58 protein-coding genes (1 of these 58 running past the window's edge) are annotated in these 54,946 nt (G+C 67.3%); 25 read left to right on the forward strand and 33 right to left on the reverse strand.

The window, feature by feature from the left end; all coding sequences use genetic code 11:
• From ACFVJ3_RS09755 to ACFVJ3_RS09795, 9 genes are all read right to left on the reverse strand, one after another.
• A protein-coding gene (locus ACFVJ3_RS09755; RefSeq protein ID WP_378451870.1) for a GntR family transcriptional regulator crosses the window boundary here: on the reverse strand, positions 1 to 540 show its 5' portion. 159 nt of this gene lie to the left of the window's left edge; the window shows 540 of its 699 coding nt (coding positions 1–540); the start codon lies at positions 538 to 540; the stop codon falls past the left edge of the window.
• A complete protein-coding gene (gene urtE, locus ACFVJ3_RS09760) occupies positions 540 to 1,253 on the reverse strand; it encodes an urea ABC transporter ATP-binding subunit UrtE (protein WP_378451871.1) in 714 nt (237 codons plus the stop codon). The genes ACFVJ3_RS09755 and urtE overlap by 1 nt, the downstream gene beginning before the upstream one ends.
• Positions 1,240 to 2,085, reverse strand: coding sequence for an urea ABC transporter ATP-binding protein UrtD (gene urtD / locus ACFVJ3_RS09765; protein ID WP_378451872.1), 846 nt, complete (start codon positions 2,083 to 2,085; stop codon positions 1,240 to 1,242). The genes urtE and urtD overlap by 14 nt, the downstream gene beginning before the upstream one ends.
• The gene (gene urtC / locus ACFVJ3_RS09770; protein ID WP_378451873.1) at positions 2,082 to 3,200 is read right to left on the reverse strand and encodes an urea ABC transporter permease subunit UrtC; all 1,119 of its coding nucleotides are present in this window, start codon (positions 3,198 to 3,200) and stop codon (positions 2,082 to 2,084) included. Before urtC ends, urtD begins: the two co-directional genes overlap by 4 nt.
• Positions 3,197 to 4,081 (reverse strand): urea ABC transporter permease subunit UrtB, encoded by an 885-nt coding sequence (gene urtB / locus ACFVJ3_RS09775; protein ID WP_005251836.1) that lies wholly within the window; start codon positions 4,079 to 4,081, stop codon positions 3,197 to 3,199. The genes urtC and urtB overlap by 4 nt, the downstream gene beginning before the upstream one ends.
• 44 nt (positions 4,082 to 4,125) lie before the next feature.
• The gene (urtA, locus tag ACFVJ3_RS09780) at positions 4,126 to 5,379 is read right to left on the reverse strand and encodes an urea ABC transporter substrate-binding protein (RefSeq protein ID WP_378451874.1); all 1,254 of its coding nucleotides are present in this window, start codon (positions 5,377 to 5,379) and stop codon (positions 4,126 to 4,128) included.
• 262 nt (positions 5,380 to 5,641) lie between these two features.
• A complete protein-coding gene (gene ramB, locus ACFVJ3_RS09785) occupies positions 5,642 to 7,054 on the reverse strand; it encodes an acetate metabolism transcriptional regulator RamB (protein ID WP_378451875.1) in 1,413 nt (470 codons plus the stop codon).
• Between the two features lie 138 nt (positions 7,055 to 7,192).
• A complete protein-coding gene (fmdA, locus tag ACFVJ3_RS09790; RefSeq protein WP_378451876.1) occupies positions 7,193 to 8,452 on the reverse strand; it encodes a formamidase in 1,260 nt (419 codons plus the stop codon).
• 21 nt (positions 8,453 to 8,473) lie between these two features.
• A complete protein-coding gene (locus ACFVJ3_RS09795) occupies positions 8,474 to 8,833 on the reverse strand; it encodes an FmdB family zinc ribbon protein (RefSeq protein ID WP_378451877.1) in 360 nt (119 codons plus the stop codon).
• 331 nt (positions 8,834 to 9,164) lie between these two features.
• Between ACFVJ3_RS09795 and aceA the strand changes: the two genes are divergently transcribed.
• From aceA to ACFVJ3_RS09815, 4 genes are all read left to right on the forward strand, one after another.
• Positions 9,165 to 10,454, forward strand: coding sequence for an isocitrate lyase (aceA, locus tag ACFVJ3_RS09800; protein WP_378451878.1), 1,290 nt, complete (start codon positions 9,165 to 9,167; stop codon positions 10,452 to 10,454).
• Between the two features lie 119 nt (positions 10,455 to 10,573).
• Positions 10,574 to 11,470, forward strand: coding sequence for a 3-hydroxybutyryl-CoA dehydrogenase (locus tag ACFVJ3_RS09805; RefSeq protein ID WP_378451879.1), 897 nt, complete (start codon positions 10,574 to 10,576; stop codon positions 11,468 to 11,470).
• A 123-nt stretch (positions 11,471 to 11,593) separates the two neighbouring features.
• On the forward strand, positions 11,594 to 13,888 hold the full coding sequence (gene metE, locus ACFVJ3_RS09810; RefSeq protein WP_378451880.1) for a 5-methyltetrahydropteroyltriglutamate--homocysteine S-methyltransferase: 2,295 nt from the start codon (positions 11,594 to 11,596) through the stop codon (positions 13,886 to 13,888).
• An 82-nt stretch (positions 13,889 to 13,970) separates the two neighbouring features.
• On the forward strand, positions 13,971 to 15,011 hold the full coding sequence (locus ACFVJ3_RS09815; protein WP_378451881.1) for an NAD(P)-dependent alcohol dehydrogenase: 1,041 nt from the start codon (positions 13,971 to 13,973) through the stop codon (positions 15,009 to 15,011).
• Between the two features lie 3 nt (positions 15,012 to 15,014).
• Here ACFVJ3_RS09815 and ACFVJ3_RS09820 read toward each other — a convergent pair whose 3' ends face one another.
• On the reverse strand, positions 15,015 to 15,812 hold the full coding sequence (locus ACFVJ3_RS09820; RefSeq protein ID WP_378451882.1) for an RNA polymerase sigma factor SigF: 798 nt from the start codon (positions 15,810 to 15,812) through the stop codon (positions 15,015 to 15,017).
• Positions 15,809 to 16,243, reverse strand: coding sequence for an ATP-binding protein (locus ACFVJ3_RS09825; RefSeq protein ID WP_378451883.1), 435 nt, complete (start codon positions 16,241 to 16,243; stop codon positions 15,809 to 15,811). The genes ACFVJ3_RS09820 and ACFVJ3_RS09825 overlap by 4 nt, the downstream gene beginning before the upstream one ends.
• Positions 16,244 to 16,464: 221 nt before the next feature.
• Between ACFVJ3_RS09825 and ACFVJ3_RS09830 the strand changes: the two genes are divergently transcribed.
• Positions 16,465 to 17,229 (forward strand): GAF and ANTAR domain-containing protein, encoded by a 765-nt coding sequence (locus ACFVJ3_RS09830; RefSeq protein ID WP_378451884.1) that lies wholly within the window; start codon positions 16,465 to 16,467, stop codon positions 17,227 to 17,229.
• A 358-nt stretch (positions 17,230 to 17,587) separates the two neighbouring features.
• A complete protein-coding gene (locus ACFVJ3_RS09835) occupies positions 17,588 to 17,896 on the forward strand; it encodes an STAS domain-containing protein (protein ID WP_005251861.1) in 309 nt (102 codons plus the stop codon).
• A gap of 22 nt (positions 17,897 to 17,918) precedes the next feature.
• Here ACFVJ3_RS09835 and ACFVJ3_RS09840 read toward each other — a convergent pair whose 3' ends face one another.
• The 3 genes from ACFVJ3_RS09840 to ACFVJ3_RS09850 form a co-directional block, all read right to left on the reverse strand.
• Positions 17,919 to 19,121, reverse strand: a complete 1,203-nt coding sequence (locus ACFVJ3_RS09840) for a glycosyltransferase (protein WP_378451885.1) — start codon at positions 19,119 to 19,121, stop codon at positions 17,919 to 17,921.
• Between the two features lie 186 nt (positions 19,122 to 19,307).
• Positions 19,308 to 19,463, reverse strand: a complete 156-nt coding sequence (locus ACFVJ3_RS09845; protein ID WP_005251863.1) for a DUF6131 family protein — start codon at positions 19,461 to 19,463, stop codon at positions 19,308 to 19,310.
• Positions 19,464 to 19,479: 16 nt separating this feature from the next.
• Positions 19,480 to 20,037, reverse strand: coding sequence for a DUF2231 domain-containing protein (locus ACFVJ3_RS09850; protein ID WP_378451886.1), 558 nt, complete (start codon positions 20,035 to 20,037; stop codon positions 19,480 to 19,482).
• A 96-nt stretch (positions 20,038 to 20,133) separates the two neighbouring features.
• On the opposite strand from ACFVJ3_RS09850, the gene ACFVJ3_RS09855 reads away from it, so the two are divergent.
• Positions 20,134 to 20,364 carry a hypothetical protein gene (locus tag ACFVJ3_RS09855; protein ID WP_378451887.1) on the forward strand — a complete coding sequence of 77 codons (231 nt, stop codon included), beginning with the start codon at positions 20,134 to 20,136 and terminating at the stop codon, positions 20,362 to 20,364.
• Positions 20,365 to 20,385: 21 nt separating this feature from the next.
• On the opposite strand, the gene ACFVJ3_RS09860 is transcribed toward ACFVJ3_RS09855, so the two are convergent.
• Complete coding sequence (locus ACFVJ3_RS09860; RefSeq protein WP_378451888.1) at positions 20,386 to 21,246, reverse strand: polyphosphate kinase 2 family protein; 861 nt, start codon at positions 21,244 to 21,246, stop codon at positions 20,386 to 20,388.
• A 35-nt stretch (positions 21,247 to 21,281) separates the two neighbouring features.
• On the opposite strand from ACFVJ3_RS09860, the gene ACFVJ3_RS09865 reads away from it, so the two are divergent.
• Complete coding sequence (locus tag ACFVJ3_RS09865; RefSeq protein WP_378451889.1) at positions 21,282 to 22,757, forward strand: flavin-containing monooxygenase; 1,476 nt, start codon at positions 21,282 to 21,284, stop codon at positions 22,755 to 22,757.
• Here the strand turns inward: ACFVJ3_RS09865 and ACFVJ3_RS09870 are convergent.
• Complete coding sequence (locus ACFVJ3_RS09870) at positions 22,744 to 23,049, reverse strand: DUF4873 domain-containing protein (RefSeq protein ID WP_378451890.1); 306 nt, start codon at positions 23,047 to 23,049, stop codon at positions 22,744 to 22,746. The two genes, ACFVJ3_RS09865 and ACFVJ3_RS09870, sit on opposite strands and share 14 nt — an antisense overlap.
• 48 nt (positions 23,050 to 23,097) lie before the next feature.
• The gene (locus ACFVJ3_RS09875; RefSeq protein WP_210752718.1) at positions 23,098 to 23,793 is read right to left on the reverse strand and encodes a TetR/AcrR family transcriptional regulator; all 696 of its coding nucleotides are present in this window, start codon (positions 23,791 to 23,793) and stop codon (positions 23,098 to 23,100) included.
• A gap of 190 nt (positions 23,794 to 23,983) precedes the next feature.
• Here ACFVJ3_RS09875 and ACFVJ3_RS09880 point away from each other — a divergent pair, with 190 nt between their 5' ends.
• The 7 genes from ACFVJ3_RS09880 to ACFVJ3_RS09910 all read left to right on the forward strand — a co-directional run bounded on the left by ACFVJ3_RS09880 (position 23,984) and on the right by ACFVJ3_RS09910 (position 29,926).
• Positions 23,984 to 25,255, forward strand: a complete 1,272-nt coding sequence (locus ACFVJ3_RS09880) for a DUF445 domain-containing protein (protein ID WP_378451929.1) — start codon at positions 23,984 to 23,986, stop codon at positions 25,253 to 25,255.
• A gap of 103 nt (positions 25,256 to 25,358) precedes the next feature.
• Positions 25,359 to 25,865, forward strand: coding sequence for a helix-turn-helix domain-containing protein (locus ACFVJ3_RS09885; RefSeq protein ID WP_005261063.1), 507 nt, complete (start codon positions 25,359 to 25,361; stop codon positions 25,863 to 25,865).
• A complete protein-coding gene (tadA, locus tag ACFVJ3_RS09890; RefSeq protein ID WP_378451891.1) occupies positions 25,858 to 26,691 on the forward strand; it encodes a major lipid droplet protein TadA in 834 nt (277 codons plus the stop codon). The genes ACFVJ3_RS09885 and tadA overlap by 8 nt, the downstream gene beginning before the upstream one ends.
• A gap of 72 nt (positions 26,692 to 26,763) precedes the next feature.
• On the forward strand, positions 26,764 to 27,057 hold the full coding sequence (locus ACFVJ3_RS09895) for a DUF2516 family protein (RefSeq protein ID WP_005251878.1): 294 nt from the start codon (positions 26,764 to 26,766) through the stop codon (positions 27,055 to 27,057).
• Between the two features lie 108 nt (positions 27,058 to 27,165).
• Positions 27,166 to 28,107, forward strand: a complete 942-nt coding sequence (locus tag ACFVJ3_RS09900; protein WP_378451892.1) for a diiron oxygenase — start codon at positions 27,166 to 27,168, stop codon at positions 28,105 to 28,107.
• Complete coding sequence (locus tag ACFVJ3_RS09905; RefSeq protein ID WP_378451893.1) at positions 28,107 to 28,877, forward strand: MerR family transcriptional regulator; 771 nt, start codon at positions 28,107 to 28,109, stop codon at positions 28,875 to 28,877. Before ACFVJ3_RS09900 ends, ACFVJ3_RS09905 begins: the two co-directional genes overlap by 1 nt.
• A 17-nt stretch (positions 28,878 to 28,894) precedes the next feature.
• Positions 28,895 to 29,926 (forward strand): alpha/beta fold hydrolase, encoded by a 1,032-nt coding sequence (locus ACFVJ3_RS09910; RefSeq protein WP_378451894.1) that lies wholly within the window; start codon positions 28,895 to 28,897, stop codon positions 29,924 to 29,926.
• A 70-nt stretch (positions 29,927 to 29,996) separates the two neighbouring features.
• On the opposite strand, the gene ACFVJ3_RS09915 is transcribed toward ACFVJ3_RS09910, so the two are convergent.
• Genes ACFVJ3_RS09915 through ACFVJ3_RS09925 form a run of 3 tightly spaced genes read right to left on the reverse strand, consistent with a single transcriptional unit; the run spans position 29,997 to position 32,900 of the window.
• Positions 29,997 to 30,797, reverse strand: a complete 801-nt coding sequence (locus tag ACFVJ3_RS09915; RefSeq protein WP_378451895.1) for a carbon-nitrogen hydrolase family protein — start codon at positions 30,795 to 30,797, stop codon at positions 29,997 to 29,999.
• Between the two features lies 1 nt (position 30,798).
• On the reverse strand, positions 30,799 to 32,151 hold the full coding sequence (locus ACFVJ3_RS09920; protein ID WP_378451896.1) for an MFS transporter: 1,353 nt from the start codon (positions 32,149 to 32,151) through the stop codon (positions 30,799 to 30,801).
• Positions 32,148 to 32,900: an HpcH/HpaI aldolase/citrate lyase family protein gene (locus ACFVJ3_RS09925; RefSeq protein ID WP_378451897.1), complete on the reverse strand. Its 753-nt coding sequence runs from the start codon at positions 32,898 to 32,900 to the stop codon at positions 32,148 to 32,150. Before ACFVJ3_RS09925 ends, ACFVJ3_RS09920 begins: the two co-directional genes overlap by 4 nt.
• A 194-nt stretch (positions 32,901 to 33,094) precedes the next feature.
• Between ACFVJ3_RS09925 and ACFVJ3_RS09930 the strand changes: the two genes are divergently transcribed.
• Positions 33,095 to 33,766 (forward strand): GntR family transcriptional regulator, encoded by a 672-nt coding sequence (locus ACFVJ3_RS09930; protein WP_378451898.1) that lies wholly within the window; start codon positions 33,095 to 33,097, stop codon positions 33,764 to 33,766.
• Positions 33,767 to 33,779: 13 nt separating this feature from the next.
• Here ACFVJ3_RS09930 and purU read toward each other — a convergent pair whose 3' ends face one another.
• Entirely contained in the window at positions 33,780 to 34,664 is an 885-nt protein-coding gene (gene purU, locus ACFVJ3_RS09935) for a formyltetrahydrofolate deformylase (RefSeq protein WP_378451899.1), read from the reverse strand.
• A 13-nt stretch (positions 34,665 to 34,677) separates the two neighbouring features.
• Entirely contained in the window at positions 34,678 to 35,511 is an 834-nt protein-coding gene (locus ACFVJ3_RS09940; protein ID WP_378451900.1) for a class I SAM-dependent methyltransferase, read from the reverse strand.
• A 57-nt stretch (positions 35,512 to 35,568) separates the two neighbouring features.
• Between ACFVJ3_RS09940 and deoC the strand changes: the two genes are divergently transcribed.
• Positions 35,569 to 36,234: a deoxyribose-phosphate aldolase gene (deoC, locus tag ACFVJ3_RS09945; protein ID WP_378451901.1), complete on the forward strand. Its 666-nt coding sequence runs from the start codon at positions 35,569 to 35,571 to the stop codon at positions 36,232 to 36,234.
• A gap of 12 nt (positions 36,235 to 36,246) precedes the next feature.
• Here deoC and ACFVJ3_RS09950 read toward each other — a convergent pair whose 3' ends face one another.
• Positions 36,247 to 37,014, reverse strand: a complete 768-nt coding sequence (locus tag ACFVJ3_RS09950) for a DUF2993 domain-containing protein (RefSeq protein WP_164060717.1) — start codon at positions 37,012 to 37,014, stop codon at positions 36,247 to 36,249.
• A 113-nt stretch (positions 37,015 to 37,127) separates the two neighbouring features.
• On the opposite strand from ACFVJ3_RS09950, the gene ACFVJ3_RS09955 reads away from it, so the two are divergent.
• The gene (locus ACFVJ3_RS09955) at positions 37,128 to 37,745 is read left to right on the forward strand and encodes a hypothetical protein (RefSeq protein ID WP_378451902.1); all 618 of its coding nucleotides are present in this window, start codon (positions 37,128 to 37,130) and stop codon (positions 37,743 to 37,745) included.
• Positions 37,746 to 37,775: 30 nt separating this feature from the next.
• On the opposite strand, the gene ACFVJ3_RS09960 is transcribed toward ACFVJ3_RS09955, so the two are convergent.
• The 4 genes from ACFVJ3_RS09960 to ACFVJ3_RS09975 form a co-directional block, all read right to left on the reverse strand.
• A complete protein-coding gene (locus ACFVJ3_RS09960; protein ID WP_378451903.1) occupies positions 37,776 to 39,308 on the reverse strand; it encodes a TROVE domain-containing protein in 1,533 nt (510 codons plus the stop codon).
• A 336-nt stretch (positions 39,309 to 39,644) separates the two neighbouring features.
• Positions 39,645 to 40,442: a class I SAM-dependent methyltransferase gene (locus tag ACFVJ3_RS09965; RefSeq protein WP_378451904.1), complete on the reverse strand. Its 798-nt coding sequence runs from the start codon at positions 40,440 to 40,442 to the stop codon at positions 39,645 to 39,647.
• Between the two features lie 21 nt (positions 40,443 to 40,463).
• Positions 40,464 to 40,964 carry a DUF2505 domain-containing protein gene (locus tag ACFVJ3_RS09970; protein ID WP_378451905.1) on the reverse strand — a complete coding sequence of 167 codons (501 nt, stop codon included), beginning with the start codon at positions 40,962 to 40,964 and terminating at the stop codon, positions 40,464 to 40,466.
• Positions 40,965 to 41,015: 51 nt separating this feature from the next.
• Positions 41,016 to 41,513 (reverse strand): DUF2505 domain-containing protein, encoded by a 498-nt coding sequence (locus tag ACFVJ3_RS09975; RefSeq protein WP_378451906.1) that lies wholly within the window; start codon positions 41,511 to 41,513, stop codon positions 41,016 to 41,018.
• 25 nt (positions 41,514 to 41,538) lie between these two features.
• Here ACFVJ3_RS09975 and ACFVJ3_RS09980 point away from each other — a divergent pair, with 25 nt between their 5' ends.
• The gene (locus tag ACFVJ3_RS09980; protein ID WP_378451907.1) at positions 41,539 to 42,630 is read left to right on the forward strand and encodes a UDP-N-acetylmuramate dehydrogenase; all 1,092 of its coding nucleotides are present in this window, start codon (positions 41,539 to 41,541) and stop codon (positions 42,628 to 42,630) included.
• A gap of 32 nt (positions 42,631 to 42,662) precedes the next feature.
• Positions 42,663 to 43,847 carry an Ig-like domain-containing protein gene (locus ACFVJ3_RS09985; protein ID WP_378451908.1) on the forward strand — a complete coding sequence of 395 codons (1,185 nt, stop codon included), beginning with the start codon at positions 42,663 to 42,665 and terminating at the stop codon, positions 43,845 to 43,847.
• Between the two features lie 290 nt (positions 43,848 to 44,137).
• Here the strand turns inward: ACFVJ3_RS09985 and ACFVJ3_RS09990 are convergent, their stop codons facing one another.
• The gene (locus tag ACFVJ3_RS09990) at positions 44,138 to 44,884 is read right to left on the reverse strand and encodes an SDR family NAD(P)-dependent oxidoreductase (RefSeq protein WP_378451909.1); all 747 of its coding nucleotides are present in this window, start codon (positions 44,882 to 44,884) and stop codon (positions 44,138 to 44,140) included.
• 9 nt (positions 44,885 to 44,893) lie between these two features.
• Positions 44,894 to 45,841, reverse strand: coding sequence for a TauD/TfdA dioxygenase family protein (locus ACFVJ3_RS09995; RefSeq protein ID WP_378451910.1), 948 nt, complete (start codon positions 45,839 to 45,841; stop codon positions 44,894 to 44,896).
• A gap of 581 nt (positions 45,842 to 46,422) precedes the next feature.
• Here ACFVJ3_RS09995 and ACFVJ3_RS10000 point away from each other — a divergent pair.
• Positions 46,423 to 47,697 carry an ROK family protein gene (locus ACFVJ3_RS10000; RefSeq protein ID WP_378451911.1) on the forward strand — a complete coding sequence of 425 codons (1,275 nt, stop codon included), beginning with the start codon at positions 46,423 to 46,425 and terminating at the stop codon, positions 47,695 to 47,697.
• A gap of 91 nt (positions 47,698 to 47,788) precedes the next feature.
• Here the strand turns inward: ACFVJ3_RS10000 and ACFVJ3_RS10005 are convergent, their stop codons facing one another.
• A complete protein-coding gene (locus ACFVJ3_RS10005) occupies positions 47,789 to 48,376 on the reverse strand; it encodes a DUF742 domain-containing protein (protein ID WP_378451912.1) in 588 nt (195 codons plus the stop codon).
• A 120-nt stretch (positions 48,377 to 48,496) separates the two neighbouring features.
• On the opposite strand from ACFVJ3_RS10005, the gene ACFVJ3_RS10010 reads away from it, so the two are divergent.
• Positions 48,497 to 49,162, forward strand: coding sequence for a cysteine hydrolase family protein (locus tag ACFVJ3_RS10010; protein ID WP_378451913.1), 666 nt, complete (start codon positions 48,497 to 48,499; stop codon positions 49,160 to 49,162).
• Here ACFVJ3_RS10010 and ACFVJ3_RS10015 read toward each other — a convergent pair.
• The 3 genes from ACFVJ3_RS10015 to ACFVJ3_RS10025 all read right to left on the reverse strand — a co-directional run bounded on the left by ACFVJ3_RS10015 (position 49,155) and on the right by ACFVJ3_RS10025 (position 51,454).
• Entirely contained in the window at positions 49,155 to 50,186 is a 1,032-nt protein-coding gene (locus ACFVJ3_RS10015) for a tocopherol cyclase family protein (protein ID WP_378451914.1), read from the reverse strand. The two genes, ACFVJ3_RS10010 and ACFVJ3_RS10015, sit on opposite strands and share 8 nt — an antisense overlap.
• Positions 50,187 to 50,189: 3 nt before the next feature.
• Entirely contained in the window at positions 50,190 to 50,594 is a 405-nt protein-coding gene (locus ACFVJ3_RS10020) for a PaaI family thioesterase (RefSeq protein WP_378451915.1), read from the reverse strand.
• Between the two features lie 86 nt (positions 50,595 to 50,680).
• Positions 50,681 to 51,454 (reverse strand): PIG-L family deacetylase, encoded by a 774-nt coding sequence (locus ACFVJ3_RS10025; RefSeq protein WP_378451916.1) that lies wholly within the window; start codon positions 51,452 to 51,454, stop codon positions 50,681 to 50,683.
• A gap of 56 nt (positions 51,455 to 51,510) precedes the next feature.
• Between ACFVJ3_RS10025 and ACFVJ3_RS10030 the strand changes: the two genes are divergently transcribed.
• The 3 genes from ACFVJ3_RS10030 to mshA are packed head-to-tail and all read left to right on the forward strand — an operon-like array spanning position 51,511 to position 54,857.
• Positions 51,511 to 52,713, forward strand: coding sequence for an MFS transporter (locus ACFVJ3_RS10030; protein WP_378451917.1), 1,203 nt, complete (start codon positions 51,511 to 51,513; stop codon positions 52,711 to 52,713).
• Positions 52,659 to 53,486, forward strand: coding sequence for an alpha/beta fold hydrolase (locus tag ACFVJ3_RS10035; RefSeq protein WP_378451918.1), 828 nt, complete (start codon positions 52,659 to 52,661; stop codon positions 53,484 to 53,486). The genes ACFVJ3_RS10030 and ACFVJ3_RS10035 overlap by 55 nt, the downstream gene beginning before the upstream one ends.
• A 12-nt stretch (positions 53,487 to 53,498) precedes the next feature.
• The gene (gene mshA, locus ACFVJ3_RS10040) at positions 53,499 to 54,857 is read left to right on the forward strand and encodes a D-inositol-3-phosphate glycosyltransferase (protein ID WP_378451919.1); all 1,359 of its coding nucleotides are present in this window, start codon (positions 53,499 to 53,501) and stop codon (positions 54,855 to 54,857) included.
• The last annotated feature ends 89 nt before the right edge of the window (positions 54,858 to 54,946 follow it).

Raw genomic sequence — 54,946 nt, forward strand, 5'->3', positions numbered from 1 at the left:
GATGGTCGCGCTCATGCGGTCGGGGGTGAGGTAGTCGAACATCCGGACCGGCCGCACCTTCGCGTTCACGCTGACGAGCGCATCGGACAGCGCCCGATTGCCGGCCGACCGAAGCAGGACGGTGTGGAACTGCTCGTCGAGCGCCACGAACCCGGCGTCCGGCTCGGGGTTCTCTTTCCGCAACGCGTACCACCGGTCGAGCTCGGGCCCCAGGACGTCCGGGTCGTGTGACAGCGACTCGTCGGCGCGGACCCGGGCGATTCCCTGGAGCTCGAGCGTGATGCGCAGTTCGTACAGTCCGGCCAGCTCGTCGATGCGGGGGCGGTACGGAAACAACCCGCCCACGTCGCGCTGGACGAGTCCGTCGGCGAGGAGCCGGGCCAAGGCCTCGCGCACCGGCGTCCGCGACACCCCGTAGGTGTCGGCGAGACGCTCCTCACCGAGACGCTGTCCCGGTGGGATCCGGCCGCTCATCAGGTCGGTGCGCAGCGACAGATACACGTGATCGCTGAGGGAGCCGGCCGGTTCTCGGCGTGCCATCAGATGGCCATCGCCGCGCGGACGTCGGAGACCGCGGTACGGACGTCGGAATCGGGTGCGGCGCCACCGGCGCCGGAGGACGTGACCCGCCCCGACTCGAGGACGTAATAGCTCTCGGCGGATTCGAGTGCGAACCCGATGTGCTGTTCCACCAACAGGACTCCGAGACCGCCGCGGCGGGTGAGATCCACGATGGTGCGCTCGATCTCCGCGACGACGGACGGCTGAATGCCCTCCGTCGGTTCGTCGAGGATCAGCATCTTCGGTTCCGTGATCAGGGCCCGCGCGATGGCGAGTTGCTGACGCTGCCCGCCGGAGAGGAGACCGGCACGCCGGTCGAGCAGGTCGCGCAGCGCCGGAAACAGATCCAGCACCTCGCCGACGAGTTCCTTTCCGCGCTTGCGGCCGTCGGCCACCACCTGAAGATTCTCCGCGGTGGTCAACTGACCGAACGACTGCTGGCCCTGCGGCACGTAGGCGAGGCCGCGCGCCACCCGGGCGCTGGGCCGCAGCGCCGTGACGTCCTCGCCGTCGAACAGCACCCGGCCCGAGCCGGCCTTGATCAGTCCGACCGCGGCCCGGAGAAGTGTGGTCTTGCCCGCGCCGTTGTGTCCCATCACCGCGGCCACACCGTCCGACGGGACCGTCAGCGAGACTCCGTGGATCACTTCGGTTCGGCCGTATCCGGCCCGGATGTCGTCAAGCTCGAGCATCGCTGTCCTCCTTCGAAACCTCGGGCTGCAACTCGGGGGCGGCACCGGCCGCTGCGGTCCCGAGGTACACCTCCTGCACACGTGGATCGGCCTGCACCTGCTCCACGGTTCCCTCGCTCAGCACCTTCCCCGCGTGCAGCACGGTCACCGACGTCGCGAACGCGCGCATGAAATCCATGTCGTGCTCGACCACCACGACGGTCCGCTCACCGCCGATGCGGCGCAACAGGTTTCCCGTCTCGTCGCGTTCCTCGTGGCTCATGCCGGCCACCGGTTCGTCGAGCAGCAGGACGGAGCAGTTCTGCACCAGCAGCATCCCGATCTCCAGCCACTGCTTCTGCCCGTGCGCGAGGATTCCCGCGGGGGTGTCGCGGAGCTTGCCGAGACCGGTGACGTCGAGTGCCTCCTCGATGGCCGGGAGCACCGTCTTGCGTCGGCGCAGCAGGGTGACTGCAGAGCGGCCCGCGCCCGCCGCGATGTCGAGGTTCTGGAGCACCGTCAACTCCTCGAACACGCTCGCGGTCTGGAACGTGCGGCCCACGCCGAGCCGGGCGATGCGGTGCACCTTCTTGCCGATCAACTCGACACCGGATTTCGTGACCGATCCCGTCGCGGGGACGAGCCCGGTGATGGCATCGACGAGTGTGGTCTTGCCGGCGCCGTTGGGGCCGATGAGGAACCGCAGGTCGCCCTGCATCAGGGTGAGGTCGACGCCGTCGACCGCCTTGAAGCCGTCGAAGCTGACCCGAAGGTCCCGGACCTCGAGGTACTCGCTGGACATGCCGGCGTTGCCGCCGAGCACGGGTTCCTTGGCCGTGGCGGGAATCGTCATCGGGCCATCTCCATTCGTTCCGTCGGCTCGGTTTCGTCTTCCGGTCCCGGCGGGGCAGGTTCGTCGGAGGAGGCCTTCTTCTTCCGCTTCAGCAGCGCGAACAGCCCCGCGACACCGGCCGGGAAGAAGCCGACGACCACGATGAACAACAGGCCCTGCGCGTACGTCCAGCCGGACGGAAACGACTCCGAGAACGCGCTCTGCGCCCACGCCACCCCGATCGCGCCGAGGACGGGACCGAGGAGTGTGGAGCGTCCGCCGATGGCCACCCCGATCAGGAACGCGATCGACGGGACGATCCCGACGTCGGCGGGGGAGATGATGCCGACGATCGGCACGAACAGGGCGCCCGCGAGGCCCGCGAAGAACGCGGCCGTCACGTAGGCGACGAGTTTGATGTTCGCCGGGTCGTACCCGAGGAAGCGCACGCGCTCCTCCTGGTCCCGGACGGCGACGAGCAGTTCGCCGTACCGGCTGTTCCTCAGCTGCCGGGTGATGGCGACGACGGCCAGCAGCACACCCGCGGCGATGAAGAACACCATCTGCTTGTTGGCCGGATCGTTCAGGTTGAACCCGAAGAACGTGCGGAACCGGTTGAGGCCGTTGCTTCCTCCGGTGCTCTGCTGACCCACCAGCAGGATGGCGAACGCGGCGGCGAGCGCCTGGCTGAGGATCGCGAAGTAGGCGCCCTTGACGCGGCGCTTGAACACGCCGAGCCCGAGGACGAACGCCACCAGCGCCGGGATCAGCAGGATTCCCAGGATCGTCACGATCGGCGAGGTGAACGGCACCCAGTAGCCCGGCAGTTCGCGGATGCCCGCGATCTGCATGAAGTCGGGCACGGTGTCGCCGCGGAGTTCGGCGTCGGCGATCTTCAGGTGCATCGCCATCATGTAGGCGCCCAGCCCGAAGAAGACACCCTGGCCGAGAGTGAGCATGCCGCCGCGGCCCCAAGCCAGGCCGATACCGACCGCGACGATCGCGAAGCACAGGAACTTGCCGAGCAGACTCAGCCGGAAATCGCTGAGAACCGCGGGGGCAGCGACGAACAGAAGCAGTGCGGCCAGTGCGAATCCCGCCCACGCGCGGTAGCGGCCACTCGTCAGGATGCTCATACGAGACTCCTCGTCTTGACGGCGAACAGGCCCTGCGGCCGAACCTGGAGGAACACCACGATGACCACGAAAACGATGACCTTGGCGATCGACGCCGTGGTCGAGTACTCCACGAACGAATTGAGGATGCCGAGCGCGAACGCGGCGATCACCGCGCCCTTCATCTGACCCAGGCCGCCGACCACGACCACCAGGAACGCGTCGATGAGGTAGCTCTGCCCGATGGTCGGGCTCGTCGACCCGATCAGGGTGAGCGCCACACCCGCGACACCCGCCAGACCGGAACCGATGAAGAACGTCGTCACATCGGTTCGGCGACTGGAGATCCCGCTCGTCTCCGCGAGGTCGCGGTTCTGCACGACGGCGCGGATGCGGCGTCCCATCGGGGACTTCTGCATCGCCAGCGACAGCGCGACGACGGCCACGACGGCCAGCACCAGGATGAACAGGCGCGTCTTCGGCACCACCGCGCCCAGAATCTCCACACCACCGGAGAGCCACTCCGGTGCGGCGACGTTGACGGCGGGCGCACCGAAGACGTCCCGCGCCAGCTGCTGCAGGATCAGTCCCACCCCGAACGTCACCAGCAGCGTGTCCAGCGGCCGGTGATACATCCGCTTCACGAGGGTGACCTCGAGGAGGACGCCCATCGCGCCACCGACCACGAAGCCGACGAGCAGAGAGATGAACAGAGAACCGGTGGCGCTCGACACCACCTGCTGCACCACATATGCCGTGTACGAGCCGGCCATGATGAACTCGCCGTGGGCCATGTTGATGACGCCCATCTGGCCGAACGTCAACGACAGCCCCAGCGCCGCGAGCAACAGGATCGATCCGATACTCAACCCGGTGAACAGCTGTCCGATCACTACATCCATCGATGTATGTCCTCTCTCTTCCCTCGTGCTCGTCGGACCGTGCTCTAGCTACCCAGCGACTCGGCCCACGGGTAGGACTTCAGGTACGGGTCCGGCTGAATCGGGGTGCCCGAATCCCAGACCGTGTAGATCAGACCGTCGTTCCGGATCTCACCGATGCGCGCGGTCTTGGTGATGTGGTGGTTGGACCCGTCGATGGTGACCAGTCCTTCCGGCGCGGCGAACGTGACACCGTCCGCGTTGTCCTGGATGTCTTTGGTGGCGAAGGAGTCAGCCTTCTCGACGGTGTTCTTCCACAGGTACACGGACGTGTAGGCGGCCTCCATCGGGTCGGACGTCGGCTTGTTCGCGCCGTACCGGGCCTTGTACGCGTCGACGAACGTCTTGTTCTCCGGCGTGTCGATGGTCTGGTAGTAGTTCCAGGCGGTGAGCTGGCCCTCGATGTTCTGGACGCCGATACCGCCGACCTCCTCCTCGGCGATCGACACCGACACGACGGGCATGTCGGCGGGCTTCAGCCCGACGTTCGCGTACTCGCGGAAGAACGCGACGTTGGAGTCGCCGTTGAGCGTGTTGAAGACGGCGTCCGCGTCGGCGGAGCGGACCTTGTTGACGATGGTCGAGAAGTCGGTGGAACCGAGCGGGGTGTAGTCCTCACCCTTGATCTCGATGCCGTTGGCCTCCGCGTACGCCTTGATGATGCGGTTGGCGGTCTGCGGGAACACGTAGTCGCTGCCCACCAGGTACAGCGACTTGACGCCCTTTTCCTTCAGGTAGTCGAGGGCGGGCACGATCTGCTGGTTGGTGGTAGCGCCGGTGTAGAAGATGTTCTTCGAATCCTCGAGCCCCTCGTACTGCACGGGGTAGTAGAGCAGCGAGTTGTTGTCCTCGAACACCGGCAGCATCGCCTTGCGGCTCGACGACGTCCATCCGCCGAACACCGCTGCGACGCAGTCACTGCTGATCAGCTTCTCCGCCTTCTCGGCGAACACGGTGGGCTCCGAGGCGCCGTCCTCCGCGACGATCTGGATCTTCTTGCCGAGCACGCCGCCCGAGTTGTTGATCTCGTCGACCGCGAGTGCGATCGAATCCCGGACGGTCACCTCGCTGATGGCCATCGTGCCGGACAGCGAGTTCAGCGACCCGACCTTGATCGTGTCCCCGGAGGTGTCCACACAGGACGCCGCGGTGGACTCGCCGGCAGTGTCGGACGCCTTGCTGCCACAACCGGTCAGCACGAGCCCGATGGCGGCGAGCGCGGTCGGTGCAGCGAGGGCGCGCTTGGAGAAGGTGCGCATGTACGGGCCTTTCCGTCGGAGGACTTGGGGACCTCCGCAACCCGGGACATGTATCCGCCCCACGTATACAGAGGTGTATTCGTGGGGCGAACATTAAGTGGCGGTTGTTGCGTCTGAATGTCTGTCGGTGACGTGTTCGTGACGCGAATTACGGTTGCGTGAACAAGCGCTCACAGTGCTGACGGGCTGGCGGGATGCCGGTGCCTTTGCGGCCAATGTCACACCGGTTCAGTCGGATTGAACCGATGCGGCATCGGGCGCGTCAGCGGATCAGGTACGGGGAGACCGAACTCTGGTGCTCGCTGATGTCGAGTTGCTTGCCGAGCGGCGGGAAGGCGCGCTGAGGGCAGTTGACGCGCTCGCACACCCGGCAACCGGCGCCGATGGGGGTGCCCGGGTTGGAATCGTCGAGGTCGAGACCGTCGCCGTAGACGAGGCGGTGGGCGTGCCGGATCTCGCAGCCGAGCCCGATCGCGAAGATCTTGGCCGGCTGACCGTAGCGCTGGGCGCGACGTTCGACGGTCCGGGCGATCCACAGGTACCGGCGGCCGTCCGGCATCTGCGCGATCTGGTTCATGATCTTGCCGGGGTACGCGAACGTCTCGTACACGTTCCACAGCGGGCACGTGCCGCCGCTGGTGGAGAAGTGGAACCCGGTCGCGGACTGCCGCTTCGACATGTTCCCGGCCCGATCGACGCGGACGAACATGAACGGGACACCGCGCAGCTTCGGACGCTGCAGCGTCGAGAGGCGGTGGCAGATCGTCTCGTAGCTCACCGAGTAGAACGCGGACAGCCGCTCGATGTCGTATCGGAAGTCCTCGGCCACGTCGTGGAACTGGCCGTAGGGGAGGACCGTGGCCGCGGCGAAGTAGTTGGCCAGCCCGAGCCGGGCGAGCGCAACGGACTCGTCGCTGGTGAAGCCGCCCTCCGCCACCAGCTTGTCGAGCAGGTCGCCGTATTCGAGGTACGCCAGTTCGGTCGCGAACTTGAACACCTGCTGGCCGCCCGACAGGTGCGGCGAGATCTCCAGCAGCCGGGACTCGGGGTCGTACCGGTGCAGGACGTTCTCGCCGAGGTCGATGCGCTTGACGATCTGCACGTCGTGCACGGTCTGCAACCTGCGGGCGATCTCACCGCCGACGTCGCCGCGGTGGAACCGCATGCGCGCGGTCAGTTCCTCCGCCGCCGTGTCGAGTTCGTGCAGATAGTTTTGCCGCTGATAGAAGTAGTCGCGGACCTCCTCGTGCGGCATCGTGATCGAGCCGCTGCCGCTGCCGTCGCTGTAGCGGTCCTCCGTGGCGAGAGCCAGCTGCGCGGTGGTGTTGCGGAAGCGGCGGTGCATGTTGACCATCGCCTTCGCCAGACCCGGATGCGACGCCACCATCTCGGCGATCTCCTGGGCGTCAGCGTCGATGCCCATCTCCTGGTCCAAAGCCACCTCGCGCATCTCCGCGATCAGGCGGGTGTCGTCCTGGGACGAGAAGAACGTGGTGTCGACGCCGAACACCTCGCTGATCCGCAGCAGCACCGGCACCGTCAGCGGCCGGACGTCGTGCTCGATCTGATTGAGGTAGCTGGCGGAGATCTCCAGCGTCTTCGCCAGCGCCGCCTGGCTCAGTCCACGCTCGGTTCGGAGCTGACGCAACCGGGTGCCGACGAAGGTCTTGGACATACGGCAATGGTACCGGTGCAGGTCAGATGTGCGAACGGAACCTTCGCAAGATTTACTGCGCGGGTCGGGATGCGGTGCCGCGGGGCGAATGTACCTCTCGGCGCAGTGGAGGCGCTGAAAGGTACATTCGCCCCGCGCTCAGGCCTTGTTCTCCGAGCGCGGCGCGCCGATGCCCGGGTCGATCTGGAACGGACCCGACGCGGACGGTGCGACGGGGAAGTCGAACATCGCCGTCGGCAGGTACACCGTCGAGCAGGAGTTCGGGATGTCCACCACCCCCGACAGCCTGCCCTCGATCGGTGCGGCGCCGAGGAGGAGGTAGGCCTGCTCGGGGCTGTACCCGAACTTGGTGAGGTAGTCGATCGCGTGGAGACACGCCCGCTGATACGACAGGTGCGAGTCGAGATACTTCTGTTCCCCATCGAGGGTGACGGACGTTCCGGAGAACGCGAGCCACTCCGAGTACTGCGGGTCCGTGTTGCCGGGCATGAAGATCGCGTTCTCGGACACGCCGTACGTATCCATGCCGCCCTTGATGATGTCGACGCGCAGGTCGATGAAGCCGCCCATCTCGATGGCCCCGCAGAACGTGATCTCTCCGTCGCCCTGGGAGAAGTGCAGATCGCCGACGGACAGGTTCGCGCCGTCGACGAACACGGGGTAGAAGATGCGGCTGCCCTTGGTGAGGTTCTTGATGTCCTGGTTGCCGCCGTTCTCGCGTGGGGGCGCGGTGCGGGCGGCCTCGCCGGCGACGCGGTCGAAGTCGGCGCCCGACAGAGACCCGAGGACGGCGTCCTGCGGTTCGGGTGGCAGGGCGAGTGGGGGAACCCGGCCGGGGTCGGTGGCGATGAGCGCGCCCTCCCTCGAGTTCCACGTCGACAGGAGAGCCGCCGACGGCGCGGTGCCCATCAGCCCGGGGTGGACGATGCCGGTGAACGAGACGTGCGGGACGTGCCGCGACGTGGCGGTCTGACCGGAGAAGTCCCAGACGGCCTTGTAGGCGTCGGGGAACTGCTCGGTGAGGAATCCGCCGCCGTTGTGGCGGGAGAAGATCCCCGTGTACCCCCATCCCTGGCCGGCCAGGGGGCCGGAATCCTCCTGGGGGATGGGTCCGACGTCCAGGATGTCGACGATCAGCAGGTCGCCGGGCTTTGCGCCGTCCACGGCGAACGGTCCGGAGAGTGTGTGGACCGTGGTGAGGGGTGCGTTCAGGATGTCGTCGGCGGAGTCGTCGTCGTGGATGGCGCCGTCGAACCATTCGCGGCAGTGCACGCGGAAGGAGTCGCCCGGTTTCACCGTCACCGCGGCCGGGATGTCGGGGTGCCAGCGGTTGTGGCCGACGATCGCCTGATCGGTGAACTTCTTCGAGGAATCGAGCGGAAACAGCAGTTCGGGCATGTGCGCTCCTTCGGTGGCCGGTCAGGGACGAGGAAGTCGGCGGTGCAGGGGATTGCTCGTGAAGGGTGAACGCCCGGCCGTGGTCCGGGGTGGCGGACCGGTCACGACGTCCGGTTCGTGAGCCGACCTCTCGGTGCTGTCGAGGAGGTTCATCGCGGACGACGACCCGTGGCCGAGGCGCGGGGAGGACACGAGCCGGGCGGCGTCGCGGTCGCACCGGGGGCAGCGGGTGGTGCCGGGTACGTCGGCCATGGGGAACGACCGCTCGAACGGGCCGCAGTCGGCGGCGCATCGGAATTCGTACAGCGGCATCGTGGTGCCCTTCGCCGGAGGAGACCATTCGAGGTCACGGTAACCGACCAGATTGGTGATTGCAGTCACAACGGGCGCGTCGAGGGGTGTGCTGCACCGGGAAGGCGAGAGTCGCAGGGGCGGAAATATCTGTGTACGGCGAGTTGCGTGCATTTGGTTCACCACCTGCGACTTTTTGCTACTGGCGAGTATTTTTCCCCTCCGATCGGGCAGGTGTGGCGCCGACCTTTCTTAACAGTCTTTGCAAGGCGCTGTGAAAAGCTAGCCAAGATTGGCAGTAGCAACAGGTAGACGGCACTTTTTGCTTGTGTCATTCTCGGTAAGTACATACGAAGGGCCTGGCAAGGATGTGAAGCAGTACATCCGTACCGGACCAGAGATCGAAGAGAGTGGAGTCTTGATGTCGACCACCGGCACCCCGAAGACCGCAGCTGAAATCCAGCAGGATTGGGACACCAACCCGCGCTGGAAGGGAGTAACCCGCAACTACACGGCGGAGCAGGTCACCAAGCTCCAGGGCACCGTTGTCGAAGAGCAGACCCTCGCACGCCGTGGTTCCGAGATCCTCTGGGACCTCGTGAACAACGAGGACTACATCAACTCGCTGGGCGCGCTGACCGGCAACCAGGCCGTTCAGCAGGTCCGTGCAGGCCTCAAGGCCATCTACCTGTCCGGCTGGCAGGTCGCCGGTGACGCGAACCTGTCCGGACACACCTACCCCGACCAGAGCCTCTACCCGGCCAACTCGGTCCCGCAGGTCGTGCGCCGCATCAACAATGCGCTGCTGCGCGCCGACGAGATCGCCAAGGTCGAGGGCGACACCTCCGTCGACAACTGGCTCGCCCCGATCGTCGCCGACGGCGAAGCAGGCTTCGGTGGCGCGCTCAACGTCTACGAGCTGCAGAAGGCCATGATCGCGGCCGGCGTCGCCGGTTCGCACTGGGAAGACCAGCTCGCTTCGGAGAAGAAGTGCGGCCACCTCGGTGGCAAGGTCCTCATCCCCACGCAGCAGCACATCCGCACCCTGACCTCGGCTCGCCTCGCGGCCGACGTCGCGGACGTTCCCACCGTGGTCATCGCCCGCACCGATGCCGAGGCCGCGACCCTCATCACGTCCGACGTCGACGAGCGCGACCAGCAGTTCCTGGACGGAACCCGTACCGCCGAGGGCTTCTTCGGTGTCAAGAACGGCATCGAGCCCTGCATCGCTCGCGCCAAGGCGTACGCGCCGTACGCCGACCTCATCTGGATGGAGACCGGCGTGCCGGACCTCGAGGTCGCCAAGAAGTTCGCCGAGTCCGTTCGCAGCGAGTTCCCGGACCAGCTGCTCGCATACAACTGCTCGCCGTCCTTCAACTGGAAGGCGCACCTGGACGACTCGACCATCGCGAAGTTCCAGAAGGAGCTCGGCGCGATGGGCTTCAAGTTCCAGTTCATCACCCTCGCCGGCTTCCACTCGCTCAACTACGGCATGTTCGACCTGGCCCACGGCTACGCCCGCGAGGGCATGACCGCCTTCGTCGACCTGCAGGAGCGCGAGTTCAAGGCTGCCGAGGAGCGTGGCTTCACCGCCATCAAGCACCAGCGTGAGGTCGGTGCCGGCTACTTCGACCGCATCGCCACCACGGTCGACCCCAACACCTCGACGGCTGCTCTGAAGGGCTCCACCGAAGAGGGTCAGTTCCACTGAGCCTTGTCCTCCAAGGCTTCGACCGATCAAGGTTTCACCTGATCAACCCGACCCCGGGGAGGGGCCTGTAAGAGGGCCCCTCCCCGGGCGACGACTCCACTAGACGAAAAGGAGCTGACGTGACCAGCGAAAAGATTCAGCGCGTCGGCGTGATCGGCGCCGGGATCATGGGTGCCGGAATCGCTGAGGTGTGTGCTCGCGCGCACGTCGACGTTCTGGTGTTCGAGCAGACCCGCGAGCTTGCGGCGGCGGGGCGTTCGCGCATCCTGCGTTCGCTCGACCGCGGAGTGAGCAGCGGCAAGATCACCGAGCGTGAACGTGAGCAGGCTGCCTGGCGGCTGCGGTTCACCTCCGATCTCGGTGATTTCGCGGACCGGCAGCTCGTCGTGGAGGCCGTCGTCGAGGACGAGAAGGTGAAAAGCGAAATCTTCACCGAGCTCGACGAGGTCGTGACGGATCCGAACGCGGTGCTGGCGTCCAACACGTCGTCGATCCCGATCATGAAGCTGGGCATCGCCACGAAGTCCCCGGACCGGGTCATCGGGATGCACTTCTTCAACCCCGTTCCGGTGCTTCCCCTCGTCGAGCTGGTGACCACGCTCAAGACGAGCAAGTCGGTGTCCGAGCGGGCCGAGGCCTTCGCGAGCGACGTGCTGGGCAAGCAGGTCGTCCGTTCCGCGGACCGTTCCGGGTTCGTCGTCAACGCCCTCCTGGTGCCGTACCTGCTCTCCGCGATCCGCATGGTGGAGTCCGGGTTCGCGACGAAGGAAGACATCGACAAGGCAACGGTTCTCGGTCTCGCACACCCGATGGGTCCGCTCGCGCTGACCGACCTGGTGGGCCTGGACACGGTCAAGTCCATCGCCGACTCCATGTACGAGGAGTTCAAGGAGCCCCTGTACTCGGCGCCGCCACTGCTGCTTCGCATGGTCGAGGCCGGGTTGGTCGGCAAGAAGTCCGGCGCGGGCTTCTACGAGTACGGCGACAACGGCCGTGCCAGCAAGAAGGCCAGCTAGTAGGTAGGTAGGCGACTACACCTGTGCGCCTTTCACGACCACTGGCGGTTGTGAGAGGCGCACAGGTGCATCGAGCCCAGAGGCATTCTCAGCCACTGGACTGAGCCCAGAAAGGTCGACCGCATGTCCAGCACCGCAGCATACGGATCCAGCATCCTGGGGTATCCCCGCATCGGACCTCGCCGCGAACTCAAGCGTGCCCTCGAGTCCTACTGGCACGGCACGAGCACGAAGGAAGAACTCGTCGCCGTCGCCCGGGACCTCCAGGAGGAGACGTGGAGTGAGCTCGCCGCGACCGGTCTGACCCAGGTCCCGGGCAACACGTTCTCCTACTACGACCACGTACTCGACAACGCGCTGCTGTTCGGTGCCGTGCCGGAGCGGTTCAAGCCACTCGAGAACGAGCTCGATCCGCTGGACTTCTATTTCACCCTGGCGCGTGGCCGGCCGGACTTCCCGCCGCTCGAGCTGGTGCGGTTCTTCGGCACCAACTACCACTACCGTCAGCCCGAACTGGACGAAAATTCCGAGTTCTCCCTGCGGTCCGAGACCGTGATGGATGAGTTCGAGCGGGCGAAGGCGCGCGGGATCGAACTGCGTCCCGTGGTCCTCGGCCCGGTGTCACTGCTCCTGCTGTCGAAGGTCGGTCCGACGTCGAAGCGGTACGGTTTCTCGACCCTCGACCTGCTGGACAAGGTGCTGCCGGAGTACGAGCGGCTGTTCGAGCAGCTCGCGAAGGCCGGCGCCACGTGCGTCCAGCTGGACGAGCCGTCGTTCACCGAGGACCGCACACCGGAAGAACTGGCCGCGTTGGCTCGGGCGTACGAGAAGCTGTCGCACGCACCGCTGCGTCCCCGCATCCTCGTCACCGGTCCGTACGGGCATCTCGGGGAGGCTCTCGCCGTCCTCGCCTCCACCAAGGTGGAGGCCCTCGGGCTCGACCTCGTCAGTCACCGGCTGAGCGCCGACGAGCTGATGAAGATCCCGGGCATCAAGCGCAAGCGCATCTACGCCGGTGTCGTCGACGGCCGCAACGTGTGGCGCGTCGACCGGTACAACACGCTGACGTATCTGAACACGCTGAAGGACGTCGTGCCGGATCTCGTGGTGTCGACGTCGACGTCGTTGCTGCACGTGCCGTACGACGTGCTGTCCGAGTACGACATCCCGGGTGATGTGGCGGACCGGCTCGCGTTCGCGAAGCAGAAGGTCGGCGAGGTGGTCTCGCTGGCCAAGGCGCTCACCGAGGGTCCGTCCGACAAGTGGCGCAAGCGTCCCACGTCGGTGCACTTCAAGCTCAAGCACGCGGTGCGCGCACGGGTCAACGCGATCAAGCCGGGCGACCGTATCCGGGTTCCGTACGAGGAGCGGCGGGTCGCCCAGCAGGAGCGACTGAACCTGCCGCTGGTTCCGGCGACGACGCTGGGCTCGTTCCCGCAGACGGGCGCGATCCGGCAGGCCCGGTACGAGCTGGGTGAGGGACGCCTCGAGTGGAAGGAGTATTACAAGCGGATCCAGGCCGAGATCGAAAGCACGATCCGGTTGCAGGAAGACATCGGTCTCGACGTCTTCGTGCACGGTGAGCACGAGCGCAACGACATGGTGCAGTACTTCGCGGAGCTTCTCGAGGGGTATGCCTTCACCCACAACGGCTGGGTGCAGGCTTACGGCTCGCGGTGTACACGTCCGCCGATCCTCTACGGGGACGTGTCGCGGCCGAAGCCGATGACCGTCGAGTGGATCGCGTACGCGCAGTCGCTGACGGACAAGCCGGTCAAGGGAATGCTCACGGGTCCGGTGACAATGATCGCGCGGTCGTTCGTCCGCCAGGATCAGCCGCTGTACGAGACGGCCGACCAGTTGGCGCTGGTGATCCGTGACGAGATCGCCGACCTCGAGGCGGCGGGTATCGCGATCATCCAGGTCGACGAACCGGCGATCCGGGAACTGCTGCCGTTGCGCGAGAACGGCCGCGAGGCGTATCTGGAGTGGGCGGTCGACGCCTTCCGTCTCGCGACGGGCGGGGCGAAGCCGGAGACGCAGATCCACACGCATCTCACGTACACGAGCCGGGCGTCGGTGGTCGACGCCATCGAACGGCTCGATGCGGACGTGACGGCGATCGTGGCGACGCGCTCCATCACCTGGGTGCTCGATGCCATCAAGGAGCGCGCGCTCACCCACGGTGTCGGTCCGGGTGTGTACGAGAGCCGGTCGGCCCGGATTCCGGACATCGACGAGTTGGACGAACTGCTCACGGAGGCGAGCGAGTCGGTCTCCCTCGAACGGTTGTGGGCCAACCCGGACGGTGGCCTGAAGACACGGCACTACTGGCAGCTCGAGCCTTCGCTGCGCAACATGGTGGCGGCCGCGAAGCGTCTGCGCCGACGGGCCGAGAAGGAAGAATTCGAGGACTGAATCCTCGGGCGTGTTCGGGGTCACCGCGTCAGCGGCGGCCCCGAACGTGCGTTCGGTCGTGCAAACATGTAGGCATGTAAGCATGGTTACCGCAGCCGCATACGCAGTCACGTCCAGCGAAGGCTCCTTCGAGAAGACCACTATCGAACGCCGCGAGCTCGGACCGCTCGACGTGCTCATCGAGATCAAGTTCGCCGGCATCTGCCACTCCGACATTCATACCGCCCGCAACGAGTGGGGCAGCACGCACTATCCGGTCGTGCCCGGTCACGAGATCGCGGGCGTGGTGAGCGCGGTCGGCTCCGGCGTCACGAATCACCAGGTCGGCGACCGGGTGGGTGTCGGCTGCTTCGTCGACTCCTGCGGCGAATGCGACGCCTGCCGGGCCGACGAGGAGCAGTACTGCGTCAACCGTGTGACCGGCACGTACAACGCCCAGGGGCGCGACGGCGAGTGGACACAGGGCGGCTACTCGACGCACATCGTCGTGACGGAACGATTCGTCCTGTCCATCCCCGACGGCCTGGAACTGGACGTCGCGGCGCCGCTGCTCTGCGCAGGGATCACGCTGTACTCACCTCTCGCACACTGGGGAGCCGGACCGGGCAAGAAGGTCGCCGTCATCGGGATGGGCGGCCTCGGACACGTCGGCGTGAAGATCGCGCATGCGATGGGAGCCGAGGTCACCGTGCTCAGCCAGTCCCTCGGCAAGAAGGACGACGGCCTGAAATTCGGTGCCGACCACTACTACGCCACCTCGGATCCGACCACGTTCACGCAGTTGCGCAGAGAATTCGACCTCATCGTCAACACTGTCTCGGTGAATCTCGACATCGACGCGTACATGTCGATGCTTGCGATCAACGGAACCCTGGTCGAACTGGGGTTGCCGGAGAAGCCGATCGAGGTGCGCGCGTTCAGTCTCGCAGCCAACCGTCGCAGCCTGGCCGGTTCGATGGTGGGTGGCATCGCTCAGACGCAGGAGATGCTGCATTTCTGCGCCGAGCACGGTATCGGTGCCGAGATCGAGGTGATTTCCGCGGACGAGATCGACGGCGCGTACGACCGCGTGGTCGGGAGCGACGTGCGGTACCGATTCGTGATCGACACGGCAACGATCTGACCCCTACGCGTCACCGAGTTGATCTCGCAGTGACGCCAGTGTCTTCGCCAGCAGCCGGGACACGTGCATCTGCGAGATACCGACTCGGTCGGCGATCTGGGTCTGTGTCATGTTGCCGAAGAACCGCAGCATGAGGACGGTCCGCTCGCGTTCAGGGAGCGATTGGAGCAGGGGGCGCAGGGTTTCGTGGTTCTCGACGTCGTCCATCGCGGCGTCGTAGTCGCCGAGTGTCTCCACCATGGACAGCTCGCCGGTCCGGTCCGACGACGTGTTGTCGACGGAAACGGTCTGGTACGCGTTGCCGGCGAGGAGCCCCTGCGCCACCTCCTCCTGTTCGAGGTCCAGGTGTTCGGCGAGTTCGCTGACGGTGGGGGCGTGGCCGAGGCTCTGGGACAGTTCGGCGACGGCCTGGCTGAGCGCAAGGTGCAGTTCCTTCATCCGGCGGGGTACCCGCACGGCCCACCCGGTGTCGCGGAAGTGCCGGCGTACCTCGCCCATGATGGTGGGGACGGCGAACGACACGAAGTCGGATCCCCGCTCGACGTCGAACCGGTCGACCGAGTTGACCAGCCCGAGGCGCGCGACTTGAACCAGATCGTCGTGCGCCTCGCCACGGCCGTCGAAACGGCGTGCGATGTGCTCGGCGAGTGGAAGACAGCGCGTCACGACGGCGTCGCGCACTCTGCTGCGCCGGGGATCGTCCTCGTCGAGGGCTGCCATCTGTTCGAACAGTGCTGTGACGTCCTGATACTCGTCCGGCCAACGGGCCGTGTGCCCCCCACTGTGAGTATGGGACGTCACAGACTCAGGCCGTTCTTCACCTTGGTGAATTCCATGGTGGTCACGAATCCCGCGGTGGCGGGGTCGGGCTCCTGTTTCAGATCGACCGAATCGGTGAGAGCGTTGAGTACGTGCCAGGCGAACGAACGCTCGCCGAGGGAGTCGACCGAGGTGGTAGTGCTCGATACGTCGACTCGCAGGGTGTTGTCGAGATATTGCAGCCGGCACACCAGGACCGCGTCCGGTGTCGCGCGGACGATCAGCTGGGTACAGATCTCGTCCATGGCCAGTTTGATGTCGGCGATGGAGTCGAGGTCGAAATCTTCGTGGATGGCAACGGTTGCTGCCAGGGCGCGCAGTACGGAGAGCTGATCGGGCGTTGCTCGCACGCGCAGTTCGACGACGGGATGTGTGTGATCCTGGTCGGGTTCGATTGTCTTGGCGATGGCCATGAGACCTCCGGGTCGGGCGTACCGTGCTGTCGGCGGGCGGTGGGTCGGCTCGCGCTGCTGAGAAGTCAGGGTAGCGATCCGGCGACACCGCAGGTGGAATACCGCAGAACAGGACCGATCAAACCAGTCCGATCAGTACGTTTGCCCGAGTAATGTGGGCGGCACGATCAGCGTTCCTGAGGCCCTCGGCAGGGTCATGGTGGTCACGGGAGACGAGTGGGATGCCTGACGAGATTCACCTGCACACGTTGACGAGTGATGTCGAGACTGTGCAGGCCGACGCGGTCACCGCGTCGCTCGACTCCGTGCTCGGGTTGCTCGAGCCCGAGGGCGAGACCGACGCCGTGCTGCTCACGCTGTGCCGGCGGGTAGTCCAGGCGTTCCCCGGTGCGGCGATGGCCGGGATCACTGTTCTCCGGGCGACGGGTCCCGTCACGGTGGCCGCGACGTCGGACGAGCTCGAAGCACTCGAGGAGTTGCAGTACCGCTTCGGCGAGGGTCCTGCGCTCGACGCCGTGCGCTCCCGCGAGACCGTGCGGGCCGACCGCGTCGCCGCGCACGAGAGGTGGCCGGCGTACGCCGCGAGTTCCGAACCGGCCGGCGTCCACAGCTACCTGTCCGTACCCCTGCCCGTCGCCGAGCAGTCAGCCGCGCTGAATCTGTACGGACTGTTGCCGCACGCCTTTCACCAGATGGACGCGTCGGTGCTCGAGTTGTACGTCGAGGCGGCAGCGGTCGCGGTGCGCAACGCGCGGCGGTACAGCGAGGCGAGAAATCTGATCGAGCAGCTTCGTATCGCCCTCCGGTCCCGCTCCGTCATCGACCAGGCGAAGGGAATCGTGATGGCGTTGCGGGGTCTCGACGCCGAGACCGCGTTCGACGTCCTCGTCACGCGTTCGCAGCGGGAAAACGTCAAGCTGCGTGTGGTCGCAGAACGTGTCGTCGCGGCTGTTTCGGCCCGTACAACCGTGCATAACGGTTTGTAATCGCCCACCAGGGCAAATGAGAGCCCGAGTATCTGTTATTTCCTTGTGACACATCACAGGCGGGAGTAGTCTCGAACCGAGGTTGAACACACAGCCGATGTCGGGAAGCGCTGCCGTAGCAGACAGTGTCATGTGTCCGAGGTCGGGTCTGTCTGCAGGTGCTCCGCTTCCCCACTCAATGTTCGAGATGGGGTGAGCCATGTCTGTTGGTCCAGGGGTCCCAGAACCTGAAATGGCGTGTTCGGGCACGGAGTTCGGTACCACGTACAAGCCGAGGGTAACGCTCTCGGCAGTCGGTTCCGCTCCGACACGCTGTGCAAGCGCGGAATTCACTTCCGAGCGTCTAGGTTCCGGGGTGATGTTGGTAGGGGTGCGAGGCGAGATCGACCTGTTCAGTGCACCGGGGTTCCGCGACTACGTGTGCACACGGATCTCGCCCGAGGGGCAGTTCATCCTCGACATGTCGAAGGTGGATTTCATCGGAACAGCGGGTTTGTCGGTGCTCGACACCGTCCACGCGACGAACGTCCGGGACGGGCGGACGTGGGCGATGATCTGCGGCCGGCCGGTATATCGGCTGCTCAGGGCCGCGGGCCAGGAGTCGAGCTACCCGTGCTTCGCTTCCGTGGACAGTGCCCTCGGGGCCTGGCACGGCCGAACGGCCTGACCGTCCGAACCGGCGCCCGAAGTCAGTGGGCGCCGGTTCGACTCGTGCGCGGAGGAGCCGACACGCAGCGGCCGTAGGCGCGGAGGGTGTCGGTGGCGACACGGTCCCACGAGTAGCGGGCGCGGGCGCGATCGCAGCCCGCCATGCCGTATCCCGTGCGCAGGGCGTCGTCGTCGAAGATCTGTCGCAGGGCCTCGGCCAGGCGGACCGGGTTGCGCGGTGAGATGAGGCGTCCGGTGATGCCGTCGACCACCGTGTCCCGCATACCGCCGACGGCGGACGCCACCACCGGGGTACCGCAGGCCATCGCCTCGAGCGGAACCATGCCGAACGGCTCGTACCACGGGGTGCACACGACGGCATCCGCCGAGCGCAGCAGCGAGGGCATGGCGTTTCTCGGCACGCGCCCGACGATCCGTACCCGGTTGCGCACCTTCGCCTCACGGGCCAGTGTCAGCAGTCGCGACGCTTCGGGGTCGTCGGCGACGTCGTCGGCGGCCGGCCCGCCCGCGATGACGAGTTCGGTGTCGGGAAAGTGGGTGAGCGCCTCGATGGCGGTGTCGAAGCCCTTGCTCGGCGCCAGCCGGCCGACCATGACGAGGCGATGGCGTTTGCCCTTCTCGTCGGCGCGGCCGTCGGGCGTGAACTCGGCGACGTCGACGCCGGACGGAACCACGGACGTTCGCGAGCGCGGCAGGCCGAGGTGGGAGAGTTCGAACACCTCGTCGGTGCACGTCGCCACGACCCGGGTGGCTCCGCGGGCGATCAACTGTTCCAAGTGAATTCGGTTGTGGGTGCTCGACGAATCCGCGCGCTCGAAACGCTGCTCGACCACCCCGAGCGCATGGAATGTCTGGACCACCGGAATGCCGAGCGTGCGGGCGGCGAGTTGCGTCGCGATCCCGGACATCCAGTAGTGGGCGTGGACGATGTCGGGCCGCTCGGCTTCCCATTCGGTCTTCAGGAAGCTGCCGAATGCCCCCATCAGCGGCAGGATCTCGGCCTCGGACATCCGCCGCGCGGGCCCGACCGGGACGTGCACCACGGTATGCCCGCCGGGGGTCGTGACCCGTTCCGGGGCGTCCTCGCTGTCCGCCCGGGTGTAGACGGTGACGTCGTGCCCCTCTCGCGTGAGTGCGGCCGACAGTTCGGCGAGGTGAATACTCTGCCCCCCGACGTCGGCGCCGTCCGAGACGTCGAGAGGGCTGGCGTTGGCCGAGACCATCGAAATCCTCAATCGTCTCGAGGTGCCGACGGCTGCAGTTCTCATCGGCTGCCCGCCGCACACGGGAGATCTCGGTTCGCGATGAATGGCCGTCATGCCACGGGGATTCCCGAACTTCGGGTTTGTAAACCGACCGGCTAGCACTCTGTCACAGGACAGGTCGCATGGGCCGGCCGGTGTTGCGTTCTAGTACCAGCGCCGCCTGCCGCCGACCGCACGCCCGGTGGCGCCGAGAATCCACAGGATCGCGCCGATCACCAGGAGGATGATGCCGATGGTCCACAGCCAGGTGAGGCCGGTGAGCCATCCGATCAGGAGCAAGATCAGTCCGAGCACGATCATGACGTTCCTCGATTCTTCATCCCACCGGGGTGACGAGAGAGTCCGATCCCGGACCCTCCCGCACCCCGTCGACTCCTGCGCCCATTGCGTAGGTCAGATGCCCGCCGAGCGCGCCGCCGATGCCGATCGCGAGTAGTCCCGCGGTGCTCGTGGCGACTGCGCGTGCGTCCGTTCCGTGTCTGCGGCGAAGGTAGGACGCGAGCATGGCCGTGATGCCGATGGCGTTGGCCTCGGCGTGGATCAGGCCGACGCGGCGCTGACGCGTATCGCGTTCGGACCAGTCCGCCCAGCCGGTCACCAACGTCGGGGGAGTGGCGAGCAGTCCCAGGCCGATCAGCCTGCGTGCGCCGACGTGATCGCGGAATGCCAGATCGAAGACGGTCGCGCCGACCCACGCCCCGATGGGGAGGCTGACGAGAACGGGATGCACGGGGTGCCCGAGCCAGGATCCGCGTAACACCGCGCCCGCGTCGGACGAACCGAGCGCCCCCTGGATCCTCTGTTGCAGGAACCGGCTGCCGCCGTCGAGGAACCCGGCGGACTCCGCCTTCCGGAACAGGCTCTCGAGGTTCATGATGTCCGATTACCCAGGGCGGCGCGAAGAAAACCGGCCTACCTTGTCGTCGATGCAGGTCGGGCGTAGCGTCGGGACCACGTTCTCGAAGGTGAGGTGAGTGCCGTGAAACTCAATCTCTTCGCTGCTTGGGTCAGCTTCGCTCTCGTGCTGTTGTCGGTGGTCTGTCTCGGCGGGTTCCTCGTCGCCGCAGGCTCGGGGCAGGGCGGCTGGGCGGTGATCTCCGGATCTCTGTGCGTCGTCGCGCTGGCCGGAGCGATGGCGCTGTACGGCGGAACCGTGCGTCACGATCACAGGTTGCACCACGAATCGCCGCACCTCTTCTGACGGCGGCATTTCCGGGCGGCCTCAGGATTCCGCGAGTCTCCGCTTCTCCGCTTCGATGTCGAAATTGGCGGGCGGCCAGTCGAGGTCGAGCTTCTCCAGGGCGTCGATCAGCAGCTCGGTGACCGCGATCCGGCTGTACCACTTGCGGTCGCACGGAACCACATACCACGGCGCGTAATCGGTCGACGTCTCGTCGAGCATCGCCTGATACGCGTCCTGGTACGCGGGCCACAGCGTGCGCCCGTCGACGTCCGAGGGGTTGTACTTCCAGTACTTGTCCCGGCGTTCCAGCCGTTCGAGCAGCCGCGACTTCTGTTCGTCGAGGGATACGAACATCGCGACCTTCACCAGCGTCGTGCCGCCGGCGACGAGCTCCTTCTCGAATTGGTTGATCTCGTCGTAGCGGCCGCTCCAGATTTCCTGGGGCACGAGATCGTGAACCCGGACCACCAGTACGTCCTCGTAGTGCGACCGGTCGAACACACCGAGTTGCCCGCCGCGGGGCAGGGCCTTGTTGATCCGCCACAGGAAGTGGTGGCGCTTCTCCTCGGGAGTGGGCACGCCGAACGACGCGTGATCCACGCCCTGCGGATCCACGTGCCCGATGACGTGGCGGACCATCCCACCTTTACCCGCGGTGTCCATGCCCTGGAGCACGAGGAGCACCGACCGGCGATCCCCGGATCGACCGTTGGCGTAGAGCTTCTCCTGGAGGGAGGACAGCACCGTCCCGCGTTCCTCGAACAGCCGCTGCCCGTCCGCCTTGTCACCGGCGAATCCGGGTGTGCCTCCGCAATCGAGTTCGGCGATGCGCTGACCCGGACGAAACCGCAGGGCCTCGATTGCCGGCGTCGTCCAGAATCCGCGTGCGTTGTCTGCCATGTGCAAACAGTGCCACAGGGGCGTTATATGGAGGAATGGGCGGCGAGGTGCATCGTTGCCGTGTCCTGGTGATCGGGACGGGCTTTTCCGGTCTGGGCACGGCCATCCAACTCCGCAAGCGAGGCCGCGACGACTTCATCCTGCTGGAGAAGGCGCGGGAGGTCGGCGGCACCTGGCGGGAGAACACGTACCCGGGCTGCGCGTGCGACGTGCCCTCGCATCTGTATTCGTTCTCGTTCGAGCCGAACTCGGACTGGACGCAGATGTGGTCGGGGCAGGAGGAGATCTTCGACTATCTGCACGGCCTGGCCGACAAGTACGACCTGCGGCGCAACATCCATTTCGGCCGCACGATGACGGGTGGGTACTGGGACGCCGAACGTCAACGGTGGCACATCGACACCGAGTCGGGAGACGAGTACGTCGCCCAGTTCGTCGTCTCCGGGATCGGCGCCCTCCATATCCCGAATGTCCCCGATCTGCCCGGCGCCGACACGTTCGCGGGCACGGCGTTCCACTCGGCGCAGTGGAACCACGACTACGACTTGCGGGGCAAGAAGGTCGCGGTGATCGGCACGGGGGCCAGTGCCGTCCAGTTCGTTCCCGAAATCGTGGGCGACGTCGCGGAGTTGCAGTTGTATCAGCGGACGCCGCCGTGGGTGATACCCCGTCTGAACGTCGGTATTCCGCCGAAGGCGCGGCGACTGTTCGGCCGGGTTCCGCTCACGCGCCGGATGTTGCGTGCCGTCGTCTACTGGTTGCACGAGTCGTTGGCGCTCGGGTTCAACGGGCATCCCCGCCTGATGCGGCCGATCGAGAAGCTGGCGCGGAAGAACCTGAACAAGACCGTCACCGATCCGGTACTCCGCCGCAAGCTGACCCCGTCCTACAGCATCGGCTGCAAGAGAATCCTCGGGTCGGGCGACTATTACCCGGCGCTGATCTCACGGAAGTCGGAAGTGATCACGGAGGGTATTGCGGAGGTCCGTCCGCACAGCATCGTCGCGGGAGACGGGACGGAACGGGAGGTCGACGCGATCATCTACGGCACCGGATTCCACGTCACCGACGGTTTCGAGAGTGTCGACCTGACGGGAGTCGACGGGAGGCACCTCGCCGAGGAATGGAAGGAGCACGGAATTCGTACCCACCTCGGTATCACCGTCGCGGGTTACCCCAACGCGTTCTTCCTCCTCGGCCCCAACACCGGCCTCGGTCACAATTCGGTGGTGTTCATGATCGAGTCGCAGATTCGTTACGTCCTGCGGCTGATGGATCTCGTCGACCGGCGCGGCGCCGATTCCGCGGTGGTCCGGCCGACGGTGCAAAGCAGCTTCAACACCGACATCCAACAGAAATTGGCGAAAGGGGTGTGGTCCAGCGGCGGGTGCGTGAGCTGGTACCTGGACTCGCATGGCGTCAATCGCACGATCTGGCCGGGTTCGACCGTGCGCTACTGGCGGCAGACGCGGTCGGTCGATCCCGCGGACTTCGAGTTCACGCCCGGCTGAACGGCGGGGGCGTCACTCCGTCGACGAGATGGCTTCCCCAGAGGTCCACTCCGGTGATCCGCGCGGTGGCCGTGCCTTCCGGGCTGGTGATCTGTAGTTCGGTGCCGGCGGACAGGTCTGCATCTGCACCGAGGGCGTCCGTCAGGGTGCGGACGCGGCCGTGCCAGACGTACCGACCGCTGATGGGTTCGAAGTTTCCCGCCAGCTGGACCTGCACGGTCACGGCGGGACGGTCGCCGACGACGATGTCGGCGGGGCCGCGGTAGCCCTCTTCTTCCTCGTGTTCGTTCACACGGGCAAGTTTACCTGTAACTTCTAGTTACACAAGAATGGATCGGCCTTAGTCGGCCTCGGCCGCAGGCGGCAGCAGCGGGTGCGGGATCGCATTGAATCGCGCGGGCGAGCCGTTGACGGCAGCGATGCCGGTGACGCCGCCCCAGGTCATCATCGTGAGGTAGTTGATCAGATCCTCGACCGACATGGACCGGTTGGAGATCCACCAGTGCGTTGCCAACTGCACACCGCCGACGATTCCGTACGCCCAGGGGACGGCTCCGCCGGAGTCCATCTCCATCTGCCGCAGCCGCTCGCCGAGAACGGTGGAGAGCACCTCCGCGATCATCCGTTCCGAATCGGCGACCGTCTCGCGGCCGGGGCCGGAGCCGTTGGCCATGATGTACAGGTAGACGTCGGGATCCGACGCCACCGTCTCGACGTACGCCGTGATGGTGGCGCGGGTCAGCTCGAAGTCGTCGAGGTCTCCGCCGATGGCCTCGTAGATCCGCGGGGCGAGCGTGGTTTCCACGTAACGCGCCATGGTCGCGTTCGTCAGATCGCTCTTGTCCGCGAAATAGCGGTACAGCACGGTCTTGGAGACACCGATCTCGGATGCGATCTCGTCCATGCCGATGTCCCGTCCGCGCAGGCGGATGGCGGCGATCGTGCCGTCGACGAGTTCTTCTCGGCGTGCGATTTTGTGCTCACGCCAGCGGCGCTTGCGCCCATCGGGCTTTGCTGCCTTGTCCAGCTTCGTCATCGACTCGGTCACCTGCTCGGGATCCTTCACGCCGTCGTTCGCCACTGACTCTCTTCACATCCGTTTCGTGTCGCGATCTCCTGTCAGCTTAGTGCTCGGGTCTTGTCGCCCGGCACAACGCCGTCTGTGCGGGCGCGCGTCCGACGGCTGGGCGGCCGCCTCCGCGCCGACCTTGGGCACAATGGCGTCTGTGGACCAACTGAGCCTTTCCGCCTTCGACGACGACGCGAAGCGCCGCGATCTCCGCAAGATGAAGGCTGTCGCGACGGGCTTCCTCGTGTTCGCCACGGTGGTCTACCTCGTGTGCAGGTGGCAGGAATCCCGGGGCGCGGGGGCGTGGGTCGGCTACGTGCGGGCCGCGTCGGAGGCAGGCATGGTCGGTGCGCTGGCCGACTGGTTCGCGGTGACGGCCCTGTTCCGGCATCCGCTCGGGTTGCCGATCCCGCACACCGCGATCATCAAGCGCAAGAAGGACCAGCTGGGGGCGAGCCTCAGCAACTTTGTCGGCCAGAACTTCCTCGCCCCCGAAGTGGTGTCCGCCAAGGTCGAGGCCGCGGAGATCCCGCTGCGGCTGGGCACGTGGATGGCGCAGCCCAAGCATGCCGCGCGCGTGGCTGCCGAGACGGCCACCATCCTGCGCGGGTTCGTCGAGATCCTGCGCGACGAGGACGTGCAGCAGATCATCGACAGCACACTGGTGCGCAGGCTGGCCGAGCCACAGTGGGGGCCGCCGATCGGGCGCGTGCTCGGCGAACTCCTGCGCGAGAACCGGCAGCTGCCGATCCTGGATCTGCTCGCCGAGCGGGCGCACCAGTGGGCGCTCGGGAGCCAGGAGACCATCGACCGGATCGTCAGCCGCGATTCGCCCGCCTGGTCGCCCAAGTTCGTCGACGCCATGCTCGGCGAGAAGATCCACCGGGAACTCGTCGAATTCACGTGGAAGGTGCGTTCCGATCCGGAGCACGAGGTGCGGCAGGCGGCCAACCGCTTCCTCGTCGACTTCGCCGACGACCTGCAGAACGACCCCGCGACCATGCAGAAGGCCGAGAAGATCAAGGCCGAGATCATGGGACGCGAGGAGGTGACCGGCCTCGCCGCGGCGACGTGGACGGTCGCCAAGCGCCTGATCATGGAATCCGTCGACGACCCGAACAGCACGCTGCGCACGAAGGTCGCGGAGAACGTCGTGCGATTCGGCGAGCGGCTGCGCGACGACCACGAGCTGAGGGCCAAGGTCGACGGGTGGGTGCTTGCCGGCACGCGCTACGTCGTCGTCCACTACACCGACGAGGTCACCGCGATCATCTCCGACACCGTCGAGCGCTGGGACGCCGAGGAGGCGTCCAAGAAGATCGAGCTGCAGGTGGGACGGGATCTCCAGTTCATCCGCATCAACGGCACCGTGGTCGGTTCGATCGCGGGCCTGCTGATCTACACCTTCTCGACGTTGTTGTTCGGCTGACAACCGCCTCGGCGGAGGGTCCGCTAGCTGGGTGCTAACAGAGTGCTTGCAATTGCTAGCACCCTGCTTTAGGCTTGGTTCTGCCCAGCAACACGGAGGACTGATGGCAAGCGATGATCGCGACGCAGCCGGTGCAGGAGATCTGGCAGCTCGCGTAGTCAGCAACGCCGCTCACGACATCGGAGGTTTCATTCGTGCCCAGCGCGAAGCAGCCCAGGTGTCGATGCGGCAGCTGGCGCAGCTGGCCGGTGTCAGTAATCCGTATCTGAGTCAGATCGAGCGTGGGTTGCGCAAGCCCTCGGCCGAGGTGCTTGGGCAGATAGCCAAGGGTCTCCGGGTGTCTTCGGAGGTCCTGTACGTCCAGGCGGGTTACCTCGAGCAGCGGCCACACGGTCCCCTCCGTGACGCTCTGCTCGCGGATACGGCCATCACCGAGCGGCAGAAGCAAGTGCTGCTCGAGATCTACGAGTCGTTCTGTCGTGAGAACGAATCGGCGGAAGCGGCCGAATCCCGGACGTCCGAGCTTCGGACAGAAGAACACCAGCGTTCTGATTCCCAGACGCCTGAACCAGAACCCCCCACCGTTGAACAGGAGAAAGCCGATGACTGACCAGAAGACCATCGACAGCGTCAAGACCTCGCTGTATGCGGCCGTAGGCGCCGGAGACGTAGTCGTGCAGGCCGTGGCCGACGTCGTCGCCCAGGTCCGCTCGCGCGCCGAGTCCACCCAGGGTGACGTCGAGGAGCGTGTCGGCGGCGCCAAGGAGCGCATCGCCGGGCTCCAGGAAGAGGTCACCGAGGGCGTCGAGAACCTTCGCGACCGCCTCGCCGGACTGCCGTCCGAGCTGCCCGAGGAGCTTGCCGAGCTGCGTGAGAAGTTCACCGCCGACGAGCTGCGCAAGGTCGCCGAGGCCTACCTGAAGGTCGCATCCGACCTGTACACGTCGCTCGCCGAGCGTGGCGAGGACACCGTCGAGCGCATCCGTAAGCAGCCGGTCGTCGAGGAGGGGATCGGCCGCGCCGAGACCGCCTTCGGTGACGCCGTCGAGCTGACCGAGGAAGCTCTCGGCACCGTGGCCCGCCAGACGCGCGCCGTGGGTGAGCAGGCCGCGAAGCTCGCGGGCCGCGCGTCGGGTCGCATCTCCGACACCGCCGAGGGGCTCGGCGAGGCCATCGCCGACGCCGGCGACGAGGCTGCCCTGAAGGTTCTCGACCTGGGCGACCAGGCCGAGGAAGCGTCGAAGGGCGCTGCTGATCGCGTCACCGCCACCGCGGCCGACGTCCAGGCTCGCGCCGACAACGCCGTCCCGGCCAAGCACGCCGCTCCGGCGAAGAAGGCTGCTCCGGCCAAGGCTGCGGCAACTCCGGCCCCGGCCCCGGCCCCGGCCAAGAAGGCTGTTCCGGCCAAGAAGGCTCCTCCGGCCAAGAAGGCTTGATCCTTCACGCTTTTCGGCCCCCGCACATTCGGTGCGGGGGCCGTTTGCGTGTCGACCTCGTAGGATGGGGCTGTGATTCAAGTTGACGGCGTCGTCTCGGTGATCTTGTTGGTGATTCGCATCGTCGCCCTGGGCGGTGCTGCATACGCGCTGTTCCACGCGGCTCGCCAGCGCAAAGACGCGTTCACCGCCGTGGACAAGTTGAGCAAGCCGATCTGGCTGAGCATTCTCGCGGTCGCATTCCTCGTCCTCCTGCTGTTCCCCGCCGTGCAGTTGTTCGGCATCGTCGCGGTCGTCGCGGTGTGCGTCTATCTCGTGGACGTGCGCCCGCGCGTCGACGACGTGCAGCGCGGGCCTCGCTGGTAGCCGCACCACACCCATGCGCACGCAAAGTCTTGGACCTCTTGCGCCCAAACGATGACAATGTACATTGTGACAATGCTATTGTGGTGACACGGCTACCGAGGAGCTGACATGTCCGTCGTCCACCTGCGTGACTCAGCGAGCGATGCCCACCCGACGTCCCGTCTGACGCGAACCGGCGATCGCCAGGACACCGCGGCCCGTCTGCTCGCCTCCGCCGCGCGCAAGTCGTACGACCCGCTGATCGAGGTCGACTGGGAGGCGCCGATCCCGGAAGACCGGTACGGTATGACCCCGGAGTGGTGCAGCCTGTACGGCACCGAGCTGTGGGACACCATGACCGAGGAGCAGCGCGTCACCCTCACCAAGCACGAGGCGGCCAGCATTGCCGGCACCGGGATCTGGTTCGAACTGATTCTGATGCAGATGCTGGTCCGCGACATCTACTCGCACGACCCGGCCACCCCGCACGTGCAATTCGCGCTCACCGAGATCGCGGACGAATGCCGGCACTCCACGATGTTCGCCAGATCCGCACAGCGGTTCGGGATCCCGTCGTACCGGCCCAAGTGGTGGATCCGGCAGAGCGCGCGGGCGTTCAAGGCCACGGCCACGGGTTCGCTGGCGTACGGCGGAACGCTGTTCGCCGAGGAGATCCTCGACATGATGCAGCGCGACTTCATGAAGGACGAACGGGTGCAGCCGATCACCCGCACCGTCAGCAAGATCCACGTGCTCGAGGAAGCCCGGCACATCAAGTTCGCGCGCGAGGAGACGGTCCGTCGCGTGCGGAATGCGTCGTGGTTCACCAGGGCGCGCGTGCGACTCGTACTCGGGACCACCGCCTACTTCGTCGTCACCAGCCTGGTGAATCCGCAGGTCTACGCGGCCGCGGGTCTCGACGTGGACCAGGCGAAGAGGGCCGCGAAGTCGAACCGGCACTATCACGACATGCTGCGCGAGGGCTGCTCGAAGACCATCGAGTTCCTCGACGAGGTGGGACTCGTCGGCGGACCGTCCCGGCTGCTGCTCCGACGGGCGCACATCGTCTGATGAAGGAATACCGGATCGACGACCTCGCACGCGAGGCGCGGGTGAGCGTGCGCAACGTGCGCGTCTACCAGGACCGCGGACTGCTCCCGCCGCCACGGAAGCAGGGGCGCACCGGGTGGTACAACGAATCGCACCTCGCCCGGCTCCACCTGATCGGGCGCATGCTCGATCGCGGCTACACGTTCGCCACCATCAGTGAACTCCTCACAGCCGCGCACTACGGGCTCCAGGTCAAGGACGTTCTGGAGACCGACGACCCGGGCAGCCGGTGGAAGAAGCGCAGGCGAGCGGCCCGTCTCACGATCGCCGAGCTGAAGCGCATGTTCGGTGCGCAGACCACCGAGGCCAACATCGCCCGGGGCACCGAACTCGGAGTGCTCGTTCCCGCCGGGGACGACTACTCGGTGAACAATCCGCGACTGGTCGAGGCGGCGCAGGTCCTCGTCGACGCCGGCATCCCGCTCGAGGACGTCCTCGAACAGACCGCGGCGGTGCGACAAGACCTCTCGGACGTCGCCGCGCGGTTCGTCGCCGTCGTCGCGGACCGCTATCTCGCCGCCGAGGGTGAGCCGCTCGAACTCGACGAGGCGAAGGTCTCGGACATCGCGCGGCTCGTCGACCAGATGCGTCCCCTCGCGCACGACGCCGTCCAGTCGCTGTTCGAAGAGGCGATGGAGGAGCAGATCTCCAAGGCACTCGAGCGGGCGGCCCGCCAGCTCGGCGAGACACCGGGTCCGGCGACGAGCACGGACACCAACAGAGCAAGTTAGACAGGACAGGGGTAGGAATGACCAGCAGTTCGCGCACCATCGCCTTCCGGGCACTCGCCGGCGCAGCCGGAGTGGGTGCCGTCGTCGCCGCGGCAGCGGCGATCCGCCACAAGCGCGCCACTCGCGGGTTGACGTTGTCGACCGAAGTGGCGCCGAACGAGCTGCTGCGCACCCCGAATCTGCGCCCGGACGTGACGGAGATCCTCACCGACGACGGGGCGACGCTGTACGTCCGCGCCTACGGTCCGGTGGACGGCGATCCCATTGTGCTGAGCCATGGTTGGACCTGTTCCACCGAATACTGGTACCCGCAGGTGAACGCGCTCGCGGACGAGTACCGGGTCATCACCTACGACCAGCGTGGGCACGGCCGCAGCACGGTCGGCTCGCTGGCGCTCGGCCCCGACGTCCTCGCCGACGACCTGTCGGAGGTGCTGAAGGCGACGGTGCGTGACGACAAGAAGGCCGTGCTCGTGGGTCACAGCATGGGTGGCATGAGCATCATGGCGTGGGCAGGCAGGCACCCCGACGAGGTGAAGAAGTACGCGTCGGCAGTTCTGCTCGCCAGCACCGCCTGCGACCGGCTCATCGCCGAGACCACCGTCATCCCGCTACCGAATCGTTTTCCGCGAGTCCCGGTTCCGGTCGGCCGCGCCGTCCTGAGCACACCGGTCCCATTGGTGTCGTCGCCGGTGATGACCCGCGCGCTCCAGTACGTGTCGATGTCGCCGAACGCCTCCCGCGCCGAAGTCCAGTTCTGCGAGAACATCGTCCGGGACTGCAAGCCGCGCATCCGCGGCGGCTGGGGTGCTGCGCTCAGCGGCCTCGACATCCACGAGGCACTCGACAACCTCGACGTCCCGACCACGGTGCTCGTCGGCTCCATGGACCGGCTGACCCCACCTGTCCACGCCCGCAAGCTCGCTCGCGTCCTGGACGAGGCCGGTCACCTCGAGCGGCTGATCGTCCTGCCCGGCGTCGGCCACATGAGCTCCGTCGAGAACATCGACGAGTTCGACAAGGAGATCGTGCGTCTCCGCAATCTCTGATCCGACAGTTGCACGCGAGTTTGTCAGGCTCACACGCAATAGTGTGTGAGCCTGACTAATTCGCCGGAATCTACTGGTTGGCGACCACACCGAAGCGGCGCAGCGACAGTGCCGGGTTCTTGGCACGGACCTCTGCGATCCGCTCGGCGGAGACGGTGCCGATCGCGGTCCCGACCCGTTCGCCGAGGGACGCGATCACCACCCCCATCGGATCCGCGATCATCGACGCACCCGAACCGGCCGGGGCGCTCTGATCGGCCGCGGCGACGTAGATGGTGTTCTCGATGGCCCGGGCGCGGACGAGCGTGGTCCAGTGGTCTTCCTTGAGCGGGCCGGGCACCCACTCGGCGGGCAGAACGAGGACATCCGCGCCTGAGTCGACGATGCGCCGGGTCACCTCCGGGAACCGCAGGTCGTAACACGTCTGCATGCCGAAGGTGACGCCGTCGACGGTGAACGTCTCGGGTTCGCCGATCGAGCCGGCCTGCACGAAGTCCGACTCCTGGTAACCGAATGCGTCGTACAGGTGCAGCTTCCGATACGCGGCGGCGATGCTGCCGTCGGGGGCGACCGCGACGAGGGTGTTGAAGATGCGGCGCTCGCCCGGGATCGCTTCGTTGATCCCGGCGACGAGGGTCAACCCGTGCCGGGCGGCGATCTCGCGCAGTCCGGTGACGAACTCGCCCTCGAGGGATTCCGCAGAGTCCACGAACCGCTCGTCCATCGTCGGGACCGTGAACATCGCGTATTCGGGTGCTGCCAGTACCCGGGCGCCGCCCGCCGCCGCCTCCTCGGCGAACTTCGCGATCCGGCCGAGGTTGTCCTGCTTGTCCGAACCCGGTGCGAACTGTGCGATTGCGATGTCGACCATGTCAGTGCCTTTCCGAAGTGACGGGTGCGGGCATCCGTTCGATCTTGCCGAGCACCACGGTGTAACAGAAGATTCCGCCGATCAGGACCGCTCCGGTCGCGAGGAAGGCCCCCGCGAACGAGCCCGTGGAGTCGACCACCATGCCGGTCACGATGGGCGCCGCGATCCCAAGGAGGTTGGCGACGAAGTTGACGATCCCGCCGAGCGATCCGGTGTACCCCTGCGGGGCGATCAGAGCGACGATGCTGGAACCAGCGGGAACCGAGACGGCCAGTCCGGCTGCGCCGACCGACAGGAAGATCAGCGCGACGGCGATCGATCCCGCATACGCTGCGCCCGTCACCGCGAGGGACGCGAGCAGGCTGACCACCAGCACGGTTCGGCGCACCTTGGTGACGTCGCCGGTCCGAGCCAGCCATCGGTCCATCAGGATGCCCGCGATGAGGAACTGCGCGATGACGGCGACCAGCCACGGAATCATCGTATAGATGCCGCCCTTGAGCAGGTTCACCCCGAACTGCTTCTCCAGATAGGCCGGCAGCCAGGTGAGCAGGACGTAGTAGGCGTAGGTGTACGACGCGTACCCGAGCGCCAGGCCCCACGTCTTGCGTCGGCGCAGGAGGTAACCCAGTCCGTTGAGTGACCCGGCCGTCTCGGCGTCTTCGTCCTCCGCGCCGCCGGCTCGGATGAAGTCGAATTCCGCCTGGCTGAGGCGTCCCTTGGCGAGAGCCTGTTTCGGGGTGAGGTAGAGCAGCCACCACACGGCCAGGTAGCCGACGGACAGGATGCCGGTGAAGATGAACGCCGCGTGCCAGCTGAACGTGGTGACGAGGAAGGCCATGATCGGGATGCCGATCACGTTGGAGATCTTCGCGCACCCGTCGAAGACGGCCGTGGCGGTTCCACGCTCCTGCCGAGGGAACCACTGACCGATCGCCTTCCAGCCCGCGGGCACCGTCGGCGCCTCGCCGACGCCGAGGACCAGACGGGCGACGAGAAGCATGCCGAGACCACCCGCGGCGGCGGACGCGAACGAGGCGACCGCCCACATGAACGCCGCCGCCCGGTTGACCCACCGGACGCCGATCTTGTCGATGAACGATCCGATCGGCATCTGAAGCATGGCGTATGTCCAGAGGAACGCCGAGGACACCATGCCCATCTGCGACGCACTGATCTCGAAGTCGCGCATGATCTCCGGGGCGGCGATCGAGAGGTTGACTCGGTCGATGTAGTTGACGAACATTCCGACGCCGAGAACGCCGGCGATGGTCCACCGGGCACGGCCCACCTTGGGGTGGGCCTCCGCTTCCGCGCTGTCGGGGGATACCGGTCCCGACGTCTGGGTCGTCATCGTGACTCCCTGATCTGCTTGATCTGCTCGAACGGTCCGGCGAATCCTGCGGCGAGTGCGCCGTGCTGCATGATGAGCGCCATCTGGTCGGCCCCGTGCTGCACCGCGAACTCCTTCTCTTCCACGCTCCACGCGGGGAGCACCCAGGGCTTGCCCGCCTCGGCGGCCGCCGAGGCCACCGCGGCGAGGTCGGTGAAGTCACCCTCTTCGCGTGAGTATGCCCCGCGTTCGCGGCGGAGGGAGAGGTCGGACGGTCCGACGAACACGCCGTCGACGGTGTCGAGTGAGAGGATCTCGGCGATGTTCTCGATCGCTCCGGCGTCCTCGACCATCGGGTAGCAGCGGGTGAACGTGTCCTGCTCCGTGACCCACTCGTCGGTGAAACCGCCGTAGTTGGTGGTGCGGCCGCCCGCGAAACTCCGGTCGCCGAGTGGCGGGAACTTCGCGAACGCCGTGATTTCCTTTGCGTGAGCCGCATTTTCGATGTGGGGGATGACGACAGCCGTCGCGCCGAAGTCCAAGGCCTGCTGGATTGGGCCGCGTTCGGGTCCGAGTACTTTCGCCAGGACCTCCATGCCGAGGCTGCGCAGGAACGGGATGAACCGTTCGAGGTCCGCGAGGTCGAAGGATCCGTGCTCGATGTCGAGGACCACGGCGCCGTAGCCGATGCCGCGCGCGATCTCCGCTGCGGCGAAGCTCGGGTCGGACAGCCAGATCGCGTAACGCCGATCGGCGGGGGTGCTGTACATGCTGGTGGTCTCCTTTTTCGTGGGGTCCCTTGCCGGAAACGGGTGGCTCTCGGCAATCACTGCGCTGTGACCGCTCACACATCCACTCCGTATACGTCATGTATACACAGAGAATACTTGGTGTGTCCATAGCTTGTATGATCAATTTGTTACGAGTCCGTCAATCCGATGGGCCGTCTGACGAAGGGATCGAGATGTCGGCATCGACGCTCGCCGGGCCCACCGGTGAATCCGGACCGGCACGAGATCGGGTCTACGTCTGGCTGCGGGACGAGATCATCCGCGGGTCCATCGAAGGCGGCCGATTCCTCGACGAACTCTGGGTGTCAGGGACGATGGGAGTGTCACGCACTCCGGTGCGAGAAGCGTTTCACCGCCTCGCCGCCGAACGGTTCATCACGCTGCTTCCGCGCAAGGGTGCGCAGGTGCGCACGGTCACCGCGCGCGAACTCGAGGAGGTTTACCAGACCCGGCTGCTGATCGAGGGTCACGCGGTGTCCACCCTGTGCGCGCGGGGAGTCGGCGCACCCGCGCACATGGTCGATCTGATCGAGCCCATGGAGGCCGCGGGGCGCGAGCACGACTGGTTCGCGGTGTCCGGCCTCGACCGCGAATTCCACCTGACCATGGTCAGCGCCGCGCAGAACTCGGTGCTGACCGAACTCTACGATTCGCTGCGGTCGCGGCAGCAACGCGTCGCCGTCCGCGCGCTGAACGTCGGACCCCAGCGGCTCGACACCATCAACGCGCAGCACCGGGCGCTCGTCGCCGCACTCGAGGCGGTCGACGCCGACAAGGCGCTGGAGATCCTCACCGCCCACCTGCGGCCCGTCCCGGAAGTGCTGGCGTTGCTACCGTCCCAGTAGCGGGACGACGAAACTAGCTGAACACCACCGTCTTACGGCCGTGGACGAGGACGCGATCCTCGAGATGCCAGCGCAGGCCGCGGGACAGTACGAGCTTCTCGATGTCGCGGCCCTGCCGGACCATGTCCGCGACCTCGTCGGCGTGGTCGACGCGGATCACGTCCTGCTCGATGATGGGGCCCGCGTCGAGCTCGGCCGTCACGTAGTGGCAGGTGGCGCCGATCAGCTTCACACCGCGGGCGAAAGCCTGGTGGTAGGGGCGGGCACCGACGAACGACGGCAGGAAGCTGTGGTGGATGTTGATCGCCCGGCCGGCCCAGTGCTCGCACAGTTCCGAGGGCAGCACCTGCATGAAACGCGCCAGCACCACGGCATCGGGGTCGTGGGCGTCGACCAGTGCACGCACCTGCTCGAACGCGGGCCCGCGTTCGGCGGGATCCTTCGCGAACGGTACGTGATGGAAGTCGATTCCGTGCTGCCGCGTGACGGTCTCGAGATCGCGGTGGTTGCCGATCACCGCGCAGATGTCGGCGGGCAACTCGCCTCCGGCCGCGCGGCCGAGCAGGTCGTGGAGGCAGTGCGCCTCCTTGCTCACCAGCAGCACCACCCGCTTGCGCTCACCCGTGTCGGACACCGTCCACTCGGTCTCGGGGCCGAGTTCGGCGGCGACGGTCGCGAAGCGCTCCCGGAGTTCCTCGATCGACATGTCGACCGAGGAGGCACGCACTGCCTGACGGGTGAAGAACCAGCCGGTGTCGGCGTCGGCGTGGTACGCCGCCTCGACGATCCAGCCGCCGACCTCGGCGAGGAACGTCGAGATCCGGGCGACGATGCCGGTGCGGTCGGGGCAGCCGAGAGAAAGAACGTACCGATGGTCCTCGGTCGAAGCAGCGCTCATGGGCAACAGTCTTTCAGGTCGCGCTCCGGCCGTTCACCACGGCGGTGCCGACGAGAGTCCCGGCGTCGATGTCGTGAATCGCGCGTTCGGTGAGCAGCTGCAGGAGATCGAGACGAATCTCCTCGACGGTCCCGGCGTCGAACGGGGCGAGCGCGCGGCGGAAGGCCCCACCCAGAACGAGGTCCCAGGAGAACTCGGGGGTCGCGGGAATGATGTTGGACAGATCCCGGACCTCGGTCGAGTGCGCTCCGAGCTCGCCGAGCCACTGGTGGAGCCCATCCGGGGTGTCGATGCGCGCGAGAGGATCGAACGGCGACCCGGCCGGTTCGGGCTCGGGTTCCCGGTGCCGGGCGACGGCGTCCTGGAACGCGCCCGCGAAGTCGCGCAACGCGCCCCGCCGCCACACCGTGATCCCGACCTTGCCGCCCTGCCGGACGAGGCCCGCGAGCCGGGTGAACGCGGCATCCATGTGGGGCAGGAAGAACACGCCGTACGAGCAGGCGAGCGCGTCGTAGCCCGCGTCCGGGACGGTGCTCGGCGGCTCCCACGTGGTGGCGTCCGCGCAGACGAACTCGATGTTCTGCAGTCCGCGCTCCGACGCCTTCAGCCGCCCCTGCTCGAGGAGTTCGTCGGCCAGATCGACGCCGTGGACCAGCCCCGACGGACCCACGGCGGTGGCCGCGGGGAGCGCCGAAGACCCTGCGCCGCAGCATACGTCGAGGACGGCGTCGCCGGGACGGAGTCCGAGCTGGAAGACGAGCGACTGCCCGGCCGGCGTCCATATGGCCGTCGTCAGCCGGTCGAACTCCAGCCGTGCCTCGTCGAAGATCGATCCCGGATCACTCATACGGCGATGCTAGGCCGTGCCGCGAGCCCCGGAAGGCATTGTGCGAAGCTCACAGGTATGTCCGACGTTGCACTGACCCGATCCCAGGTGGCCGACCTCGTCGACCACACGCTCCTCAAGCCCGAGGCCACCACCGACGACGTGAAGGCGCTGATCGACGAGGCGCGCTCGCTCGGTGTGCTCGCTGTCTGCGTGTCGCCGTCGATGCTGCCGGTCAAGGCGCCGGGTCTGGTGACCGCCGCGGTGGTCGGGTTCCCCTCGGGTAAGCACCACTCGCTGGTCAAGGGCGCCGAGGCCCGGCTCGCCGTGGACCAGGGCGCGCAGGAGATCGACATGGTGATCGACATCGGTGCCGCCGTGGCCGGCGACTTCAACGCGGTGCTGGCCGACGTCCTCACCGTCCGCGAAGCAGTCGGCGACCGCACGGTCCTCAAGGTGATCCTCGAGACCGCCGCGCTCAGCGACGAGGCGATCGTGGAAGCATGCCGGGCCGCCGAGCGGGCCGGCGCGAACTTCGTGAAGACGTCCACCGGATTCCATCCGGCCGGGGGAGCGACCGTGGAGGCGGTGCGACTGATGGCGCGGACCGTCGGCGGGCGGATCGGCGTGAAGGCGAGCGGCGGGATCCGCACCGCACAGGCCGCGCTCGACATGATCGCGGCCGGTGCGACGCGGCTGGGACTGTCGGGAACCCGTGCCGTCCTGGACGGGCTGCCCGACTGACCCTGCGGTCGATCAGACCAGCAGGCCGCAGCTGCTCTGCTGTTCCTGCTGTTGTTGCTGGGTGCCGGCGGCAGGCATCGTGTAGGCGCCACCTTCGAGGGTGATCTCGATGGCGTCGTCGGTGACCTTCAGTGACGTCGGCTGCATGCCCAGTGGGTAGGTCTGCAGACTCGAGGTCAGGGTCTGGACGACCCCGTCGACGAGATCTGTGGGAAGACCGAAACCGAGGATCTCTGCACCCACCGTCTCCACCTTGACGGTCCCGTTCACGACCTCCGGTTTGACGGTCAGATCCGCCAGCCCGGCCGGGCCGACGGAGAACCTCAGGGTTCCCGCGTTCGAATCGGCGGTGACACCGCTGATGAGCGAACCGAACGCCTGCTGCTGCAGCGTCGCGAGGATTCCCGCGGTGGACCAGGTGATGTCCGCGTCGGAACTGCCGATGGTGCCACTGCTGTCAGCGGTGTTCTCGATCCGGATGTCGTTGACCTGGGCGTGCACCTGCATGCCCTGAGCGGGGCCGAACTTGGTGTCGTCGCTGTCGATGGTGATGTACGGGACGTTCTTGTCGACCGACTGGAGCAGGACCGGCTTCCAGCTCAGTCCCACGTCCACCTGCGAGCCGAGTTGGCTCTCGAACTGGTCTGCCATGCAGGTCTTCACTCTGTTGCGCACGAAGAGTTCGCCGCCGACGAGGACCGCCACGAGCGCGGCGATGACGACAAGAGAGATGACGAGCACACGGTTACTTCGGGGTGCGGAGTTCGTTCGGGCTGCCATTGCATGGATTCTTCCCGACAACTCTGAACAAATTCTGTGAATGCGTCGGCGGCGGGTCGTCGAGATCCGCAGAAATTGTGATACGTGCCACAATCGCCCAGTAATCTAGGGGAATGTCCGGATGGTTGGCTCCACGTCCCGGTGACCCGGAGCGCGAGGGTGTCGGTGAAGAACTGACACGCGTCGCGACGGCTCAGGCGGGTTTTTTCACCACTGCGCAGGTGCTGCGCCTCGGTTTCGCCGCCGACGAGATCGGTGAGCGCGTCGCCGACGGCTCGTGGGTCAAGATCGAGCGAGATCTGTTCCGCTTGAAGGATTGTCCGCACTCCGATCTCGAGGAATTCGCGAAGTGGTGCACCTGGTTCGGTGCCGCCGCCGCGGTCTCGCACCAGAGTGCCGCCGAACTTCACGGCCTCGGGCACCTGTACCCGCGGTTCATTCACCTCTCGACGGTGTTGTCGCCGCCGTCGCCGACGCAGCAGTTGGCGTTGCACCGGCGTTCGCTCCGCCCGGAGGACTGCGAGCAGGTCGGCCCCCTGCGCATCACTACGCCGCTGTGCACGGCACTCGACCTCGCCGCGAGCGGTATCTCGCAGGAACTGCTCGACGAGGTGGTCGCCGACGGCGTCGCGATCGGGCGACTGAATGCGCGCACACTGCACGGCGAGTGCGGATCCCTGCCGGCGCAGGTGGCGCAGCGCGTCGAACACGCACTGGCCACCTGCACCTGACGGATCACCGCTCCGGGATCAGAACGGCCACTAGCCGTTCCGGGTGCCCTCCAGGAGCGGGATCATCGAGAATCCCGCGTCCGACAGTCCGCCGAACGTGTGGCGGTTCGCGGACCCCGTCGGTCCGTGTCCGTGTCGGTAGCCCGCCACGTTCCACGTGTAGACGGGGACGTCGGCCGGGACGTGCCGGGTCGGATCGCCCCACGCCGCCTGCTCGTCGGTGACGATGACGACGCGATCGTGGTCGCGGTAATGCTTCCGCACCGCGGACGCCGTGTCCGTGCCGCCCAGGTCGCCGAAGCTGTCTACCGCCCGCAGCACCGGCTGGTGCTTGAACGGCACGTACCGGCTGTCAGTGCCGAACTCGACCAGGTTGGCCCGTTCGGCGCGCGCCGCCAGTACGGTACCGAACACCGCGGCCGCGTCCGCCCTCGTCAGTTCCGACCGCGCCGAGACGCGGCTGTAGAACATCGATCCGGACCGGTCGACGAGTACCAGGGTGCGGCCGGGAAGCGACGGGACCGCGGACAGCGACGCCCCGAGCGCACGCTCGAGCGCATGTCCCCACCGCAGACTCGGCGCGTGCCGGTACGCCGCGAGGAACCGCATCGGCAGCTGCCGCGACTTCGCGACCTCCCCCGGATCGGCGATCCGGGCCGCCACCTGCTCCGCGACGTGGTCGGGGATCCCGGCCTCGTCGAAGTTCCTCAGGTTGCGAAGAAGCCCCATGTATCCCATGGACGGGATCACCGCCTGCCACGCTGCCGCATCCATCGGTCCCTGCAGCCAGCCGGCGAGCGACTCCCACGTCATCCCGGCCGCCGACAGCCGCTCCGGGTTCCGGAGGACAGCACGCCGATCCTCCGGTGGGAGTGCCGCCAGCGCCGCCCGTTCCGTGAGCATCCGCAGGCCGGTGGGGACGGCGTTCTCGCGTCCCTGCCGCCGATCGATCGCGTGCCGGAACAGCTCGCCCTGCCACGTCGCCGACGGCGACGCATGGGTGAGCTCGAGGACGTCGCCGAAGCGGACGTCCCTGGCATCGGAATCCCACTTCAGCAGTGAGCGTTCCGAGTACAGGCGGACGGCGGCGTCGGCGACACCGCGCTTGACCGGCTTCGGGATCGAACGACCGTGGCGCGCAATCCAGTAGGCGAGGATCTCACCCGGCTCGTCGGCCCGCTCCAGCGCCGAGGAGATGACGGCGCGGTTGCCGCCGTGCAGACCGGCGCCCAGCCGGGCACGGACGAACTCGGCGGCGGCCACCACCGACGCCGAACGCAGATGCGCATCGCGGCGCAGCCACCCGATCAGGCGGGCGGTCCACTCCGGGTCCGACAGGGTGACCTCGTGGATGAGCCCGACGAACCGGTTGTCGCGGTCCGGAGCCGACTCGTAGAACGTGTGCTCACCCACCATGTTGGTGACCGCGAGGAGGAACAACTCGCTCTTCGCGTCGCGGGCGTAGCCGATTCCGCCCTCGGAGGTGTGGCCGGCCGGCGTTTCCGACGTGATGGGGCTCTGTATCTTGGTGCGGCGCAGCGTCTTCAGGTTGAACTTGCTCATGGGTTGTTCCTCCTTTCGGGAGGTGTCGGTGCTCAGGGTGCGCGCCACCCGAGGTCGAGGCGACGACGGGGTGCGGAGTCGAACCGCGTGCTTGCGCACTTCGCCAGAGAAGTATCCGTCGTCTGCGCACCGGGTGGCGCGCACGCATGTCGTGCCGAGTTCGGAGTCGGCGGAGGCACGGACGCGCTCTACCGCTGAGCTACAGGGACCTGCGTCCCTGACCGGATTCGAACCGGCGACCACGCGATCCACAGTCGAAGTAGCCCTCGCCTGCGCACCGGCACAACATGTTTCGTGAAGTGACTCTACGGGGCGCTTCGGGGGATGTCGCGTGAATTAATTCCTGCCGGAACCGGGTGCAACCAGGTCCCACGGAACGGTGAGGATGTTGTCCCGCAGTGGGCGGCATTGAGACTGCACCGGCAGGCCCTGCGCGCGCAGCAGTTCGAGCGCGGCCCGCCACCGCACCCGCGGTCCGAACGAGCCGTGCGGCGCCGCAGTGGCCCACGCGCGATCCGCTGCCGTGAGGAGGGCGTGGACCGGCTCGCCCGGGACGTTGCGATGGATCAGCGCCTTGGGCAGCCGTTCGGCGATGTCCGACGGCTTCTCCACGGCGAACGGGTCCCATGCCAGCGTCAGCGACAGCGGGCGGGTGGCGTCGAGCAGCACCCACGCGCAGCGGCGACCCAGTTCGTCACACGTGCCGTCGATGATCAGCCCGCCCGGTGCGAGCCCGGACTGCATCCGCGTCCAGGCCGGCCCGACCGCGTCCTCGGGGTACTGCCGCAGCACGTTGAACGCGCGGACCAGGGTGGGGCGCAGTCCGGAGAGTTCGAACCCGCCGCGGGCGAAACTCACTCCGTTCCGGCTCTCGACCACCCGTTCGGGGTCGATCTCGAGCCCGACCACCCGGCGGTCGCCGCGCACGGCGGTCAGCCGGTCGGCGAGCTCGAATGTGGTGTGCGGCCGGGCGCCGTACCCGAGGTCGACGACGAGCGGGTCGGCGGAAGCGTGCAGCGTCCGGCGCACCAGCGCGTCGTGGACGAGCCAGCGGTCGCTGCGTCGCAGCCGATTGATGCCTGTCGTGCCCCGGGTGATGACACCGTGAGGCCGCTTCAGCGTCGCTGAAGTCATGGGAAATCCGTGCGGTGGTTGCTAGTGCTGCGACAACCACGTTTCGGTGATCTCGGCCTCGGCGCGGAAGAGATCGATCAGGTTGACGAGCATCAGCTGCTCGAGCTTTCCGCCGATGAACGGCAGATACACCTTGGCCTCGGAGGAGGTGCGGAACGTGCAGCCCGTCTCGGTGGCGAACAGCTTCATGGTGCCCGTGAGGCTGCCCGGGCCCGCGGGGATCGACGCCTCGTACGTGCCCGTGGTCGGCTCACCGAAGGGCGTGTACGACTCCTTGCGCGTGATGACCATGTCCTTCTTCATCACGGTCTGCGCGATCTCGGGAAGTTCCGACCGCGGCAGGATGTGGTGCAGGACGAGGTCGATCCCGTCGTCGGTCACCTCGAAATGCTCGATGTGGTTCTCGGAGTACTTCCGCATCTCCTCGATGCGCGCATCCCAGTAGTCACGGTTGGTGAACGCGTTGTACACCTCTTTGGGGGTGTGCTTGTAACGGGCTGAGTAGTCGATGCGGCGAGCCATGATCGCCAAGGTTACCGGCTGCGACGGAACACAAGGGACACCCGCCCCAGGTCAGGCCCCGAGCCACTGCTGCGTGAACGCCTGCTCCTTCTCGATCAGGCGGAGGACCTCGTCCGCGATCGCGCTCTCGATCTTGCCGCCGATCAGCGGGATCCTGACGTCGGCCTTGCCTTCGACCTGCACGTTCGACAGGGAACCGTTCCCCGTCAGCGTCTGGGTTCCGGAGATCGTCGCGGGCGCACCCACGACGTCGGCCGTGAACGTGCCCTCGGCGCGGTCGCCGTCGAGGGTGCCCCATGTCTCCGTGCGCTTGATCACGAGATCGCCGGAACGGACCTTCGAGACGATGCTGGGCAGGTGCTCGGCGGGAATCGACTGCGACATGGCCACCGAGATGGTGCCCGGGCCGGTGGTGATCTCGTCCAGGGTTGCCCCCGGTCCTCCGACCCGGTCGAGACGGTCGCGCCAGTACTGCTCGGTGATCAGGCCCGCATGGACCTGGGCGACGGGAAACGCATAGGACGACGAATGCTCGATGCGGCGGCTCACGATCCGCAGGCTACCGTTTGCGGTTGTGTGGGATGTGAGCATTGTCAGTCAACTCGTCGATTCGGGTGCCTTCGTATCCGAGAACCTCGAACTGTCGGGGATGACCACGCTGCGGGTGGGCGGGCCGGCGCGGATCGTGGCGGAGTGTCCGACGACGCAGGTCCTCGTCGACGTGGTGCGCCTCCTCGACGCCGCGCACATCCCGACGCTGATCCTCGCCGGCGGCTCGAATCTGGTGGTCGGGGACGACGGATTCGACGGTGTGGTGGTGCGTGTGTGCAACACCACTGTCGGTCTGGAGGAGGGATTCGTCACTGCCGAGGCGGGGGCCGAGTGGGATCAGGTGGTCGCGCAGACCGTCGCCGCCGAGCTGGGCGGGCTCGAATGCCTGTCGGGGATTCCCGGGTCGACCGGGGCAACCCCGGTGCAGAACGTGGGCGCGTACGGCGTCGAGGTGGGGTCGATGCTGAGGCGGGTCCACCTCCTCGATCGCCGCACGGGTGAGGCGCGCTGGGTCGAACCCGAAGCCCTCGGTCTCGGCTATCGCACGAGCGTCCTCAAGCACTCCGATGCCGCCCTGGTGCTGGCCGTGGAACTGACCGTGCATCCCGACGGGCTCGGCGAGCCGCTGCGCTACCGCGAACTGGTCTCGGCGCTGAACGGTGCCGAGGACGACCGGTTGCCCTCGGCACAGGTCCGCGACGCCGTGCTGGACCTGCGGCGGGGCAAGGGCATGGTGCTCGATTTCGAAGATCACGACACCTGGAGCGCGGGCTCCTTCTTCACCAACCCCGTCGTACCCGACGGGGAGTTGGCAAGTGTCCTCGCCGCGATCGAGACGCGCCTCGGCGACGTCGCCGTTCCCCAGTACCCGGCCGACGGTGGAACCAAGTTGTCTGCGGGGTGGCTGATCGAGCGGGCCGGCTTCTCGAAGGGGTATCCCGGCGAGAACGCTCTCGCGCGGCTGTCGACCAAGCACACCCTCGCGTTGACCAATCGAGGTGCCGCGAAGAGCGAGGACCTGCTGGCATTGGCCCGTGACGTCCGAGACGGCGTCCAGTCGGCGTTCGGTGTCCGGCTCGAACCCGAACCCGTGACGGTGGGCTGCGCGATCTGAGACGGGTCCGTAGCGCAGGTAACCTGTTAGCTGTGCATGAACTGGGTTCTCGGACAAGTCGGTCGCGCGTCGCGTTGATCGCGACGGCGCTGATCGCGTTTCTCGTTTTGCTGACCGGATGCACGGTCGGCTCCGAGTCGGGAACCGCCACTGCGCCGTCCGAACCGGCGGTCGAGGTGACCCAGAATCCGGCGTCGGGCACCGAGGACGTCAATCCGGTGGCGCCGATCTCCGCGACCGCGACCCAGGGCACATTCACCGACGTCTCGCTCGTCAACGCCGACGGCCGCGCCGTGCAGGGTGTGCTGTCACCCGACCGGACCACGTTCACCGTCGGGGAGGCGCTGGGCTACGGCGACACGTACACGTGGAAGGGCACGGCGCTCGGCACGGACGGCAAGTCCGTCGCCGTCGACGGCAGTTTCACCACGGTCGAGCCCGAAGAGACGATCGGCGCCACTCTCAACATCGCCGACGGTCAGGAAGTCGGGATCGCCGCCCCGATCATCGTCCAGTTCCACGAATCCGTCGAGGACAAGGCGGCGGTCGAGAAGGCGATGACCGTCACGACCAACCCGCCCACCCCCGGCGCGTGGGCGTGGCTGCCCGACGACAACGGGTCGCGTGCGCACTGGCGGCCGCAGAACTACTGGGCGCCCGGCACCGCCGTCAGCCTGGACGCCCGGCTGTACGGACTGGACTTCGGCGTCGGAGCGTACGGCGCTGAGGATCTGTCGCTGGACTTCACCGTCGGGCGCAGCCAGATCGTGATCGCGAACGCGCCGAGCCACCGCATGCAGGTGGTGCGCGGCGGCGAGACCATCCTGGACATCCCCGTCAGCTACGGCGAAGGCAACGAGGCCCGCAACGTCACCCGCAGCGGAATCCACATGGTGACCGAGAAGCACGAGGACTTTCTCATGTCCAACCCGCCGTTCTACGAGAACGTGCGCGAGCGCTGGGCGGTCCGCATCTCCAACAACGGCGAGTTCATCCACGCGAACCCCGAGACCATCGGTGTCCAGGGTTCGTCGAACGTCACCAACGGCTGTATCAACCTGTCCCTCGCGGACGCCCAGCAGTACTTCGGCACCGCGATGTACGGCGATCCAGTCGAGGTGACCGGAACGTCCATCGACCTCTCGGCCGCCGACGGCGACATCTACGACTGGGCCGTCGGCTGGCCCGAATGGCAGTCCATGTCGGCACTCGCATAGGCGAGCGAACTTTCTCCACACCCAGTGGAACCGAACCGGGGCCGCCTGCGTCTACCTGAATGAGGACGCGTCAACGGCGCCGTGTTCTCGGGTAACACAACTGTGGGGAGTCGTCCGCTGTCGAGGGGTCGACGGACGACCCCGACAGTCCGTTTCGGTCGAAAGTCGTTGATCGGCAGGGGGCTGTGGGATGGGATGGATGTTGCTGGGGGTCGTGACGATCGTGGCGGGACTGTGGACCGTGGTCCTGGTGCTCGAACACCAGGACAGGCGGACCGCCGCGAGGTCGCTTACGTCGTGCGGTGAAAACGCCCGGACGAAGCCTGATCTCGTGGCTTGACGACGATCTGGTCGATGTTCACGTGGGAGGGCCTCGAGGCGACGAACCCGATGACGTCCGCGACATCCGCGGCGACGAGCGGGGTGATGCCCTCGTAGACCTTGTCGGCGCGCTGCTGGTCGCCTTCGAATCGCACCAGCGAGAACTCGGTTTCCACTGCGCCCGGGGCGATCTCGGTGAGACGGACCGGCTTTCCGAGCAGTTCTCCGCGCAGCGTGCGGTGCAGGACGGCCTGCGCGTGCTTGGCGGTCGTGTATCCGGCACCGTTGTCGTACGCCTCGAGGGCGGCCACGGACGTGATGGTGACGACCAGACCGTCACCCGACTCGATCAACTTCGGCAGCAACGCCTTGGTGATCCGAAGGGTGCCCAGGACATTGGTCTCCCACATCCACCGCCAGTCGTCGAGATCGGCCTCGGCGACGGTGGCCAGTCCCTTGGCGCCGCCCGCATTGTTCACGAGCACGTCGACCCTCGGCAGTACCGCGCTGAACGCGTCCACGGAATCCTGGTCCGTAACGTCGAGTTCGAGCGCGGTACCGCCGATGTCTTCGGCGATCTTCTCCAGACGATCCAGTCGCCGGGCCCCGATGACCACATGAAATCCCTGCTCGGCCAGGGTGCGGGCGGTGGCTTCTCCGATTCCGGAGCTTGCCCCGGTGACGACGGCGATGCGGGTGTCAGGTGAAAAGGTCATGCCGACATGTTAGGGCTCGTCGATGACGGAGTAGCCACTCGCGTCGCCGGCGACGCTGCGGCTGCGCTCGCCCCGGATGTTGACGGGGACGTCGCCGGCCAGGGTGATGCGGTTGAGGCGCCGGTAATGATCGTCGTAGTCGGCGACGGCGTAGTGCTGAGTGGCACGGTTGTCCCAGATCGCGACGTCGCCCGACTGCCAGTTCCACCGGGTCGTGAACTCGAGCGAGATCGCGTGATCCTGCAGGACCCGGAAGAGTGCCTGCGACTGGGTGCTGCTCAGACCGACCAGGCTCTTGATGAAGTGACCGAGCAGCAGTGTGCGCTCGCCGGTCTCGGGGTGCACCCGCACCACCGGGTGCTCCGTCTCGAAGTAGGTGGACTGGAACTCGGCGCGGTACTCCGTCGCCTTCTCGTCCTGCGCGCGTTCCGCGCTGGTCGCCGCGTAGTCGTAGACGTTGGTGTGCGTCGCCCACAGGTTGTCGGCGAGGACCTTCAGCGGCTCGGGCAGCGCGTTGTAGGCGGCGACACCCGATGCCCAGGTGGTGGATCCGCCATAAGTCGGGAGTTGCACGGCGCGCAGGATCGACGCCTTCGGGATGCGATCGACGAACGTGACATCGGTGTGCCAGCTGTTGGCCTTGCCGTAGTCGGAGTCGATGGGCAGCACCTTGGTGCCGCGCGACGTGACGGTCGGATGCGCCGTGGTGGGGGAGCCGAGAAGTTCCGCGAACTCGTACTGCGAGTCGTCGGTCAGATGTTCCTGGCCACGGAAGAAGATCACCTTGTGCTCGAGCAGGGCCTGGCGGATGAGCGACACGGTGGCGGGGTCGAGGTTGCCGCCGAGCCGGACGCCGTCGATCCGGGCGCCGATGTGGGCACCGAGCTTGACTACGCTCGGGGCGTTCTGGGAACCCTCGGCGTCTGTCACGTGCTCGGGCGCGAAATCGATGGACATGGTGAGCCTTTCGGATACCGGAGACGGTGTGGAGTCCCGTAACCGAACCATCGGGCGGTGTGTCGCCGGAAGGATTTGCGTCACCCTGATCGCAAGGGGCGGGCGTGGCCCGACGAACCCAGTTCGCGTACAGCGCGGCGGCCGCTGTCGGGGCGAGCCCGCCGCCGAGAACTGCCGATGTCGATCAGCGGGAACAGTGCGGCCGCCCAGACGGTCAGCCCCACCGAGTCCATGACGAGGAGACGCCGCCGGCGGTGCCTCGCAGGGGCGGGAACTGCGGAACCGGCGCGGGGTGGAGGTACACGCCGACGCGCCCTCCGATTGGTGAAACCGACCGAAGCTGCTAGTTTCGTGTCATGTCTTCAGGCCAGTCGACCGCTCCGCGGGTCACCTATGTGACTTCCGCGCTGGGCTCGCGGCTGCCCTTGGCGCGGGAACTGTGTTGTCGCTGTCTCAGCATCTGCAGCTAATTCGCGCAGCCTTCTCCTGATCGATCGTCCTCGGTCGTCCCACTCTCGGTCTGGGACGGATGCAACGTTCGGACGAAGGTGCGCACCGCCTCCGCTTGCAAGGACTGCCACGTGTCTACCCCCACTCTTTCCAGCCCCACCCGGACCGGTTCCGTATCTCGATTCCAGCGGCCCGTGTCCCGTCCCCGTCTCCATATCGTTCCCCCCGAGCTGCGGATCAGCGACGGCCCGGCCGCCGGTGTTCTGCGGGTCGCCCGGTCTCGCGGGCCGCTGTCCAGGGACGTCGCCGCGAAAGCGACCGGCCTGAGCATCGCCACCGTCAACCGACAGGTGTCGGCGCTCCTCGACCTCGGGCTGTTGCGCGAACGCGGCGACCTCACGCCGTCCGGCGCCATCGGTCGTCCGCGGGTTCCGTTCGAGGTCAACCACGAGCCCTACCTGACGGTGGGCATCCACATCGGCGCGGTCGTGACCAGCATCATCGCCAGTGACCTGCGCGGGAAGGTTCTCGGCGCGGTCGAGGTGCCCACCCCGCAGGGAGCGTCCGCCGACGCACTCGCCGGCATCGCACGCAGCGCGCGGGCCTTCGCCTCCCGCTGGCACCGGCGTCGCCCGCTGTGGGCGGGTGTCGCGCTCGGCGGTCGGGTCGATGCGCAGACCGGTGTCGTCGACCATCCCCGGCTGGGATGGAAGTCCGCTCAGGTCGGCGCCATCATCGCGACCGGACTCGGGTTGCCCGTCTCCGTTGCGGCGCACGTCGAGGCGATGGCCGCGTCCGAACTACTGTTGAGCCCCGACAGCGAAGACGGTGTCGCGCAAGGCGAAACGGGCCTGTACTTCTACGCCCGCGAGACGGCCGGCATCGCCATCACGATCGACGGGCGCGTCCACACGCCGTCGAGCGGTCCCGGTTCCATCGCCCACTTGCCGACCGGCTCGTCGGCGCAGTGCTCGTGCGGTTCACGCGGGTGCCTCGAGGCGACGATCAGCGATCGCGCGGTCATCTCCGCCGCCCTCGATGCGGGCATCCTCGCGGAGTCGAACCAGCGGCCGACGATGAGTGCGCTCTACAAGGCGGCGTCCTCGGGTTCCATTCCCGCACACGAACTTCTGGTGGAACGCGCTCAGGTGCTCGGGAAGACGGTCGCCATGCTGCGTGACCTGTTCAACCCGGACCGGGTGATCCTCGGAGGCCAGGCGTTCACCGAGTACCCGGCCGGCATCCCGCACGTCGCGGAGGCCTTCGCGCAGGCATCGTCGCTGGAGCGCAGGGACATTCGCATCTCCGGATTCGGCAACCGGGTGCAGGAGTACGCCTCGACGGTGGTGTCGCTGAGCACCATCTACTCCGACCCGGTGGGAGCGATGCGCCGGACGTCGGTCTAGCGTCACAGCAATTCGGCAGCCGCACAGGCACTAGTCTGTGCGGCTGCCGAATTCGTGTGCGTCCGTCCGGGCGCCGGCACCCCGGTGGATCTCAGAGTTTGCGCAGCCCGTCGAGGACGCGCTCCATCAGTTTCCGGTCCGGGCCGCTGGACCCGGCCGTCTCGTTCACGGTGACCGCCCCGGCCGCCGCGAGGTCGCCGACGAGTACGCGCGCGACGCCGAGCGGGATCGACGCGAGCGACGCGATCTCGGCCACCGACCGCGGTTCGGAGCACAGCGCGAAGACGCGACGCAGTTCGTCCGGCGCCCGCATCCCGTCCACCACGGTGTCCCCGTCCGCACAGGCGACGATGACCGCCTCCAGTGGCAGATCGACCCCGGACTCGGTCCTCCCGCCCGTCAGAATGAACGGCCGGACGATGGAAACGGTATCCTCCGTCGCCAGCCACTCGGTCGACTCGGCAGCAGCACTGTCGACGGCGTCCGGAGCCTGATCGGCGGGTTCGGAAACGGGTTTCACCTGCTCGGGAGCGGCTTCGGCCGGGCCGGGCTCCACCCACTCGGCGGACTGCGGCGGGCTCGGGTCCTGCTCTTTCCTGGCGCTGCGGCGTCGGCCGGCTGATCCGAAGCGCGCCCCTGTCGCGCCGATCGACGGCCAGTTCTCATCGCTCACAGTCATCGGTTGGGACCCTTCTCGCAGTACCCCACCCACTCCATCGTCCCAAACCCGCGCTTCGTGCGAATGCACCGGTCCCTGTGATTCCGGCTACAGGGTGCGCGCGAGCGTTAGATTTGCTGCGTGACGCACTGGCGGCAGAACTCGGATCCGTTCCTCGCTCCCGATCTCGGCCGGTCCGCGCTGCTCGTCGTCGACACACAGGTGGACTTCGTGGACGGCGGGACGGCACCAATTCCCGGCACCTCGGCGGTGCTGCCGGCGATCGCGCGTCTCGTGGACGCCTACCGGGAGGCCTCGGCCCCGATCGTGCACGTCGTCCGGTTGTACGAGGGCGACGACGTGGACCTGTGCCGGCGCCGCGTGATCGCGGCCGGACTCGGCATCGCCAGACCGGGCACCGCCGGCTCCCAGGTGGCGCCGGAGTTGGGGGTGCCACCGCTCGACCCCGAGTCGCTCCTCGGCGGCGGCCTCCAGGTCGTCTCGCCCACCGAGCACGTCCTGTTCAAACCCCGGTGGAGTTCGTTCTACCGCACCGAACTCGACGACCGCCTGCGACAGTGGCGGGTCGACACCGTGGTGATCGCGGGATGCAACTATCCCAACTGCCCGCGCGCCACGATCTTCGACGCCAGCGAACGCGACTACAAGGTGCTCGTCGCCGCCGATGCGATCTCGGGCGTCGACGCCCGCCACCTGGAGGAGGCGGGGCGGATAGGGGTTCTCCACGCGGAGACCGACGAGATCGTCGAGGCATTGCAGCCACCCGAGATCGAGGTGATCAGCTGAGCGGCGGCGCCGATGTCGCGTCCGGCGGCGCACCCCTCCTGCGCAACTCCGCGCGCGCCCGCTCGATTCCGCCGTGTTCCAACGCCGCGAGTGGTGATTCGTCGGCCCAGACGAGCTCACCGCGACGTCGGACCGTCACACTCATCGAGCCCGCGAGGTGCTCGAGGGCGCCGGGGATGTTGCGACGCTCGGCGGGGAGCGGAACCGGCAGCACGTGCGCCGAGCCCAGCGGGGAACCGCCCTCGATCTCGACGCTCCACGTGCGACCGCGGCCCCGCAGCGACCACCGCTCGTCCGTGACATGTGCCCGGACGGGGGAGGTGACCGGGTTGCCGAGGCGAACCACCGTGCCGTCGGGCAGCGCGACGACGACGGCCGTGACCTCGGTGCGCAGCCCGCCCGCGGTGATCTCGCCGCCCGCGAACGCGACACACGCCTGCCGATCGGCGAAACCCTGAGCCTGGCCCCACCACCAGGAGTCGGGGAATCCGCCCTTTCCCCAATTCTTTTCGCCGTAGACCTGGGCGCCGTCGAGGTCGATCTCGGTGCCGCCCAGCACGGCCGTTCCCTCGGCCCGTCCGCCGAGTAGCCACGGGTGCCAGTACTGGTTCAGCGCGGGCACGGTCTGGAACACACTCGACCCGCCGAGCCTGCGCCGCGGCCACGGGACCTGCGCGCCGATCCGGACGTCGAGGCGGGCGTCCGGCCCGAGATCCACTTGCACGCGGTCGACGGACCCGCGGAACGCATCGCCGGCGAAGGCGCCCAGTCCGGCCGGGTTGGCGTAGCCCTCCGGGTGCGCGGCGGTCCGCAGAAACCGGGTGGGGTGACCGGCGAGCCCGAGCGTCGCCCAGTGCCCGTCCGCGGCCCGGTTGATTCCCGCCAGCGCGATGACGACCTGTCCCGTCGCGGGCTGCGTGAACCGCCAGAAGTAGCCTTCCATCGCGACGTCGTGCGCGGCGAGGACGTTGCCGAACGGCAGATCCGCTCCCGTGGAGCGGTACGCCCGCAGCAATCGCGACATCGGTCAGCTTCCCGGCTGGGGGTGCAGCACCGCCTGCGACTGCGTCACCTGCGCAACAAGTCGGTCCTCGTCGTCCCGCAGTTCGGTGACGACGGCGACCGTGGTTCGTCCGGCGTGCAGCGGACGCGCGGTCGCGGTGACGGTGCCCTTGCGGACGCCGCGGGTGAACACCGTGCTCGAACTCGTGGTCGACGTGGACGCTCCCGCCGGGAGATTGAGAAACGCGCAGACGGCTCCGACACTGTCGGCCAGCGTCATCAACGCCCCGCCGTGCATGCCGCTTCCCGCGGTGGTGCGGTGCTGTTCCCACTCGAGGTGCCCGACGACCTCCTCGGGTGCGGCCTTGGTGAGGCGAACCCCGGTGTGCACGGCGAACGGCATGGTCGCGACGAGATCAGCGGGATCCATACCCGTGGATGCTAGGCGCGGAACCGAACCCGCGCAGGCGGTTCGCGGGGCTGGGTCCCAGACTCCGGTCTCGCCGGGCCGGTCGATCAGAGGGGCAGCGAAGACTCCGCGAGCCCGGCCGGTGCCCCGCGACGGCGGAACCATTCCTGACCGAACGCCGCCCGCAGCTGCTCCTCGGGCATCTGCAGGAACGGGCCGAAATCCCCGATCTGGGTGGCGTGCGCGTGCATCGCGGCGCGCTTGGCGTCCATGGCCGAGGTGACGTCCACGACCGTGGTGATCTCGGAGTCCGGCAGGCCGAACGTGTCGAGGTCCGGTGGCTGGGAGTTCTCGGACCACTCCGGATTCGCGGCCATGAGTCGCCGGATGTGGTCGCGACTGACGGCGGCCTCGTAGACGTGTGGCACACCGGCCAGTTCGGCGGCCCGGATGCCCACGTGATGGACCTGGACGTGATCGGGATGGCCGTAGCCACCGTTGGGGTCGTAGATGGTGACCACGTCGGCGGATTCCTCGACGAGGATCGCGGCCAGCCGGGCGGCGGCCTCCTCGACGTCGACGTTGCAGAACGCGGCGGGATTCTCGTTCTCCGGCGTTCCCGCCATCCCGGAATCCGCGTAGTGCAGCAACACCACACGCTGGGCGCCCAGCAGCGACGTCGACTCCTCCAGCTCGCGGCGCCGACGCTCGGCGAGTGATTCACCCTCGGTCAGGATCCCTTCGGGGGCCTCGCCGAGCGCCCCGTCCGTCGCGGTGACCACGACGACGCGATGACCGGCGTCGGCGGCCTGACGCATCACGCCACCCGTGGTGAACACTTCGTCGTCGGGATGGGCGTGGAAACACACCAGGACACTCATGGGCGCAATACTTGCACGTGCTGGAAGTCGCGGCCACGATCTGTGAGGCTCGACGCGTGCTCGGTACCTATCGTCAGATCTTCGCCGCCCCCGGCTCCGCAGCGTTCTCCGCCGCAGGATTCGTTGCGCGCGTACCGATCGCCATGGTCGGCATCGGCATCGTCACGATGTTGTCCGAACTGCGCGGCGACTACGCACTCGCCGGTGCCCTCGCCGCGGTGTTCGCGCTGACCTACGCGTTCATCACCCCGGTCGTGTCCCGGGCGGTGGACCGGTACGGGCAGTCCCGCGTCCTTCCCGTCGCGTCGGGGATCAGCGCGACGTCCATCGCCGCGATGCTGCTGTGCGTCAGGTTCGGGACGCCCGACTGGGTGCTGTTCGTGTGGGCCGTCCCCGCCGGCTGCATGCCCACGATCGGTGCGATGGTGCGCGCCCGCTGGACCGAGCTGTACCGCGGCACGCCACTGCTGCGGACGGCGTTCGCGTTCGAGGCGGTGGTCGACGAACTGTGCTTCATCGCGGGACCGGTGGTCTCCGTCGGGTTGTCCGTCACGGTGTTCCCCGAGGCGGGACCGCTCGCGGGCCTCGTCCTGCTGGTGGTCGGCACCCTCGCGCTCGTCGCTCAGCGCGGCACCGAACCACCCGTGCATCCGGCATCGCACGACGGCCGCCCGTCCGTCGTCCGGACGCCCGCCGTGTGGATCCTCGTGGCGGTCATGGTGTCGATGGGCACGATCTTCGGCGTCATCGACGTCGGTGCCATCGCCTTCACCCGAAGCCACGACGCACCCGCCTCCGCCACCGTGGTGCTGGCCATGTTCGCGGCGGGTTCCGCTGTGGCGGGCATCGTGTTCGGCGCGATCCGGGTGTCGGCGTCGCTCCGGAAACAGTTGATGGTCGCGGTCCTCGCGGTGGCGGTCCTGACGGTTCCGCTGCTTCTCGCCGACAGCATCCCGGCGCTCGCCGTCGCCTACGCGGTGGCGGGGATGACGGTGGCGCCGATCATGATCGTCACGACCGGTCTCGTCGAGCAGATCGTGCCCGCGGCCGCGCTGACCGAGGGCATCACCTGGATCGTCACCGGACTGGGTGTCGGCGTCGCAGTGGGATCGGCGCTCGCGGGCCGGATGATCGACGAATTCGGCACGACGGCGGGTTACGCGGTGGCGGCGGTCGCCGCGCTGCTGGCCTCTATGGTGACCCCATGGCTATTCGTGAAACAGTCGGCGTCGACGGAACGCCCCTCGTCTACTCGGTGACCGGTGCGCCCGACGCTCGGGCCCTGGTACTCCTGCACGGTTGGGCGCAGTCCTCGAAGTGCTGGGGCCCCGGGGTACTCGACGAACTCGCGGCCCGCTACCGCGTCATCGCCGTCGACCTGCGCGGACACGGCTACTCGGGTGCGCCCGACACCGGCTACGACGACTCCGCGATCTGGGCCGGCGACGTCGACGCGGTGCTCACCGCCGAAGGCGTCACCTCCGGCGCCGTGCTCCTCGGCTGGTCCTACGGCGGCCTCGTGATCTGCGACTACCTGGCGTCCCACGGAACGTCCGCCGTCGACGGCGTGGTCCTCGTCGGAGCCATCACCAGCATCGGTCGCGGGGAGGCCGGCGGCAAGGTCGGTGCGGCGATGCGCGCGGCGATCCCCGACGCGATGTCCGAGGAGCCGCGCGACGCGATCCGCGCGCTGGGCGCGTTCGGCAACGCACTCACCGGACCGCCGGAAGGCAAGGGCGCGCAGTCGCAGGCGCTGTTCGGGGCCAGTCTCGCCACCCCGCCCCGGGTGCGGGCCGCCCTGTTCAACCGGTCCGCGAGCCACGACGACCTGCTCCGGTCGCTCGATGTGCCGGTGCTCGTCCTGCACGGCACCGAGGACTCCGTCGTCGATGTCTCGGCTGGTAGGCACGCTGCAGAACTGATCCCGCAGGCGCGGGCGTCGTTCTGGGAGGGCTGCGACCACGGACTGTTCGTGGAGGATCCCGACAGGTTCGTGACGGAGGTCGGCGAGTTCGTCGACAACCTCGGTTAAAGGGGCCGATCGGTGAGGGAGCACTATGGAGTGGTGACGCCCATGCACAATTCGCGCCCCCGCAGGGTGGCCGTCCTCTCGGTCCACACCTCACCACTGGCGCAGCCCGGTACCGGCGATGCGGGCGGCATGAACGTCTACGTGCTGCAGTCCGCCATCCAGATGGCGCGTCGTGGCGTCGAGGTGGAGATCTTCACCCGGGCCACGTCGTCCGCCGACGCACCGGTCCAGGAAGCGGCGCCCGGGGTCCTCGTCCGCAACGTGGTGGCCGGCCCGTTCGAGGGGCTGGACAAGCAGGATCTGCCGACGCAGCTCTGCGCGTTCGTCGCCGGGGTGCTCCGCGAGGAGGCCCGCCACGAACCGGGCTACTACAACCTGGTGCACTCGCACTACTGGTTGTCCGGGCAGGTCGGCTGGCTCGCCCGCGACCGGTGGGGTGTGCCGCTCGTGCACACCGCGCACACGCTCGCCGCGGTCAAGAATCTGTCGCTCGCCGAAGGTGACACTCCCGAACCGGCCGCCCGCCAGATCGGCGAGCAGCAGGTGGTGGCCGAGTCCGACCGGCTCGTGGCCAACACCACCGAGGAATCCGATCAGCTGGTCCGGCACTACGGCGCCGACCCGAACCGCATCGACGTGGTGGCGCCCGGCGCAGACCTGACGCGGTACCGCCCGGGTGACCGGGCCGCCGCCCGGGCGAAGCTCGGAGTCGACCCCCGCGAGACCGTCGTGACGTTCGTCGGACGCATCCAGCCGCTCAAGGCGCCCGATGTCCTGCTGCGCGCCGCCGCGGAACTGATCGCCCGAGACCCGGAGTCGACACTGCGGGTGCTCGTGGTCGGCGGCCCGTCCGGTTCCGGGCTGGCCCGGCCGGACGCACTGATCGAACTGGCGTCCTCCCTCGGCATCGCCGCGCGGGTGACGTTCCTTCCGCCGCAGGCGCCCGAGCGGCTCGCCGACGTGTACCGGGCCTCGGATCTCGTTGCGGTGCCTAGCTATTCGGAGTCGTTCGGCCTGGTCGCCATCGAGGCGCAAGCCTGCGGCACGCCGGTGATAGCCGCGAACGTGGGCGGTCTCGGCGTCGCCGTCCGGAACGGCGAGACCGGGCTACTGGTGGACGGGCACCGCACCGAGGACTGGGCGACGGCGTTGCAGTCGCTGGTCTCCGAGCCCGGCAGGCTCGCCGCGCTGGCCGCCGAGGCTCCGCGTCACGCGGAGAATTTCTCCTGGGAACACACCGCCGACGGCCTCCTCGAGAGTTATCGGATGGCGACCGTCAACTACAACTACGGACACGGCCCCAGCGAATTCTCCCCGCGTCGCGGACGCGGATTGTGGAAGCTGCGCAGGGCCGGGGGAGTGCGCGCATGAGTTGCCCTGTGTCAAGCCGCCGGTTGTTGGTGGGCGATCAGTCGTTGGAGGGCGCCGTGTTTGTCCGGGTCGTAGGCGAGGTTGTCCTG

It is taken from the genome of Rhodococcus sp. NPDC127593, from assembly GCF_042671975.1.
In the GTDB taxonomy this organism is placed as follows: Bacteria; Actinomycetota; Actinomycetes; order Mycobacteriales; family Mycobacteriaceae; genus Rhodococcus_F.

Coding starts and splice junctions, on each gene's coding strand:
- urtE (WP_378451871.1), bottom strand. CDS start 1,253: ATGCTCGAGCTTGACGACATCCGGGCCGGATACGGCCGAACCGAAGTG.
- urtD (WP_378451872.1), bottom strand. CDS start 2,085: ATGACGATTCCCGCCACGGCCAAGGAACCCGTGCTCGGCGGCAACGCC.
- urtC (WP_378451873.1), bottom strand. CDS start 3,200: ATGAGCATCCTGACGAGTGGCCGCTACCGCGCGTGGGCGGGATTCGCA.
- urtB (WP_005251836.1), bottom strand. CDS start 4,081: ATGGATGTAGTGATCGGACAGCTGTTCACCGGGTTGAGTATCGGATCG.
- urtA (WP_378451874.1), bottom strand. CDS start 5,379: ATGCGCACCTTCTCCAAGCGCGCCCTCGCTGCACCGACCGCGCTCGCC.
- ramB (WP_378451875.1), bottom strand. CDS start 7,054: ATGTCCAAGACCTTCGTCGGCACCCGGTTGCGTCAGCTCCGAACCGAG.
- fmdA (WP_378451876.1), bottom strand. CDS start 8,452: ATGCCCGAACTGCTGTTTCCGCTCGATTCCTCGAAGAAGTTCACCGAT.
- aceA (WP_378451878.1), top strand. CDS start 9,165: ATGTCGACCACCGGCACCCCGAAGACCGCAGCTGAAATCCAGCAGGAT.
- metE (WP_378451880.1), top strand. CDS start 11,594: ATGTCCAGCACCGCAGCATACGGATCCAGCATCCTGGGGTATCCCCGC.
- ACFVJ3_RS09815 (WP_378451881.1), top strand. CDS start 13,971: ATGGTTACCGCAGCCGCATACGCAGTCACGTCCAGCGAAGGCTCCTTC.
- ACFVJ3_RS09825 (WP_378451883.1), bottom strand. CDS start 16,243: ATGGCCATCGCCAAGACAATCGAACCCGACCAGGATCACACACATCCC.
- ACFVJ3_RS09830 (WP_378451884.1), top strand. CDS start 16,465: ATGCCTGACGAGATTCACCTGCACACGTTGACGAGTGATGTCGAGACT.
- ACFVJ3_RS09835 (WP_005251861.1), top strand. CDS start 17,588: ATGTTGGTAGGGGTGCGAGGCGAGATCGACCTGTTCAGTGCACCGGGG.
- ACFVJ3_RS09840 (WP_378451885.1), bottom strand. CDS start 19,121: ATGGTCTCGGCCAACGCCAGCCCTCTCGACGTCTCGGACGGCGCCGAC.
- ACFVJ3_RS09845 (WP_005251863.1), bottom strand. CDS start 19,463: ATGATCGTGCTCGGACTGATCTTGCTCCTGATCGGATGGCTCACCGGC.
- ACFVJ3_RS09850 (WP_378451886.1), bottom strand. CDS start 20,037: ATGAACCTCGAGAGCCTGTTCCGGAAGGCGGAGTCCGCCGGGTTCCTC.
- ACFVJ3_RS09860 (WP_378451888.1), bottom strand. CDS start 21,246: ATGGCAGACAACGCACGCGGATTCTGGACGACGCCGGCAATCGAGGCC.
- ACFVJ3_RS09865 (WP_378451889.1), top strand. CDS start 21,282: ATGGGCGGCGAGGTGCATCGTTGCCGTGTCCTGGTGATCGGGACGGGC.
- ACFVJ3_RS09875 (WP_210752718.1), bottom strand. CDS start 23,793: ATGACGAAGCTGGACAAGGCAGCAAAGCCCGATGGGCGCAAGCGCCGC.
- ACFVJ3_RS09885 (WP_005261063.1), top strand. CDS start 25,359: ATGGCAAGCGATGATCGCGACGCAGCCGGTGCAGGAGATCTGGCAGCT.
- tadA (WP_378451891.1), top strand. CDS start 25,858: ATGACTGACCAGAAGACCATCGACAGCGTCAAGACCTCGCTGTATGCG.
- ACFVJ3_RS09900 (WP_378451892.1), top strand. CDS start 27,166: ATGTCCGTCGTCCACCTGCGTGACTCAGCGAGCGATGCCCACCCGACG.
- ACFVJ3_RS09905 (WP_378451893.1), top strand. CDS start 28,107: ATGAAGGAATACCGGATCGACGACCTCGCACGCGAGGCGCGGGTGAGC.
- ACFVJ3_RS09910 (WP_378451894.1), top strand. CDS start 28,895: ATGACCAGCAGTTCGCGCACCATCGCCTTCCGGGCACTCGCCGGCGCA.
- ACFVJ3_RS09915 (WP_378451895.1), bottom strand. CDS start 30,797: ATGGTCGACATCGCAATCGCACAGTTCGCACCGGGTTCGGACAAGCAG.
- ACFVJ3_RS09920 (WP_378451896.1), bottom strand. CDS start 32,151: ATGACGACCCAGACGTCGGGACCGGTATCCCCCGACAGCGCGGAAGCG.
- ACFVJ3_RS09925 (WP_378451897.1), bottom strand. CDS start 32,900: ATGTACAGCACCCCCGCCGATCGGCGTTACGCGATCTGGCTGTCCGAC.
- ACFVJ3_RS09930 (WP_378451898.1), top strand. CDS start 33,095: ATGTCGGCATCGACGCTCGCCGGGCCCACCGGTGAATCCGGACCGGCA.
- purU (WP_378451899.1), bottom strand. CDS start 34,664: ATGAGCGCTGCTTCGACCGAGGACCATCGGTACGTTCTTTCTCTCGGC.
- ACFVJ3_RS09940 (WP_378451900.1), bottom strand. CDS start 35,511: ATGAGTGATCCGGGATCGATCTTCGACGAGGCACGGCTGGAGTTCGAC.
- deoC (WP_378451901.1), top strand. CDS start 35,569: ATGTCCGACGTTGCACTGACCCGATCCCAGGTGGCCGACCTCGTCGAC.
- ACFVJ3_RS09950 (WP_164060717.1), bottom strand. CDS start 37,014: ATGGCAGCCCGAACGAACTCCGCACCCCGAAGTAACCGTGTGCTCGTC.
- ACFVJ3_RS09955 (WP_378451902.1), top strand. CDS start 37,128: ATGTCCGGATGGTTGGCTCCACGTCCCGGTGACCCGGAGCGCGAGGGT.
- ACFVJ3_RS09960 (WP_378451903.1), bottom strand. CDS start 39,308: ATGAGCAAGTTCAACCTGAAGACGCTGCGCCGCACCAAGATACAGAGC.
- ACFVJ3_RS09965 (WP_378451904.1), bottom strand. CDS start 40,442: ATGACTTCAGCGACGCTGAAGCGGCCTCACGGTGTCATCACCCGGGGC.
- ACFVJ3_RS09970 (WP_378451905.1), bottom strand. CDS start 40,964: ATGGCTCGCCGCATCGACTACTCAGCCCGTTACAAGCACACCCCCAAA.
- ACFVJ3_RS09990 (WP_378451909.1), bottom strand. CDS start 44,884: ATGACCTTTTCACCTGACACCCGCATCGCCGTCGTCACCGGGGCAAGC.
- ACFVJ3_RS09995 (WP_378451910.1), bottom strand. CDS start 45,841: ATGTCCATCGATTTCGCGCCCGAGCACGTGACAGACGCCGAGGGTTCC.
- ACFVJ3_RS10005 (WP_378451912.1), bottom strand. CDS start 48,376: ATGACTGTGAGCGATGAGAACTGGCCGTCGATCGGCGCGACAGGGGCG.
- ACFVJ3_RS10015 (WP_378451914.1), bottom strand. CDS start 50,186: ATGTCGCGATTGCTGCGGGCGTACCGCTCCACGGGAGCGGATCTGCCG.
- ACFVJ3_RS10020 (WP_378451915.1), bottom strand. CDS start 50,594: ATGGATCCCGCTGATCTCGTCGCGACCATGCCGTTCGCCGTGCACACC.
- ACFVJ3_RS10025 (WP_378451916.1), bottom strand. CDS start 51,454: ATGAGTGTCCTGGTGTGTTTCCACGCCCATCCCGACGACGAAGTGTTC.
- ACFVJ3_RS10035 (WP_378451918.1), top strand. CDS start 52,659: ATGGCTATTCGTGAAACAGTCGGCGTCGACGGAACGCCCCTCGTCTAC.